We start from the raw sequence: 55,372 nt of genomic DNA, 5'->3' as shown, positions 1-55,372 counted from the left end.
GGGGCGAAGAAACACTCCTGCAACACAGGTGACCTGGGTTTTTTGCATACCGACTCTTTACCCGTCTTGTTGGATTGAAGTATCGTTCAACAATCCAACGATGGCGCGGTCGGTTATCGCGTCACCGACCCACATCGGACCCCTTGGAGTGACCCATGGGCGACACACCCCCCGCACCCCCGAAGGTGCGCCCCCGTGTCGGGCGGATCGCGATCAGCAGCAGCCTGCTCGGTGCGATGTTCCTCATGGCCACCAGCGCCATCGGCCCCGGCTTCATCACCCAGACCACCACGTTCACCGCCGAGCTGGGCGCGACCTTCGCGGTCGCGATCCTCATCTCGATCCTGGTCGACATCGCGGTCCAGCTGAACATCTGGCGGGTCATCGGCGTCGCCAACACGCGTGCCCAGGACCTGGCCAACAAGGTCCTCCCCGGCGCGGGCTACCTGCTGGCCGCGCTCATCGTCTTCGGCGGCCTGATCTTCAACGTCGGCAACCTCGCGGGCACCGGCCTGGGCCTGAACGCCATGATCGGGTTCGACACCCAGCTCGGCGCCGTCCTGTCCGCGGTACTGGCCGTGGTCATCCTGGGCGTCAAGAAGCTGGGCATGGCCCTGGACCGCATCCTGGTCGTGCTGGGTCTGGCCATGATCGTGCTGACCGTCTACGTGGCCTTCGTGTCCCAGCCCCCGGTCGGCGAGGCCCTGCGCCAGGCCGTCCTGCCCGAGCGGTTCGGCGCGGACGTCTTCCTGGCCACCGTCACCATCATCGGCGGCACCGTCGGCGGCTACATCACCTACGCGGGCGTGCACCGCCTCGTCGAGGCGGGCCAGGGCGGACGCGAGAACGTCCGCGCCATCACGCAGACCTCCGTGACCGGCATCATCGTCACCGGCGTCATGCGCGTGGTCCTGTTCCTGGCCATCCTCGGCGTCGTCGCGGGCGGCGCCGACATCATGGCGTCCGCCAACCCCTCCGCCGAAGCCTTCCGCCAGGCCGCGGGCGAGGTCGGCGTGCGCCTGTTCGGCGTGATCCTGTGGGCCGCGGCGGTCAGCTCCGTCATCGGTGCCTCCTACACCTCGATCTCCTTCGTCACGACCTTCCACCCGTGGCTGGAGAAGCGCCGGGGCCTCCTGGTCACCGTCTTCATCGGCGTCTCGCTGGCGATCCTGCTGCTGTCCGGGCAGGCCCCGAACACGCTGCTGATCCTGGCCGGAGCCCTCAACGGCGTGATCCTGCCGGTCGGCCTCGGCATCATGCTGTGGGTCGCGGCCCGCCGCTCCGGCGACCTCCTGGGCGGGTACCGCTACCCGCGCTGGCTGATCGTCATCGGCGTCGCCGCCTGGGCGCTCACCGCGTACATGGCCATCGGCTCCCTGGGCGGCATCGCCGACCTCTGGCAGTAGCCCGCCGGGCGCACGCCCTTCCACCGTCCCCCACCCCCGCCCCGCCCGTAGCGCCACCCGGGCGGGGTAGGTAACCCCGCAAGGGGCAACACGAAAGAACGAGGAGCACCGACGTTGCGCATCGACCTCAACTCCGACCTCGGCGAGAGCTTCGGCCGCTGGGAGCTCGGCGACGACAAGGCCCTGCTGTCCATCGTCACCAGCGCCAACGTCGCCTGCGGTTTCCACGCCGGTGACCCGTCCGTGCTGCGGCGCACCACGCTCGACGCCGCGGCCGGGGGAGTGGCCGTCGGCGCGCACGTGGGCTACCGCGACCTGGCCGGGTTCGGCCGCCGCTTCCTCGACGTGCCGCCCGCCGAGCTGACCGACGAGGTGGTCTACCAGATGGGCGCGCTGTCGGCGTTCACCCGCCTGGCCGGGGACCGCGTCCGCTACGTCAAGCCGCACGGAGCCCTCTACAACACGATCGTGCACCACGAGAAGCAGGCCGCCGCGGTCGTCGCCGCGGTGCGCGAGTTCGACCCCGCCATGCCCGTGCTGGGCCTGCCCGGATCGCGGTTCCTGCGCCTGGCCGAGGAGGCCGGGCTGCCCACCCACCGCGAGGCCTTCGCCGACCGCGCCTACACCCCGGAGGGCACGCTGGTCTCGCGCCGCGAGCCCGGCGCCGTCCTGCACGACCCGGCCGCCATCGCCGAGCGCTGCCTGCGCATCGCCCACGGCGAGCCGGTCGAGGCCGTCGACGGCACCCCGATCGTCATCGAGGCCGACTCCCTGTGCGTGCACGGCGACAGCCCCGGCGCGGTGGACATCGCCCGGGCCGTGGCCGACCGGCTGCGCGCCGAGGGCGTCGCCCTCGCGCCGTTCACCGGGGAGACCGCGTGATCCCTGCCGGGAGGAAGGGGCTCCCTGTCCCCGCCGAGGAGGCGCCGTGCGTGTCCTGACGTGCGCGGACACCGGTGTTCTCGTGGAGGTCGCCGACCTCGCCGAGGTGATCGCGCTGCGCGCCGCGCTCCGGGTGCGGCCGGTCCCCGGGGTCACCGACGTCGTCCCGGCCGCCCGCACGCTGCTGCTGCGGATCGAACCCGGAACCGACCCCGACGGGGTCGCCGCCGCGGTCACCGGGCTGCCGCTGGCCCCCGGGACCGGGCCGGACTCCGGAGACACCGTCACCATCCCGGTGTTCTACGACGGCGAGGACCTCGACGACGTCGCCGAGCTGACCGGCCTGACCCGGCGCGGGGTGGTCGAGGCGCACACCAACGCCACCTGGACGGTCGCGTTCTGCGGCTTCGCGCCCGGGTTCGGCTACATGGTCGGCGACGACCCGCGCCTGCACGTGCCCCGGCGCGGTGAGGCGCGCACCCGCGTGCCCGCCGGTTCGGTGGCCCTGGCGGGGGAGTTCGCGGGGGTGTACCCGCGCAGTTCTCCCGGGGGGTGGCAGCTGCTGGGCCGCACCGAGGCCCCGATCTGGGACCTGGACCGCGAACCGCCCGGCCTGCTCCGGCCGGGTGTGCGCGTGCGCTTCACCGACGCGGAGGCCTCATGAGTACGCGTGTCGGACGGGCCCGGACGGGATCGGCCCGGGAACAGGTGCAGGAACGGGAGCCGGAACAGGGACGGAAACGGGCTCAGGGACGGGAACGGGGAAGGAACGCGGTGGCGGGTCGGGGAACGGAGTCGGAACCGCGCGAGGGGAACGCGGCGCACGCTCCGGTCTCCGGGAAGGGGCGTTCGGCCCTGGAGGTCGTGGCCGCCGGACCCATGACCACGGTCCAGGACACGGGCCGCTTCGGCCACGCCGACCTGGGCGTGGGCCGCTCCGGCGCAGCCGACGCCGACTCCTACGCCCTGGCCAACCGCCTGCTCGCCAACCCCCCGGGATCCGCCGTCCTGGAGGTCACCCTGGGCGGGCTGCGCGTGCGGGCCCGCGGGCCGGTGACCGTCGCCGTCACCGGGGCCGAGGCCCCGCTGCGGGTGGACGGACGGGGCGCCGCCGTCAACACGGTGCTGCACCTGCCCGACGGGGCGGAGCTGGCCATGGGCGTGCCCGACCGCGGACTCCGCTCCTACCTGGGCGTACGCGGAGGGGTGGACGTCCCGCCGGTCCTGGGCTCGCGCAGCACCGACGTCCTGGCCGGACTGGGACCCGACCTGCCCGTGCCCGGGACGCTGCTCCCGGTCGGTCCCGCGCCCGAGGACCTCCCGAACGTGGACCACGCCCCCGCTCCGCCCGTCGGCGGACCCGAGGAGGTCCTGCGGGTGGTCCTCGGTCCGCGCGAGGACTGGTTCACCGACGAGGCCGTCCGGACACTGCTGTCGTCCGCGTACGAGGTCACCCCGCGCAGCGACAGGGTCGGCGCCCGCCTGTCCGGTCCCGTCCTGGAACGCGCCCGCTCCGGCGAACTGCCCAGCGAGGGCATGGTCGCGGGGTCGCTCCAGGTGCCGCCGGGCGGAGAGCCCGTGCTGTTCCTGGCCGACCACCCCGTGACCGGCGGTTACCCGGTGGTGGCCGTCGTGTGTTCGGCGGACCTGCCCAGGGCCGCCCAGGCGCGCCCCGGAACCCGCCTGCGCTTCACCCTCTGACCGGCCGGGCCCCGCCGGAACGGCGGGCCCCCGACACGACCGCGGACCCGGTTCCGTACCGGGAAACGGGCCGCGGCGCCGCGTGGCGACCCCGCCCGCCGCACCCGGAACGAAAGGCAGAACCGTTGACTTCTCCGGCCGACCTCTCCCCGTCCCAGGCCCGCGCGCTGTTCCGCGACGGCCTGCGCGTTCCCACCTCCGGCTACAGCGCGGGCTACGCGCAGGCCAACCTCATCGCGCTGCCCCGCGAGGCGGCCTTCGACTTCCTGCTGTTCGCCCAGCGCAACCCCAAGTCCTGCCCGGTCCTGGACGTCACCGAGCCGGGCCAGGTGGGCGCCTCCGTCTTCGACGGCGACCTGCGCACGGACCTGCCCGCCTACCGGGTCTACCGCGACGGGAGGATGGTCGAGGAGCGCACCGACGTCACCGACCTGTGGCGCGACGACCTGGTGGCCTTCCTCATCGGGTGCAGCTTCACCTTCGAGACGCCCCTGCTGGAGGCCGGTGTGCCGGTCCGCCACATCGAGGCGGGCAGCAACGTGGCCATGTACGCCACCAACCGGCCGTGTCGCCCCGCGGGCCGGTTCAGCGGTCCGCTGGTGGTGTCCATGCGGCCCATCCCCGCCGACCGGGTGGCCGACGCGGTGCGCGTCACCTCGCGCTACCCGGCGGTCCACGGAGCCCCGGTGCACGTGGGCGACCCCGCCGCGCTGGGCATCGAGGACCTGGACCGGCCCGACTACGGCGACGCGGTGGAGGTGCGCCCCGGCGAGGTCCCGGTCTTCTGGGCGTGCGGGGTCACCCCGCAGGCGGCCGTGACGGCCTCCGCCCCGGAGTTCGCCATCGGGCACGCCCCCGGACACATGGCCATCACCGACGCGCGCGACTCCTCATACCAGGTGCCCTGACGTTTGTCGCCGAATCCCCGGGGGTAGTCGCGGGCCCAGGGCCGAGTGACACGACGAACGAAGGGAAACGGTGTGAACAGCCGCGAGCAGCTGATCGACTGGCTCAACGACGCCTACTCGATGGAGAAGTCCCTCGAGGAGACTCTGGAGAGCCACGCCAAGGACGCGGAGAAGGACCCCGAGGTCCACGCCCGCATCACGCGGCACATCGAGGAGACGCGCGAGCAGGCCGAGACGGTGAAGGGATGTATCGAGTCCCTGGGCGGCAGCGTGTCCAAGGTCAAGAGCGCTCTGGCCGGGATGATGGGTTCGGTGCAGGGCATCGCGAACAGGCCCGCGGGCGACACCATGGTCAAGAACGCCCTCTCCGACTACGCCGCCGAGCACTTCGAGATCGCCTCCTACCGCGCGCTGATCGAGGGCGCCCGCGCGCTCGGCGAGGAGCAGATCGCGCTCAAGCTGACCGCCATCCTCCACCAGGAGGAGGACATGGCCCGCTTCCTGGAGCAGAAGCTCCCGGGCGCGGTGCGCACCGCGCTGGCCGACGCCGAGCGCTAGTCGTGTCGCGGGAGACGCCCCGCGCGACGGCACCCGGACGCCCCGGAGAGGCAGCGCCTCCCCGGGGCGTCCGCCTGTCGGGCGCCGCCCTGGTCGCGGCCCCCGGCTGGCTTCCCCGGCCGGAACCGGGATCCGCACGGGGCCGCCTCAGGAATCCTGCGGGGGCGCGTCCCGGTCGGGGGTGGGGCGTCCGCCGTCGGCCTGCTGACCCCGGATGAGGCGCCTGCGGCCACCGCGACCGGAGCCCTGACCGGGATCGCGGTCGTCGCCCCGGGCACCTCGACCGGAGCCGCGGGAACCCCGGTCGGAACCGGGTTCGCCGTCCCGGGCCCCGCGTCCACCGTCCCCGGACCGGTTCCCGCCCTCCCCGACCTGGTTTCCGCCCTCCCCGGCCCGGTGTCCACCGTCCTGCGCGGTCCCCGGACGCTGACGGCCGCTCTTGCGCGAGTAACCCGACTGGCTCGCGTACAGCGACTTGGAGACCCGGGAGGCGTCGCCGGTCCGGGTCATCCCCGCCATCCACCGCAGTTCCTCCATCTGCGCGAGCACCTCCGGGGGCGGAGCCGCCGCCCGCGCCCCGTACCCGGCGGCACCGGCGGGCGCCACCGGCGGCATGTGGTCGGCCAGGCCCGCCCGCGCGTCCTCCAGCAGGCCCGCGGCGCCGAAGCGGTCGCCCCGACGCATGGCCTCGCTGGCCTTCCTCTTGGCGGTCTGCGCCCGCTGTAGGACCTCCTCGGCGCGCACCTCCGGCCGGGGCGCCCGCTCGTCGGCCGCGCCCTCCGCGACCACGCCGAGTTCGACGGGCAGGGACACGGTGCGGCTGGCCAGCGTGACCGGGTCGGCGTAGGTGACCTCCAGCGTGGCGACGGTGCCCGGCGCGGACAACCCGAAGACCTCCAGGCGCAGCAGCAGGCGGCGCCGCTCCCCGGAGTGGAAGTCGCCCAGTTCGACCACCACCGACCCGTCCGCGAGCTGGTGGGAGGGCATCTCGCCCACCACGGAGACGGCGCGCAGGAGCGGACCGGACGGAACCCGCAGCGACACGGCCTGCGCGGTCTTGGCCAGCAGGTACTCGGCCTCTTGGGCGATGAGGCCGCCCGCGGTGTCGGGGTCCTCGGCGAACAGGGCGCTGCCCGCGCCGCCGTCGGCCACCGCGCCGAGCAGTTCCTCGTCGTAGCCCAGACCGTATCCCAGGGTCGTGGTGGTGACCCCGTGGGAGTAGGCGTCGGCCGCCACCTGTCGGAGCAGGTCGTGGTCGGTGACGCCCTGGTTGGCGTGCCCGTCGGAGATCAGCAGCAGGGTGGCGCCCCGGTCGGCTCCGGCGCGGCGGGCCTCCTGCACGCCGCGCATCAGCCCGCTGGACAGGTCGGTGCCACCCGACGCGTGCAGTCCGGAGATCAGGCGGCGCACCCGCGCCTTGTCCTCCAGCGGTCCGCAGGGCACCTCGACGCGGGCCTGTCTGTTGAAGGACACGAGCCCGAAGTTGTCGGAGGGCGCGAGCCGCTCCACCAGCGAGAGCAGGGCGCGCACCGCGCCGTCCAGGCGTCCTCCGCCCATGGACCCGCTGCGGTCCAGCACGACCTGGAGGGTCGCGGGCGGGCGTTCGGTGTCCTCCTCGCGTTCGGGGGCGGTGATGTCGACCAGGGCGGACACGGCGTCGTCGGTGTCCCGGGGGACGGCGTCGAAGTCCAACAGCGCTGACAGGTGCATGCGGTCTCCGGGGGGTCGGGGGCGTGGCCCTCCAGCCTAGGAAGCGGAGACGACGTTCGCGCGGTCCGGAGTGGCCGGATGGGGCCATCTCCGGGCCGCGCACCCGGGGCCGCTACCCGGCCGGGCTCGGCGTGGCCAGCCTCCCGTCGCGCATCTCCAGCACACGGTCAGCCGACCCCAGGTACTCGGTGTCATGCGTGACCAGCAGCGTCGCCACACGGAACGCCCGGGTGGCCTCACCGAGCAGGTCCATGATCCGGGCGCCGCGTTCGTGGTCCAGGGCGGCCGTCGGCTCGTCCACCAGCAGGGCGCTCGGCCGTCCCACCAGGGCGCGGGCGATGTTCACCCGCTGGCGTTCGCCGCCCGACAGCTGGTGCGGGCGCCGGTGCTCCTTCCCGGACAGGCCCACGGCGGCCAGCGTCTCCAGCGCCGCGGCCCGCGCCCGTCGCAGCGGGCGGGAGCGCATGTGCTCGGTGACCACCAGCTGTTCCACCGCCGTGAGCGAGCCGATCAGGTTCGGCTGCTGGAAGACGATGCCCACCTCGCGCAGGCGCAGTTCGGCCCTCTCCCTCGGCCGCAGTCCCAGGGTGTCGGTGCCGCCCACCATCACCGTGCCCGAGTCCGGCCGGACCAGGGTGGCGGCCACCGCCAGCAGGCTCGACTTGCCCGAACCGGAGGGGCCGACCACGGCGGCGGTCTCCCCGGGCCCGACCCGGACCGACACCCGGTCCAGGGCGGTCACCGATCCGTCGCCGTCGGGGTAGGTCAGGGTCACGTTCCGCAGTTCCAGGCTCATCGGACTCCTCCCAGTGCCGTCAGCGGATCGACGGCGGTGACGCGGTGCACGGCCAGGACCGCGCCGAGCATGCCCAGTACGACCAGCGCGGCCACCGGACCGAGCGTGGTGGCCGGTACCAGGCTGAAGGGCAGGGAACCGGCGGCCACCGCGCCCAGCGCCACCCCGGCCGCGCCGCCGACGGCGGCGCCCGCGGCCAGCACCACGAGCGCCTGGGCGAGCGCGTCGCGCAGCAGGTAGCGGGTGGAGCCGCCGAGCGCCTTGAGGATGGCCACGTCACCCGAGCGCTGGATGGTCCACACGGTCAGGAACGCGCCGATGACCAGCGCGGAGATCGCGTACAGGAACCCCTGCATGGCGACCAGCGAACCGTTCTCCGAGGAGAACGAGCCGATGGCGGAACGGCTGTCGGCGAGGGTTGCCGAGACGGTGCCCGCCGCGTCGTCGGCGTTGTCGGCGGCCTCGTCCGACACCGCTTCGGCGGCGACCACGTTCGCGACCGGCGCGTCGTCGCCCCCGGCGTGCCGCACGCGCGGGTCCAGTTCCCGCCAGGTGTCGATCCCGATCCACACGGCCGGGGTGTGGCTGTGGTGGCGGGTGCCGGTGACGGCGTCCACGACCAGCTCGGACCCCGCCACGGTGACGGTGTCGCCGGTGCTGACCCCGAACTCCTCGGCGACCTCCTCGCTCACCACCAGCCCGCCTTCCCCTTCGAGTCCCTCCGGTGCCAGTCGGCCGTCCGGTACGACGCCGAACAGTGCCGTGGCGGCGGACTCCCCGTCCCCGAACCCGAGGCGGCTCTGGGTGAGGCCGAGCGGCTCGGCCCACCGCACGCCCTCGGCGGCGGTCCAGGCGTCGAGCTGCCCACCGGTGACGGTGCTGTCCGCGTAGGACTCCTCGGGATCGCCGTCCCCGGACGTGCCGAAGGCGACGTGACTGGCGGGCAGGCTCGTGACCGCTGAGGTGGACTGGTCGGCCAGCCCGGCCGTCAGCCCCGACAGCAGGACGACCAGCAGGGTGATGAGGGCGACCACGGAGCCCATCAGCGCGAACCGCCCCTTGGCGAAGCGGATGTCGCGAAGGGCGACGAACACGGCGGTCCTCCTTTCCGGAGGTACTCGGTTGTTGACGTGTTCCAGGCTCACGCGCACCACCCCTCACGCGCATCGGGGAAAAGGTGCGTCCGCGCGGGCCCGGGAGGTGGAGGGCGAACTCCATCGAACGGTTGACGCGCCGGAACCCGGACCCGTCGTACGCTGCCGGAATGGGGCACGGCAGGGGACGGGCGCCCGAACCGCCCGGGGCGGCGCAGGTGCTGCGGGCACTGCGCCTGCTGTTGCACGCCTGCTTCCTGTTCCTGCTGGCGGTCGCCGCCGTCCGGTACGGGCTCTCCGCCGCCGCCCCCGCCCCCGCCCCTCCCACGTGGGTCCGGTGGACCGTCCCGTGCGGCGCGGTGCTGCTCGGCGCCGTCTACTGCGCGGGAATCCCGGCCGCGGGGCTGCGCCCCGACTCCGGCTTCCGCCCGGGCGCGCGCCGCGCGCGGGCCCTGGTGTGGCTGGCCTCGGTCACCGCGCTGTGGGCGCTGCTGGCGTGGGCCGCCCCCGACTTCGTGTGGCTGGCCTTCCCCCTGTACTTCCTGCACCTGCACCTGCTGCGCGGGGCACACGCGGTGGCGGCGGTCGTGGTGATCACCGCGGCCGCGGTCGCGGGCCAGGTCCTGCACAGCGGGGACCTCACCCCCGGCAGCGTCCTCGGGCCGATCCTCGGGGCGGCGTTCGCGGTGGCCATCGGCGCCGGGTACACGGCCCTGTCCCGCGAGAGCGAACGACGGCGCGAACTCATCGACACCCTCACCCGCACCCGCGACGAGCTCGCCGCCTCCCAGCGCCGTACCGGCGTCCTGGACGAGCGTGAACGCCTGTCCCGCGAGATCCACGACACCCTCGCCCAGGGCCTGTCCAGCATCGTGTTGCTGCTGCGCTCCGCCGAGAACGCCCTGCCCGGAGACCCGGAGCTGGCCGCCACCCGGATCGCGGAGGCGCGCGGAAGCGCATCGGACAACCTCGCCGAGGCCCGCCGCTTCGTCCGCGACCTCGCGCCGCCCTCACTGGCCGGGGGCGACCTGCCCGGGGCGCTGGAGCGGCTGTGCGCCCGGACCGGGTCCGGTTCGGGGACGGACTGCCGGTTCCGCCTGGACGGGGAGCCCGTGGTGCTGCCTCCGGGGTACGGGGTCGCCCTGTTGCGCGCCGCGCAGGCCAGTCTGGCCAACGTGGCCGCGCACGCCCGGGCGGCCAACGCCGTGGTCACGCTCGGCTACCTGGACGGCGAGGTCACCCTGGACGTGTACGACGACGGAGTCGGGTTCGCTCCGGAGGAGACCGGGCCGCGGCGCGACGGCACCGGTTACGGGCTGGCGGCCCTGCGCGACCGGGTGGCCGCCCTCGGCGGACGGCTCGACGTGGAGTCGGCGCCGGGCGAGGGCACCGCGGTCGCCGTCCGCCTGCCCCTGACCAGGAAGGAGAGCCCGTGACCGACGTCCCCGAGGGATCCGGGAGCCCAGGCGGCCCCGACCGTCCCGGCGGAGCCCCGCCACCGAAGGCCCGGGGCACTGGAGGGTTCCCGCTGCGCATCCTGCTCGTGGACGACCACCCGGTCGTGCGCCACGGACTCAAGGCGATGTTCTCCGAGCGCCCCGACATGCTCGTGGTCGCCGAGGCCGACGACGGCCGGGCCGCCCTGGACGCGCTCGCCTCCGCCGCCACCGGAGGCACCTCCGGCGTGGACGTGGTCCTCATGGACCTGCGGATGGGCGCGGGCATGGACGGCGTGACCGCCATCCGGCGGATCACCGCGCTCGACTCCCCTCCGCCCGTGCTGGTGCTGACCACCTACGACACCGACGCCGACATCCTCGCGGCCGTGGAGGCCGGGGCCACCGGCTACATGCTCAAGGACGCCCCGCCCGACCAGTTGTGCGCGGCCGTGCACGCCGCGGCCCGGGGGCAGACGGCACTGGCCCCCGACGTGGCCAACCGCCTGATGGACCGGCTGCGCTCACCCCGTCCCGTGCTCAGCGGCCGGGAACTGGAGATCCTCGGACTGTTGGCGCGCGGTCTGTCCAACAGGGCGATCTCGCGGGAGCTGTTCATCAGCGAGGCCACCGTCAAGACCCACCTCGTGCACGTCTTCGACAAGCTCGGGGTGGACAACCGGACGGCGGCGATCACCACCGCGCTCCAGCGCGGCATCATCCGCGTGGAATGAGGGGCGGCCCGCCGTCGGAGGGGAACGGCCCCGCCACGACGCGACGGGACGACCGTCGTCGGCACGGGTCCGGGGCGGGGCCTCAGACCCGGCGCAGACCCAGGCGGTGCAGCTCCAGCGCGGCCAGCGCCTCCACGGTTCTCCGGTCGCCGGAGTGCCAGGCGCCCGCCGGGTCCTCGTGCGTACCGGCCAGCCGGGACGGGGACGCCGAGGTCAGGGCGCGCAGGGCCAGCAGCCGGGACCGCGCCTCGGGCGCGAGCCCGCGCAGCCGCTTGGCGGCGCTGGCGCGGCGCACCCACCGGGCGCGCATGGGCAGCCAGGTGGAGGCGAGCAGCAGCAGCGGGAGCACGGCGGTCAGCAGCGGCAGGGCCAGCGCGAGCGAGGCCACCGTCTCCTGGAAGGAGACCCCGGCGGCGGTGAGGGACCCACCGGTCTCGCTCATGTTGGTGAACGGTGCGGCCAGGGCCTCCCCGGCCAGGGGCACCTGCCGGGCCTGCTCGGCCGCGGCGTCCATGTGCTCACTGAAGCCCTCGCCCGTGCTCACCATGAGTTCGCCGGGGCGGTCGAGGGCCATGAGGGTCTCGCGCAGCGACAGCGCCGCGCTGACCCACGCGTACACCCAGGCGGCGGCGAGCAGGTCGGAGGCGAACTGGAGGAACGCGCGCACGGGGTACTCGGCGTAGAGCTTCACGGGGCCTCCCGGGGGTGGGGGTGGGCGTGGGCGGAGACCCACGGTTCCCCGTTACCCGTTCCGGGACCCCTCACGCCGCGAACCGCGCCGCCACGGGCGGTCCCGCACCCGTGGCCCGCTCTCCCGCGCCCCGCCCCGCGCCCCGGTACCGTCCGGAACCACTCCGGACCGTACGCCGTACCGAACGCTCTGCCGGGGACGTCCCCGCTGGGGAGCCCGCCGCCCGCGGCACCGGCCAGGGACCCCGAATCCCGGACAGGTTCAGGACGCGTCCGGTGCGCCCCGGAAGGTACGCCGGTAGGCGCTGGGGGACACCCCCAGTTCGGCGTGCATGTGCTGGCGCAGTGACGCCGCCGTGCCGAAACCCGCCTCGTGCGCGATCCTGTCCACCGGCAGGTCCGACTCCTCCAGCAGCTGCCGGGCCCGGTCCAGGCGCTGTTGGGCTACCCACTGGCCGGGCGAGAGCCCCACCTCGTCGCGGAACCGCCGGGTGAAGGTACGCACGCTCATGGCCTCCTGGAGGGCCATCTCCCGCAGGCCCGGCTGGAGGTGGAGGTGTTCCAGGGCCCAGGCGCGCGCCCGCCCCGTCGCGGCCCGCCCCGTCGCGGCCCGCCCCGTCGCGGCCCGCCCCGTCGCGGCCCGCTCCGGCGCGGGCACGGGACGGCGGATGTACTGGGCCTGGCCGCCGTCGCGGTGGGGCGGGACGACGGTGCTGCGCGCCACCTCGTTGGCCACGGCGGCGCCGTGGTCGACGCGGATCATGTGCAGGCTCAGGTCGATGCCCGAGGCGACCCCGGCGGCGGTCAGCACACGCCCGTTGTCGGTGTACAGCACGTCCGGATCCAGGTCGATGCCGGGGTACATGGCGCGGAAGTAGCCCGCGGACTTCCAGTGGGTGGTCACGTGGCACCCGTCCAGGAGCCCGGCCGCGGCGAGCACGAACGCACCGGTGCAGATCGAGGCCACGCGCGCGGTCGGCGGGATGCGCGCGACGGCCGCGGCCAGAGCCGGTGCGAGGGGGGCGTGCGGGCGTTCGCCGTAGTCCTCGTCGGCGGCGGGCAGGATCACCGTGTCGGCCTCGTCGAAGGCCTCCGGCCCGTGGGCCACGTTGATCGTGAAGTCGGTGTCGGTGCTGACCTCCCCCGGTTCCAGTGCGCAGGTGACGACCTCGTAGAGCAGCTCCCCGTTGGCGCCCTGGGCCTGGCCGAACAGGCGGTGGACGATGCCCGACTCGATGGGCAGCAGACCGTGCCGGACGAGGACGGCCACGCGGTGGCGGCCGGACCGCGAAAAAATCCTCATGGCCTGATTCTTGCGCATGTTGGCTTTCAGGACACTGTCGGGGGAGGGGTCCCGCGAAGGAAGCTGAGACCATGGTTGAGAACACCGCTTCCGCACGGAAGCCCGCACGCACCCCGTTCCACCGCGCGTGGCTGATCGCCCTCGTCGCGTGCCTGACCATCGTGGCCGCGGCGGCCTTCGCCGCGATGCCCGGAATCCTGACCGACCCCCTGCACACCGAGTACGGGTGGTCCCGCGGGGCGATCGGTATGGCGGCCTCGGTCAACATGCTCGTCTACGGCCTGATCGCCCCCTTCGCCGCGGCGCTGATGGACCGGTTCGGTATCCGCCGCATCGCCCTGGTGGCCCTGGGTGCCGTCGTGGTGGGGGCTGGACTGACCCTTGTCATGACCACCGCCTGGCAGCTGACCCTCTACTGGGGGCTGCTCATCGGCGCGGGCACCGGGTCACTGGCGATGACGTTCGCCGCCACCGTGGCCAACAACTGGTTCGTCGAACGCCGTGGGCTGGTCATCGGCGCCCTGACCGGAGCCAGCGCCTTCGGCCAGCTGGTGTTCCTGCCCGCGCTGGCCTGGATCGTCGACAACCAGGGATGGCGTCCGGCCATCGTGACCCTGGCGCTGACGGCGGGCGCGATGATCGTCCTCATCGCCCTGGTGCTCCGAGACCACCCTGCCGACCTGGGACAGCGCCCCTACGGTTCCCCGGTCTTCGTGGAACGGCCCCGGGCGGACCGGGGCGCGGCGCGCCGGACCGTGGAGGTCCTGTTCTCCTCGGTGCGCAGCCGCCGGTTCTGGCTCCTGGGCGGAACGTTCGCGGTGTGCGGCGCGACCACCAACGGCATCATGTGGACCCATTTCGTGCCCGCCGCCCAGGACCACGGGATGGCCGTCACGGCCGCCGCGGCGCTGGTGTCGACGATCGGCGTCTTCTCCCTGGTGGGGACGATCCTGTCCGGATGGCTCACCGACCGGGTGGACCCGCGCCTGCTCCTGGTCGTCTACTACGTGGGGCGGGGCGTGCTCCTGGCCGCGCTGCCCGCGTTGTTCGGTCCCAGCGCCGGAGCGGCGATGGTGGCCTTCGTCGTGGTGTTCGGCCTGCTCGACGTCGCGACGGTACCTCCGACCATCCTGCTGTGCCGTCGGCTCTTCGGCGTCGACGGAGCCATCGTCTTCGGGTGGGTCAACGCCGTCCACCAGGTCGGGGCGGGGGCCATGGCGGTCTTCGGCGGCTTCACCCGTGACGTGGGCGGAAGCTACGGGCCGGTGTGGCTGATGGCCGCCGCCCTGTGCGGTGTCGCCGCGATGCTGGCCTTCAGGGTTCCGCGCGGCACGGATGTGTCCGACCTCGCGGACGAGGGGTCCGGAGAGGCCCGTGACGACGAGCGGGAGAGGGTGTGAGCGAGATGAGGGACAGTGACATCCAGGATGGGGCCGAGGTCCCCACGGACGCCCGTGCGGGAGTCGGCTCCGGCGCGGCACGCGGGGCCGGGCGCCCGTCACCGCAGTTCTCCGTCGTGCTGGTGGTCCTCGCCGCCCTGGTGGCCTACGTGGGGTTCGCCGGGCTGGAGCAGGGACTGCGCGCGGCGCGCGGTGAGGGCGCACCGGGCGTGTTCACTGTGACGAGTATCACCTGCGTCCAGCACCCCGGGCACGAGTCGTGCACCTGCAACGGCACCTTCACCGGTGTCGGGGGAGGGGAGCCGCGCGGGGTCTACCTGCACGCGGCCGGGCGCGACACCTGCGAGGAAGGCGCACGGATTTCAGCTGTGGACGCCGGGGCCTCCAACCGCGTCTACGGCCCCGACGGCTCTCGGGAGTGGATCCTGTCCTCGCTCATCCTCGCGGCGTGCCTGGGCCTGGTCGGCGGCGTCGCGGCGAACTGGGTGCGCTACCTGCGGCGGGCGGTCCGGACGGGGTGATCCGGACCGCGCCTGCCTTCGCTGACCCGCCTCCGCGCTGACCCGCGTCCGCGGCGAGGCGGACGAGCCGATCGGCATGGACCTGTGCCCGGACCTGGTCACCACCATCCGCGCGGAGCCCGCCGCGCTCGACTCCCGTACCGACGAACTCCAGCGCCACCGCGGAGCCCTCTCCCGGCAGCTCGCGGACTGCTGACCCGGACGCGGGCCGCCCCGGGCGGACCTGGCGGCCCGCCCGGGGCGGTGGGAACCGGTGCCCGTACGAGGGACGGGAGGCGTACGGACACCGGGCGCGGGCCGGGGGACGGGCTGGGAGTGTCCGGCCCGCGGTCTGGAGCCGCGGTCGACCCGGGGGCTCGTGCCGCGGTCGACGGAGTGGACCGTCCGCCGACCGCGGCGAGCCGCTGACCGCGGTCTGGCGCCGCGGCGTGGGGTCAGCCGCGCGGTGCGCCCACGGGGGTGCGCCGGTCCTCGCCCTCGTCACCGGAGGCGTCGGCGGTCCGCGCGTCCTCGGAGGCCGTGTCGGTGCCGGCCGTCTTGACCGCCTCGGCGTCCGCGTCGGCGTCCCCGGCCGTGCCGGAGGCGTCCGAGGCCCCGCCCCCGACGGAACCCTCGGCGGGCTTGTCGTAGCTCATGAGGGCGTCCATGTCGATGCTGTTCGGGTTCCTCAGCGTGTGGGCGAGGCGCTCGCGGTCCAGGCCGCCGGTCCAGCGGGCGATGACCAGGGTGCCCACCGCGTTGCCGATGAGGTTGGTCAGGGCACGGCCCTCGGACATGAAGCGGTCGATGCCGACGATGAGCGCGATGCCCGCCAGCGGGATCACGTCGCCGAACGCGGCCAGCGAGGCGGCCAGGGTCACCAGACCGGCGCCGCTGACGCCCGCCGCGCCCTTGCTGGAGAGCAGCATGAACAGCAGGAGTCCGACCTGGGTCCAGACGGAGATGTCCGAGCCGGTGGCCTGGGCGATGAAGATGGCGCCCATGGTCATGTAGATCGCGGTGCCGTCCAGGTTGAAGGAGTACCCGGTCGGGATGGTCAGGCCCACCACGGACTTCTTGGCGCCCGCGGCCTCCAGCTTGGTCATCATGCGCGGCAGCACCGACTCGCTGGAGGAGGTGCCCAGCACGATGAGGAGCTCGTCGCGGATCAGGCGCACCATGCGGAACAGGCTGAACCCGGCCAGGCGGCTGACGATGCCCAGGACGACGACGATGAACAGGACACAGGTGACGTAGAAGCTGAGCATGAAGTAGGCGAGGCTGCTCAGCACCTGGCCGCCGTACTCGCCGATGGTGAAGGCCATGCCGCCGAAGGCGCCGATGGGCGCCGCGTACATGACGATCCTGATGACGCCGAACATGATGTGCGACATCGTGTCCAGGGCGCGGACCGCGGGCTCGCCGCGCCTGCCGAGCATGGTCAGGGCGCAGGCGACCAGGATGGCCAGGACCAGGACCTGGATCAGCTCGCCGTCCACGAAGGCGGAGAAGAACGAGTCGGGGATCATGTGGAGGACGAAGCCCGAGAAACCGGTTCCGCCCGCCTCGGCCTCGGCGATGGTGTCCGCGGCGTCGGCCTCGTCGAAGGACACGTTCAGGCCCACACCCGGACGCATGATGTTGACGGTGACCAGGCCGATGGCCAGGGCGACCACGGTCAGCGCGGTGAAGTACACCAGGGTGCGCAGAGCCAACCCGCCGGCCTTGGCCAGGTTGCCCAGACCGGCGATGCCCACGACGACGGTGCAGAAGATGGTCGGGGCGATGACCACCTTGACGAGCTTGATGAACAGGTCGGCCAGCCAGCGCATGTCCGCGGCCCAGGCCGGGAGGAGCAGACCGACGGCGATGCCGAGCGCGATACCGACGAGCACCCAGAAGTACAGGTGACGGTAGATGGGCTTCTTGCGTCGGGGCGGTGCCTTGTCGGCACTCTGCCCGGGGGCGGCGGTGCGTCCGGGACTCGGCATGGCCTTCTCCTCCAGGTCCTGTGCGGCGGGTCACAGGAACCTTCACGCCAGAGGCGCGTAACGGCCAACCCACGAGGGGGAAACTTAAGGTTTACCTGACATTTGATCACTTTCGGTGGTGGAGTTCCGGATTCCTGTCCACTGAGGGTGTTTGTCTGTGCGGGTGTTCGCGCGCGTCGGTAGCTCCCTGTGAGGGGTGTGGTGGAAGTGGCTGGACTGCCTGCCAATGCGGAGCGCTCTGACCTGCGTTGACTCTGGTTCGCAGTTCGGTTGGTGGTAACAGAGGGCAACCGTTCCGGTGGCGGGCTCACAACGGGAGCGAGCCTCGGAGGGGCGGGGAGGGGACCCCGTTTTCCCGTCAACCGCGTCGCGCACGGGAGGCGCCAGACCGGGTTCGCCCCTGTGGACAACCCCTGCCCGGTGCCTCCTGTGGACCAGTCCTGCCGGACAGCCCTTGTGGACGACCCCGGCGGACACTCCCTGTGGACGGCCCCGGGCCGACACCCCGCTCGCTCGGCGACCCCGTCGTCGCGCGGGCGCTGGAGCTGGTCCACGAGCGCGTCGCCGAGCCCTGGACCCTGGGAGGCTCTGGCGGTGGAGTGCGCGGTCTCCCGCGCCACTCTGGCCGCGCGCTTCCGGCGGGCCGTGGGCACCCCGCCGATGACCTACCTGCGCACCTGGCGGCTGACGGTGGCCTGCGACCTGCTCACCGCCCGCCCGGGGCTGGGCCTGGAGGCCGTGGCCGCCCGGGTGGGCTACGGGAGCGCGTTCGCGTTCAGCTCCGCGTTCAAGAACCACACGGGCGCGAGCCCGTCCGCGTACCGGGCCGCGCGTGCCGAACGCGTGCCGCACGAGGCCTGACGCCGCCCCCGGGCCCCTTCGGTTAGGTTCGTGTGTCCAGGGCCCGGAGACCGGGACCAGGACCCGGAGACCAGGGCACGGGAGAAGGGAACGCGATGAACGACAGGACCCAGGCGTTCGACCAGCTCAGCGAGGGCTACCGCCGTTTCCGGCCGGGGTACCCCCGGCCCCTGCTCGACCGGCTGCGCGTCCACGTCCTCGCCGGTGCGCGGAGTTCCTGGCCCGAACCCTGGCTCCTGCTCGACGTCGGCGCGGGAACGGGCATCTCCACCCGCGCCCTGCGCCACGTCTTCGGTCCGGGCCCCCGTGTGGTCGGCGTCGAGCCGGGGCACTCCATGCGCGCCACCGCCGCCGAGGAGCCCGACGGGGTCGAGTACGTGGACGGCCGCGCCGAGAAAGTTCCCTTCCCCGACGCGTCGTCCTCCCTGGTGCTGGCCGCGCAGGCCGTCCACTGGTTCGACCGGCCCGCCTTCTACGCCGAGGCCGCGCGCCTGCTCCTGCCCGGCGGCACCGTCGCCGTCCTCAACAACGACCGCGACTGGACCGCCAGCGCGTTCGTCGACGCCCACGAGAGCCTGATGGAGGAGTACGGCGACGACTACCGGCGCGACTACCGCGCCTACGACACCGCCGCCGAGACGGAGGCCCAGGACGGCCTCGTTGACGCCATCGAGTCCACCGCCGTCTGGACGCGCGAACTCGACACAGCGGACTTCGTCGGAAGCGCGCTGTCCTCCAGCAGGATGGCAGCCGTGGTCCGCAACATCGGCGAGGAGCGCACCCGGGAGGCCCTCACCGCGCTCGTCGCCGCGCACTTCCCCGACGGGAACGTGCGCGTCCCCTACGTCACACGACTCCACCTGGCCCGCCGGGCGTCGTAGCCGCGCGCTGTCGTCCGACCGGCCGCGGGGCCCGGCGCGCGGCCGCTCCGGTCCGCGCCCGCTCCGGTCCGCGCCCGCTCCGGTCCGCGCCCGCTGATTCCGCGTTCCTCGGTTCCGCCTTCCCCGGTGCCGCGTCCGGTCAGTCGAGCCGCTTCTTGAAACCGACGCGGGAGGCGGTGTACCCCAGCCGCTCGTGGAAGCGGTGCGCGTCCCCGCGCGAGACGTCCGAGGTCAGCTGGAGGGTTCCCACCACCCGGCCGTCGCGGCGGGCCACCGCCAGGAACTGGTGCGGGTCGGCGTCGATCACCCGGAAGGCCGTCAGGTAGAGGGCAGGGTCCCCGGGAGCAGCAGCGCGGCCACGGCTTCGAGGTTCGCCACCACGGTGGTCGCGTGGTCGAGGTCGTCGGGGCCGGTCGTGGAGGCCACGGCCACTACGGGCATGCCCGCGTCCAGCCCGGAGCGGACGCCGCTCACGGAGTCCTCCACCACCACGCACCGCCCGGGGGCGACCCCCATGCGCTCGGCGCCCAGCAGGTACGGTGCCGGGTGGGGCTTGCCCTCGACCACCTGGTCGGCGGTCACCAGTACGCGGGGGAGGGGCAGCCCGGCCGTCGCGATCCGCGAACGCGCGATCCGGTCGCTCCCGGACGTGACGATCGCCCAGGGGCGCCCGCGCTCGTCGAGTCCGGCCAGGAGTTCGCGCGCGCCGGGCACGACCCGGACGCCGTCCCCGGCGGCGGCCTCGTGGGCCTCGATCCGGGACGCCTCGGTCAGCGGGTCCAGGTGCGGGGCGAAGAGGCGGACCAGGTCCACGTCGGTCCGCCCGTGGTGGTCTTCGAGCACCGCGCCGACGTCCAGGCCGCGTTCCACGGCCCACGCGGTCAGTCCCGCGCGGATGCTCGCGGTGGAGTCCACCAGCACGCCGTCCAGGTCGAACAGCACGGTCGTCTCGTCGTAGCCGCCCACGTCACTCCCTCGTCCGGTCCTCGTTCGGCACTCCAGAGTGCCATCCGCGACCGCGGGGTCGTCGGTGGCGGTACCCCTGTCGGACCGTCGGGAGCGGAGTCCGAGGAGTCCGGAACGGTATCCGGCGGCCTTGCGCCTCTCCGGCGGGGACGTGTCCGGCGGCAGGTGTGTCACCACAGGCATGTCAATTACAGTTGACCCATGGACGCCGAACAGCTGACCGCCCTCGCCCGCACCACCGGAGCCGACGACCCGCTGGTGGGTCTGGACGCCACCGTCCGGCTGCGCAGGGAGATGGAGCGGGTCGAGGCCGTCCTCGTCCGCCGCGCCCGCAACCGGGGCTCCACCTGGGCCGAGATCGCCGAGGTGCTCGGCGTGTCCAAACAGGCCATCCACAAGAAGTACGGCGGCCGGGGGCTCTTCGGCGCGCAGAAGTAGGAGCGCGTCACCGGCCCGGAACCGGACCGGTGCCAACGGTCAGCGCAGCGCCGCCGCGAACCGCTCCCTCCGGTCGCCGAAGCCCTCCGCGCCGCCGAACCACACCGCCGCCGCGTCCGCCCCGGCGACGGTCAGCTCCCGGAACAGCCCGACGGCGCGTTCGAACTTCTCCCCGCCCCCGGACCAGGCGTTCCGCGTTCCCGCGCGCACCGGCCGCGAGGTCAGTTCCCGCAGCCGGTCCCGGGCCTCCACGAACCCCGTCGTGTCCAGGCCCACGCCCTGCCACGCGTCGGCCCACTCGGCGGCCCGTCGCAGCGCCCGGTCGGACGTGCCGCCCACCATCACGGGCACGCGGCGCGTCGGACGGGGCGCGAACACCCCGCGTTCGTAGGAGTGGAAACGCCCCTCGAACGGCCCCTCGCCCTCGAACAGGTGCCGCAGCAGCCGCAGCGTCTCGTCCGTCCGGGCGCCCCGCGTGGCGAAGTCCGACCCCACGGCCTCGAACTCCTCGCGCGACCAGCCGGTCCCCACACCCAGGACGAAGCGCCCCTCGGACAGGGCGTCCAGGGTCGCCACCTGCTTCGCCAGGACGAACGGGTCGCGCATCGGCGCCACCACCTCCGCCACGTCGGCGCCGCCGAGCATGTTTAGCTTTGCTTTGGCGAGGAACCTCGGGGCTTTCAGCTTCGGCAGGAATCACCGCGCAGTCCCCACCGACCCGCCAGTGATGGGGGTCACAACGGACTGTTTTGGCTGCGTTCTGTCACTGAACGGGTGCACGATGGTGGGCGTGTCGAAGATCGTCGCGTGGGTCAAGCTCACGCCGTCGCCCGAGCAGGCGGCGGTGCTGGAATCAACCCTGCGCGCGCTCAACACCCACGCCACCTGGGTGGCGAAGGTGGCCCACGAGCAGGGTGTGATGCGCAAATACGGGCTGCGCAAACACACCTACCAGCAGTTGCGTGAGGCCGGGGTGGGCTCGCAAGCGGCCCAACACGTGATCAAGAGGGTGTGCGACGCCTACCACGCCCGCCGCTCCAATTTGAACAACGGCAACTACGGACCCCAAGGGTCGGCCCGCCGGGAGCGGATCGAGTCCACACCGATCGCCTTCCGCCCGGAGTCGGCGCATCCCTACGACGCGCGCAACCTGTCCTTCGCCATGGACGCGCGCACGATCTCGCTGTGGACCTTCCAGGGCCGGTTGAAGGACATACCGTTCACCGGCTCCCCCGACCAGATCAAGACGCTGGCCGAACACAAACGCGGTGAGGCCGACCTGCTCTGCCGCGACGGTGCCTGGTTCCTGGCGGTGACCGTCGAGGTGCCCGACGCTCCCGAGACCGAACCCGACTCCTTTCTCGGGGTCGACCTTGGTATCGCCAACATCGCCACCACCAGCGACGGCCAAGTCATGGCTGGGCGCCAGATCAACCGGTACCGCCGTCGCCAGCAGCGGTTGCGGGCCAAACTCCAGGCTAAGGGCACTCGGTCCGCTAAGCGCCTGCTCAAGAAGCGGCGCCGCCGTGAGACCGGGCACGCCAGGGATGTCAACCACCGGATTTCGAAACGCATCGTGGCCGAGGCCGAACGCACCGGGCGCGGTATCTCCCTTGAGGACTTGACGGGGATACGCATCCGGGTACGGCAACGCAGGTCCCAACGGGTCACGCTGCACTCCTGGTCCTTCCATCAACTGGGTCAGTTCATCGCCTACAAGGCGCGCCGTGCGGGCGTGCCGGTGGTCTTCGTCGACCCGGCCCACACCTCACAGACGTGCGCTGAGTGTGGCCACGTGGACCGGAGGAACCGGGTCGATCAGGCCGTCTTCATCTGCCGGGGCTGCGGTGTCGTTGCGCACGCGGACCGGAATGCTTCCGCCAACATCGCCGCTCGCGGTCGTGTGGTGTGGAACGCGGGGCGGAAGTCACACGTCCCACCCGACCACCCCTAGGTTGTTGGGTCAGACGCGGTGGGCTCCCTCACACCCAGCGGGGTGGTTCAACTGCACGCTCGGTCCTTGGGCCGAGAAGCTGACGGTCATGACCCGCACGACCGGACCGCCCGCCGAGGTCACGCCGAACGGCACCGCGCGGGGCACGACCACGGCGGCCAGCGCCAGCGTCACCGCGGTCAGGACCGCCATGGACCTCCAGCGCCGCAGCAGTCCGGCCACCGCCGCCGCCAGCGGTGCGGCGGCCAGCATGTAGGGGGTGAAGGCCAGGGCGGGCACCAGGGGCCACCCCCGTTCCAGGCCGAGGACCCGCAGCAGGGTGAACACCGCGAGCCCCGCGGCGGCCAGCGCGACCACGACGGTGACCGCGGGGGAGCGGCGCCGGGCCATGGAGGCCCCGCCGTCCGCCTGTTCCGTGCCGCTTCCCGGTGCCCGCACCCGTTCCATCGCCGTCCTCCCGCCCGGAGCGGACGCCGCCGCCCGCCGTTCAGGGGTAGGACTGCACCACCGCGACGGAGGTTCGGGGCAACGGCGCCGCCGCTCCCCGACGGACCCCCTTCAGCAGGCGCGGGCGGCCGACACCAGGTGCCGGTACACCTCCTCCAGGCGCGGGTTGTCCGCCACCCCCGGGCGCCGCACCAGGTACAGCGTGGTGACCGGCGGCTCCTCCGGGTCCAGCAGCGCCACCAGGCGCCCCTCGGCCAGCGCCTCCCGGCACAGGTGGCGGGGCAGCACCGTCACCCCCGCCCCCGCCGTGACGGCCGACATCACCCCGCGCAGGTCGGGCACGGTGACCGCGGGGGCACATGTCAGCCGCACCCCGAACACGTGCCGCCAGTAGCGGCGCAGGCCCGGCAGTTCGTCGTCGTAGGCCACCAGCGGGACCGCGCACAGCGCGGAGGCGCCCTGGCGGCGAAGCCGGTCGCGGCCGATCCGGTCCGCCCACGACGGCGACGCCACCAGCACGAACTCCTCGTCCACGAGGGGTTCGGCGACCAGGGTCCGCCCGCGCGGGCGCACCGCGGACACCACCAGGTCGTGCCTGTCCCGGCGCAGCTCCTCCAGCAGTTCCTCGGCCGGACCGGTGCGCACGCGCAGCCGTACGCCGCCCTCCACCAGGGGCGCGAGCGCGGGCAGGACCAGCGCGTGCAGCGCCTCGGCGGGGCCCGCCACGCGCAGCGGCGCGGGCGACGCGGACGCGCCGCCCCCGTCGCGCCCGGCCACCACCTCCAGCGCGTCCAGGGGCTCGGCCACGCGCGCGGCCAGGTCGTTGGCCTCGGCGGTCGGGGCCACCCCGCGGGGCAGACGCTCGAAGAGGGGGTGTCCGAGCCGCCGCTCCAGGGAACGGATCTGGGTGGTGACCGTGGGCTGCGACAGCCGCAGCAGCTGCGCGGCGGCGGTGAAGGACCCCGACCGGTGCACCGCCAGGAAGGTCCTCAACTGCTGTAGGTCGAGCGGTCCGCCGGACCGCGGGTCGGCCGCCGTGCCCGAACCATTGACATTCCTATAGCTCACTTCGCCGATTTTATTGGTGAGTGAATGGATGTTCGGACTAGTGTCTGTCCGGTCCGCGGGTCACCGCGCCAACACCCAGCGAAGTCACGGAGGTCGCGTCATGTCCGTCACCAGCAGGGAGGTCCACTTGGTGGCCCGTCCCGTCGGCGAGCCCGAGCCCACCGACTTCTCCCTCGTGGAGACCACCGTCGCCGACCCCGGACCCGGACAGGTCCTGGTACGCAACGACTGGATGTCCGTGGACCCGTACATGCGGGGCCGCATGAACGACGTCAAGTCCTACGTCCCCCCGTTCCGGCTCGGTGAGCCGATGGACGGCGGCGCGGTGGGCGTGGTCACCGCCTCGGGCAGCGACGACGTCCCCGTGGGCACCACCGTCCTGCACGCGGCCGGATGGCGCGAGTACGCGCTGCTGCCCGCGGAGTCCGTGCGCGCGGTGGACGCCTCGCTGGCGCCCGTCGAGGCCTACCTCGGCGTACTGGGCATGATCGGCCTCACCGCCTACGCGGGCCTGACCGAGATCGCCCCGGTGCGCGAGGGCGACGTGGTGTTCGTCTCCGGCGCCGCGGGCGCGGTCGGCTCCGCCGCCGGCCAGATCGCCCGCCAGCTGGGCGCGTCCCGGGTGGTCGGGTCCGCGGGCGGCCCGGAGAAGAAGCGCCGCCTCCTGGAGGACTTCGGCTTCGACGCCGCCATCGACTACCGCGAGGGCCGCCTGGAGGAGCAGCTCGCCGAGGCCGCGCCCGAGGGGATCGACGTCTACTTCGACAACGTCGGCGGCGACCACCTGAGGGCCGCCATCGCCGCGATGCGCAACCACGGCCGGATCGCCCTGTGCGGCGCGATCTCCCAGTACAACGCCACCGAGCCCGCGCCCGGTCCCGACAACCTCTTCCTGGCCGTCGGCAAGCGCCTCACCCTGCGCGGGTTCATCGCCGGAGACCACGGCCACCTGATGAAGGAGTACGCCGAGCGCGCCTCCGAGTGGATCGTCGACGGCAGGCTGCGCAGCGAGCAGACCGTCGTCGACGGCATCGACAACGCCGTGCGGGCCTTCCTCGGCATGATGCAGGGCGCCAACACCGGCAAGATGCTGGTCCACCTCACACCCTGAACCGCTTGCCTGGAGTGCACTCCAGGTCGCCACCATGGGGGAGCACCCCACGAAGACCAACGAGTCCGCCACGAAGGAAGGGCGCTCATGCAGCACGTCACGCTGAACAACGGCCTCACCATGCCCCAACTCGGGTTCGGCGTCTGGCAGGTTCCCGACGACGAGGCCCAGACCGCCGTCGCGACCGCCCTGGAGACCGGGTACCGCAGCATCGACACGGCCAGGATCTACGACAACGAGCGGGGTACGGGCCGGGCCCTGGCCGAGTCGGGCGTCGCCCGCGAGGAACTGTTCGTCACCACCAAGCTGTGGAACGACGAGCAGGGCTACGACAGCGCGCTCAAGGCCTTCGACGCCAGCCTGGACCGCCTCGGTCTGGACTACGTCGACCTGTACCTGATCCACTGGCCCTGCCCCAGGCAAGACGCCTACGTCGAGACCTGGAAGGCGCTGGAGCGCATCCACTCCGAGGGCCGCGCCAGGTCCATCGGTGTGTCCAACTTCACCGAGCAGACCCTGGACCGCCTGGTCGCGGAGACCGAGGTCGTCCCGGTCCTCAACCAGATCGAGCTGCACCCCCACTTCTCGCAGGAGGCCATGCGGGCCGTCAACGCCCGCCACGGCCTCCTCACCGAGGCCTGGAGCCCGCTGGGCCAGGGCAAGGGGCTGCTGGAGGACCCGGAGCTGACCGCCCTCGGCGAGAAGCACGGCAGGTCCGCGGCGCAGATCGTGCTGCGCTGGCACCTCCAGCTCGGCAACGTCGTGATCCCCAAGTCCGTGACCCCGTCCCGGATCCGGGAGAACTTCGACGTGTTCGGCTTCGAGCTGTCCGCCGAGGACATGGACCGGGTCTCGGCGCTCGACCGGGGCGGACGGATCGGCTCGGACCCCGCCACGGTCGGCTGACCGCCGTGTTCCCGGACCGGTGTCCGGTCCGGGAACACCCCGCGGGGGCGTGTGACCGGTGCCTGGCGGTGCCGAGAACGGGCGGACGAACGACCTCACACCAGGGCGAAGAACTCAACAGAGGACACCCCTTGCCGGGTGCGGACCTCTTTCGCGTGTCTGTTCGGACACTCCCGGCGTCCCCGAGTGGCGTGGTGCCGAACGGAGGCGTACAGTCCTCTCTTGGCGCGCCGACAAGCAAGGACGGCGTCCAGTCTCCTCTTAGGCGAAGCAGATCATGACCGTCGTCCCGCACCGCACCGCACGCGTCTACCGCTCCGACAACGCCGAGCGCTCCGTGCACGCGTGGTGCCACAAAGCCCTGAGCCAGTGGCCCGAACTCGGACCCCTCCCGCCCGTGGAGACCAGTCTGGGCAGCACACAGGCCTTCCGCTCCGCGGGCGGCTCCGGAACCCCGGTGCTGGTGCTCTCGGGCACCAACTTCAACGCGGCCGCCACGGTGCCCGCGGCCCGAGCGCTGTCCGCGGACCGGCCGGTGCTGCTGGTCGACCTGCCCGGACAGCCGGGTCTGAGCTGTAGCCAGAGGGTCGGCGGCGCCAGGATCGAGACCTACGGCGCGTGGCTCGACGAGCTCCTGCCCCAGATCACCGACCGGCCCGTCCTCGTGCTGGGACACTCGCGTGGCGCCGCCATCGCGCTCGCCTCCACGCCCTCCCCGCTGGTCGCCGGGATCCTGCTGCTCAACCCGGCCGGACTGACCGCGGCCGGGGTCAGCTCCGAGTCGATGCGCGCCACCCTGCCGTGGATGATCCACCCCAACGAGCAGACCAGCGGACGCCTGGTGGAGTTCCTCAGCGGCCCCTCCACCGAGTGCGAGAAGCACCGGGCCGAGGCCGAGTGGCTGACCCTGGTGGCCCGGTACTGCCGTGCGGGGTCCACCCCCAACCCGTTGCAGGCGGAGCGCTTCCGCGCCTGGGCCGACACCCCGGTCGCCGTCGCGACCGGATCGCACGACCCCTTCTTCTCGCCCGCGCGCCTGCACGGACCGGCCCGCCGTTTCCTGGACACCGACGTCCACACCATCGAGGGCGCGGGGCACCTGTCGCTGTACGAGCAGCCGGAGCGGGTGCGCGAGCTGCTGGGCGAACTCGACGCCTGACACCCATAGGAACTTCCCCCGCCGCGCGGGGACGGAGCCCATCGGAGAGCCCGCCCTCCTCGCCTCAGCGCCCTGACCCCTCCGCGCGGGGACCGGCGGAGCGCGGTGCGACGCGTGGTCGCGTGCGTCGTCCGTCCTTTCCGGGCGGATTCCCGGCCTCCTGCCCCGCGGTTCCGGGGAACGGTGACGAGGTGGGACGTACCCGCGCGAAAGGGCGCGTAGTGTGCACAACCCTGCGGGAACATGCCCTATGTGGCTTTTGGCATATTTAAACAGCGAGTTTTCGGTGTGCTGCTAATGGTGGCGGGTAAGGACGTTCCCGACTCTCCCCAAAAGGAAGGATAAACAGGGAACCCCGCCCCCAAGGACGTATCCTTGCCCGAGGTCGGTGCGGGCTGACGGGCCCTTGTCCCTCGACGAACGTCCCCGAAACACCAGAAAGCAATCGGCATGTTCGAAAAGCTGGCGCAAAAGCTGGGGCTCGAGACGAACCCGGCGATCTTCTTCGTGTCCGCCGCGTTGACCATCGTTTTCGTGGTGTCCGCGATCTTCTTCACCGACACGGTGGACGCCGTCTTCGGAGCCACCTCCGGCTGGATACTCACCAACCTCGGATGGCTCTACATCCTCGGTGTGACCACCTTCCTCATCTTCCTGATCTGGATCGCGTTCAGCAGGTTCGGGCGTGTGCGCCTCGGGCCGCCGGAGAGCACGCCCGACTACAGGAACTCCGTCTGGTTCGCCATGCTGTTCGCCGCCGGTATCGGCAGCATCCTGATGTTCTGGGGCGTGGCCGAACCCATCAGCCACTACGCCGAGCCGCCGCGTTCGGGCGTCGATCCGCAGACCATCGAGGCGGCCGAGGAGGCGATGGGCTTCACGCTCTACCACTTCGGCCTGCATACCTGGACGATCTTCTGCCTGCCCGGGCTCGCCTTCGCCTACTTCGTGTACCGCAAGGGCCTGCCCTTCCGGGTCAGTTCGATCTTCCATCCCTTCCTCGGGGACCGGATCAGCGGCACCATCGGGCGGACCATCGACATCATCGCGGTCCTGGGCACGCTGTTCGGCGTCGCCGTCACCATCGGCCTGGGCACGCTCCAGATCAACAGCGGCCTCAACACCCTGTTCGGCCTGGAGGAGAGCCGCGTCAGCCAGCTGATCCTCATCGCGATCGTCACGACCATCGCCGTGATCTCCGTGGCCACCGGTCTCGACGTCGGCATCAAGTGGCTGTCCACGATCAACATCTACATGGCCGTGGCGCTGCTGGTCTTCGTCTTCCTGATGGGGTCGACGCTGTTCCTGGCCAAGGGGATCATCGAGACCACGGGCGTCTACCTGGAGATGCTGGTCCCGCTGTCGTTCTGGAACGACACCTTCGCCAACACCGGGTGGCAGGGCTCCTGGACCGTCTTCTACTGGGCGTGGACCATCACCTGGTCGCCCTTCGTCGGCATCTTCATCGCCCGTATCTCCAGGGGCCGCACCATCCGGGAGTTCATCCTCGGCGTGCTGGCCGCGCCCACCGCGTTCAGCGTCGTGTGGTTCAGCGTGTTCGGGCTGTCGTCCTTCAACATCGAGCGCGACCAGGGCGGCGGACTGGTGGACGAGGTGGTCACGCAGGAGGACATCCCGGGCTCCCTCTTCGCCTTCCTGGAGCACTTCCCGCTGACCACGTTCGTGTCGGTGGTGGCCATCCTCATCGTCATCATCTTCTTCACCACCTCCTCGGACTCGGCCTCCCTCGTGGTGGACATGCTCTGCTCCGGCAAGAGCGGCAACCCCACCCGGCAGCGGGTGTTCTGGGGGATCACCGAGGGGGTGGTCGCCGCGACCGTGCTCACCGCCTCCGGTGTGGGCGGCCTGGACGCCCTGCAACAGACGATCATCGTGTTCGGGCTGCCCTTCTTCGTGATCGGCTTCTTCATGATGGTGGGGCTCGTGCGCTCGCTGCACGCCGAGTTCGCGGAGGGGTCGGGCCTGCAACGCGAACGCAAGGCGCCCCTCGCCACCAGGGCGCGCAGGATCCAGCGGCGGCACCGGCGGCTGGGCGAGGCCGGGGCCCGAGCCGGGGAGCGCAACGGTGACCACGGGAACGGGAACGGGAGCGGTGACGGCGTTCCCCGGTAGTGGGAGGGCACAGTGCCGTCATGGGCCCGGGCCGCTTCGTGAACTGGTCCCCGGTAGTTGGACTGGCTAACTGAAAGGTTAGGCCGCCAGGGCCTGGGCCCGGTACTGCACCGGGCTCAGGCCCTCACACCGGCCAGAAGAAGGAGTTGACCCCGGCGCACAGCCGCAGCCGCTCGGGGTCGACGTCCTCCCGCCCGTAGGCGTCCAGGAACCGTTCGACGTCCCGCGGCCCGAACTGCGGGTTCATCGGACTGAGCAGGCTGCCCACCATGTCGGCCAGGTCCGCGTGCGGGTCCCCCAGCCCGGCCCGGCCCAGGTCCACCAGGGCCCAGCCGTCCCCGGCGGGCGGGGAGGTGTCCGGGCGAGCGGGGCTCCGGTCCCCGCGTGCGGACCGGCGTGCGCGCTCCGCCCCGCCGCGCACGGAGCCGGTGTCGAGCAGCACGTTGGGCAGGCAGTAGTCGCCGTGGACCAGCGCGGTCCGGCCGGGGCCCAGGGCGCGCGCCAGCCCGGTCAGTTCGGAGAGCACCTCGGCGGCGGGCGGCCCCTCCTTGCCCGCGGCGGCCCAGGAGCGTTCCACCAGCCCGGAGGCGACCCGCTCCCGCGCCCGTTCGAGCTGGGCGGGCAGCGTCATGTCGAAGGGGCACCCCGCGGCCGGAGCGGTGTGCAGCGCCCGGGCGGCCCGGGCGAGCAGGTCGAGCACCCGTGGCCGGTCCCCGGCGGGCCAGGGCTCGTGGGCGGCGCGCCCGTCCAGGTGGCTCATGGTCAGCCAGCGCAGGCCCGCCCAGGAGCCCGAGCCCAGTACGCGCGGTACCGGCAGCCCCCGCTCGGCCAGCCAGCGCAGGCGCCGTTCCTGGCCCAGGAGTTCGTCCACCAGGTCGGCGCGGTCGGCGTCCGCCGACTTGAGCACCGCGAAGGGCCGGTCCCGGGCGTCGAACAGTCGGGCCACACGGGCCCCGGACAGCCCCACGTCGAGTTCCTCGACGCGGGCGGCGTCCACGGACGGAGGGATGCGCATGCCCCGCACCCTAGCCTTGACGCCCGCCGGATTCCCAGCGGTTTACGGCGCGGGCGGCGTCCACCGGACACGTCCCGGTCCTGCCACCCGCCCGGTTCCCACCGGGCCACGGGACGGGCGGCAACCGCCGAGCACGCCCTGACCCCGCCGCCCGCCCGGGTGCCAGTGGTCCGCGGCGCCGCGTGCCGGTCGGTCCGGCCCGAACCCGCCGACGGCGGCGCGCTCCGCCGCGTGCGCTAACCGCCGGAGGAAGCGGGAGTACCCGCCTCCTCCGGAACGGCGGGGGAGGGATCGCGCGGGTCCAGGCCGAGGGCGGGCAGGATCACCTCGTCCACGATCCGCTCCACGTACTCCTCGCCGGGCGGCCCCTGGTGGTCCATGGCGTACTTGTTGACTCCTCTCCTGTCTGAAGGCAGGAGATCGCGGAACCACCTACCGGTGGTTCGAGGCCAGGGCCTCGTCACGGGTCGCCCCGTGGCCTTCCTGCTTCGTCGCCGGTCGCCCCGTCCGGGAGGACTCCCGTTGAGGTCTCACACCAGCTCCGCAGGCCAACACCGCCAGCCCGGCGGCTTCGAGGTTGAGCGCCGCGTTCACATCACGGTCATGGGTCGCCCCGCAACTGGGGCACGTCCAGGTGCGTACGTGCAGCGGCAGCGGCGCGTGCACGTATCCGGGTGCCGAGCACGCCTTGGAGGAGGGGAGGAACCGGTCCACCACGACCAGATCGCGTCCGTACCAGGCGCACTTGTACTCCAGCATGGTGCGCAGCTCACGCCAGGCCACGTCCGAGATCGCCCGGGACAACCGACGGTTCCTGACCAGGTTGCGCACCGCCACATCCTCGATCACGACCACTTGGTTCTCGCGGACGAGTCGAGTAGTGAGTTTGTGCAAAAAGTCCTTACGCCGGTCGGTGATGCGGGCCAGCGCCCGCTGCGCCCGAGCCAACTTCGCCCGGTCGCGGTGCTCGTGGCGGGGATTGTCCACCTTCTCCCCCGTCGACAACGCCACCAACGACGTCACACCCAGGTCCACACCGACCGCGTCGTGGGCGGTCGGGGCCGACTCGACGGTGTCCTCACACAGGAGTGAGACGAACCAGCGCCCGGCCGCGTCACGCGAGACCGTCACCGTCGAAGGACGGGCGCCTTCGGGCAAGGGGCGCGACCACACGATGTCCAGGGGTTCGGCCATCTTGGCCAAGGTCAGATGCCCGTCGCGGTAGCGGAACCCGGACCGGGTGTACTCCGCGCTGGACCGGGACTTTTTGCGCGACTTGAACCGCGGGTAGTTCGCACGACGGTCGAAGAAGCGGCCGAACGCGGTGTGCGGATGGCGCAGCGCCTGCTGGAGCGGGACACAGGAGACCTCGGCGAGGAAGGCCAAATCCTCGGTCCTCTTCCACGCGGTCAGCGCCGCGGAGGAGTCGGCGTAGGAGAGCCGCCGCTGTTCGGTGTTCCAGGCGGCGGTACGCCCGGCCAAGGCGCGGTTGTAGACCAGGCGCACGCACCCGAACGTGCGCGACAGCTCAGCCGCCTGCGCATCGGTCGGATAGAAGCGGTACTTGAACGCCCGCTTCACGCTCGTGCTGATCATGGCACACACCGTAGCGACCGCTCCGCGATCGCGTGAGGAAAATCCAACAGAAAGTCACGAGAAGGGAAAGGGCGTGTCCTCCCCGCCCTGAAGGACGGGGTGTCCACGCCCAACAAACAAATGACCGGGCGGTCGGGAACGGTCGGCGGGGCCGCTGACTCCGGTGGTCACCGGTGCGGCGCGAACCTCATCGCGGGCGGGACACGCCGTCCGCGATGATGGTCACCATGTCCACCTCCGCACATGACGACGCGACCTTCCTGTCCGCCACCGCCGACCGGCTCGTCGCCCTTCCGGCCGTCGAGGCGGTCACCCTCGGCGGCTCCCGGGCCCAGGGCACCCACCGCCCCGACAGCGACTGGGACCTGGCGGTCTACTACCGGGGTGACTTCGACCCGCAGACGCTGCGGGACCTCGGCTGGGAGGGGGAGGTGTCGGAGGTCGGCGGCTGGGGAGGCGGTGTCTTCAACGGCGGTGCCTGGCTGCGCGTCGACGGCAGGGCGGTGGACGTGCACTACCGAGACCTGGACGTGGTCGAGCACCAGCTCGCCGAGGCGCGGCAGGGGCGCTTCCAGGTGGAACCGCTCATGTTCCACCTGGCCGGTATCCCCACCTACCTGGTCGTCGCCGAACTCGCCATCGGCCGGGTCCTCGTCGGGGACCTGCCCCGGCCCGACTACCCCGAGGCGCTGCGCAGGAGCGCACCGCCCGTCTGGCGGGGCACGGCCGCGGCCACCCTGTCCTACGCCCAGCACAACCACGCCCCCCACGGCCGGGTCGCCCAGACCGCGGGTCTCCTGGCCCAGGCCGCCTCGCAGGCCGCGCACGCGGTCCTGGCCGAGCGCGGGGTCTGGGTCACCAACGACAAGGCGCTGTTGTCCATGGCGGGTTTGGAGGAGATCGACTTCGTGGTCGCCGGAATGACCGCCGACCCCCAGGACCTGAGCACGGCGGTCGCCGAGGCCGGACGGATCCTCGCCACGGTCTGAGCCCCGGTGCCGCGGTCCGGGCCCGGACCAACTGCGGGTTCCGGGACCCGGACCGGGCTCGCACACCGCTGCGCTGTGGTCCGGCCCCGGACCAGAGCCACGACGCGGACGGTGTCGACAGCGGCCAGCCGGTTCTGTTCCTACCAGGTCATGTTGACGATCCCGCTGAGCGTGGGGTACCCCGCCCGTTGGAAGGCCCGTGCCATCGGGACGTTGCCCAGGTCGGTGGCGGCGCGGATGCGGTCCACACCCTCCTGAGCCAGGACGCGGGTGCCCTCGGCGAGGATGTCGTCGATGTACCCGTTACCGCGATGCTCGGGCAGCACCGCGATGTAGCCGATGATCGGGTGGTAGTCGTTGCGCGCGGGCAGGACGAAGCCGACCGGCTCGCCGTCCGGCAGCGTCGCGATCCGCCACCAGGAGCGCGGCGTCGTGTACCGGGCGAACTCCTCGTTCCAGCTGTCGGCGGCCACCTGCTCCGCCGTGGTGTGTGCGAGGTCGGCGCGGTCGTGGGCGTCCAGGGTTCCCTCCAGGGCCCGGACCATCAGACCGAGGATCTCCTCCTCGTCCCGGACCGGCCGGAACCGGAGGCGGTCGCCCGGCCCCGGCGCCGGGACGTCGGGCGTCCACTCGAAGCGCAGCCGCTCCACCAGGAGCGATCCGCCGGTGCGTTCGACGGCGGCCACGCGTTCCCGCACGGCACGGCGCTTGTCGGCGTCCTCGCGCCAGTCGGCGGGGACGATGCGCAGGTACTCGGGCGGGGTCCCGCCTTCGGGCAGGGTCGCCGCCGAGGCGGTGCGCAGCAGGTGTTCGAGGATCCCCGTGCGGTCGACGTCCCCGGCCGTGTCGTCCACGTCCAGGACGTCCAGCAGCAGGGGAGAGGTGTCACTGCTCCGGCACCACCAGGAAAGGCGGGCCAGGAGGCGGTCGCCGTCCAGGGCGACCCACATCCACGAGGGGCGTCGGCGTCCCTGGGCGAGGTCGTCGGCGAACTCGAAGTTCTGGGGGTAGGGGATCCGGTTGAAGAGGTCGAGTTCCCCGGGTCCGGTGATCGTACGGATGGTCAGGTCATGCACGGTCAAGGCGACACCTTCGGTGCGTGCGCCCGGCCGCTCCGGGGACTCAACCGTCGAGGCTGCCCCGGGAGGGCGCGAGCGCGGTGGTTGCGGTGAACACGGCTCCGCCTCCTCTCGTCGTCGAGGCCCCGGTTCCGCTGTGGTCGGGGCCGCGACTGTTATAGCCGTGTCCCGGTCGACGGGACAACCCCTTTTAACCGCGAGTCGCCCGGCTTTCCGTGCCGGGATCACCGGGCCCCCGCGTCTCGGTGGTCCTTCCGTGTTCCCCGGTCCCCGCGGCCTCCACGGCCTCCACGGCCTCGTCGGTCTTCCGCGCGTCTTCGGCGTCCTGCTCGGCGCCGCCGCCCGAACCCGCGCGCCGGGACCGGCGCCAGGAACGGGTCACCGCCAGCGTCAGCGCTCCCGCCAGCAGACCCCAGAAGGCCGAGCCCACACCGAACAGGGTGAATCCCGACGCCGTCGCCAGGAAGGTCACCACCGCGGCCTCCCGGGAGTGCTCGTCCCCCAGAGCGGACGCCAGCGAGCCCCCGATCGTTCCGAGCAGGCCCAGCCCGGCGATCCCCAGGATCAGCGGCGGCGGCAGCGCGGCCAGCAGCGAGGCCACCGTCGCCCCGAAGACCCCCACGCACAGGTAGAAGATCCCCGCCCACACCCCGGCCAGGTAGCGGCGCTCGCGGTCGGGGTGCGCCTGCGGTCCCGTGCAGATGGCCGCGGTGATCGCGGCCAGGTTCATCCCGAAGCACCCGAACGGCGCCAGCACCAGGTTGGTCGCCCCGGTCCACCCGATCACCGGCGAGATCGGCACCCGGTAGCCGTCGCCCCGCAGCACCGCCACCCCCGGCAGGTTCTGTGAGGCCATGGTCACCACGAACAGCGGCAGCCCCACGCTCACCAGCACCTGCCAGGAGAACTCGGGCGCCACGAACACCGGCCGGGCCAACGACGGGGACACCCCGCCCAGGTCCAGGGTCCCGCGCAGCGCCGCGGCGACCCCGCCCGCGACCAGGGACAGGATGACCGCGTAGCGCGGCAGCCACCGGCGGCACAGCAGGTACGCCGCGAACATAGCGAACACGACCGCGAAGTCGTCCTCCATGCTCGTGAACAGCCCCATGCCGAACTGGAGCAGCACCCCGGCCAGCAGTCCCGCCGCGAGCGGCACCGGCACGCGGTCCATGACCCTCTCGAACCACCCGGTGACGCCGCTCAGGGTGATCAGCGCGGCCGAGAACAGGAACGCCCCCACCGCCTGCGCCATCGTCACCCCGTCCAGCCCCACCGCCAGCAGCGCGGCGCCGGGCGTGGACCAGGCGGTCACCACCGGGGCCCGGTGGCGCAGGGACAGCCCCACACAGGTCACGGCCATGCCCACACCCAGGGCCAGCATCCACGAGGCGATCTGCCCGGAGGAGGCACCGGCGGCCTCGGCGGCGGTGAACACGATCGCCGCCGAACTGGTCACCCCGACCAGCACGGCGACCAGACCGGCCGCGACGGCGGGCGCGGGGGCCACGAGGCCGACACGACGGACAAGGGTTCTCATGGTCCACCATCCTCGCGCGCCGCCGGATCCGCGCCGTCGCCCGGGGGAGGGAAAACCGCTGGACCGGGCCGCGGAGCCCGGGGGAGGATGCCGCCATGGGACGCGATTTCGACGAACTCGTCGCCGAGGCCGACGCGGAGCCGACGCAGGGCTGGGACTTCTCCTGGCTGGAGGGCCGGGCCACGGAACAGCGCCCCTCCTGGGGCTACCAGCGCACCATGGCCGGGCACATGGCCCGCGCGAGCGCCGCGCTCGACATCCAGACCGGCGGCGGCGAGGTGCTGGCGGGGATCCCCGAACGCCCGCGCCTGACCGTGGCGACGGAGTCCTGGCCGCCCAACATCGCCAAGGCCGCCCGGCTGCTCCACCCCTTGGGGACGGCGGTGGTCGCCGACGAGGACGAGCCGCCGCTGCCCTTCGCGGACGGGGCCTTCGACCTGGTGGTCTCCCGCCATCCGGTGACCGTGTGGTGGGAGGAGATCGCCCGGGTCCTGGCGCCGGGCGGAACCTACCTGTCACAGCAGGTGGGTCCGGAGAGCGTCTTCGAGGTGGTGGAGTTCTTCCTGGGACCGCAGCCCGAGGAGGCGCGCGCCTCCCGCCACCCGGACCGGGCGCGCGAGGGGGCGAGGGCGGCCGGGCTGGAGGTGGTGGACCTGCGCATGGAGCGGCTGCGCACGGAGTTCTTCGACGTCGGCGCGGTCGTGTACTTCCTGCGCAAGGTGATCTGGATGGTGCCCGGGTTCACCGTGGAGGCCTACCGGGAGCGGCTCCGGGACATGCACGAGCACATCGAGCGCGAGGGGTCGTTCACGGCCACCACGACCCGCTTCCTCATCGAGGCCCGCAAACCCCGCTGACCCGTCCGGGCCGCGGGGCGCGGGCACCCGCCCCGGCGGTCAGGACTGGGCCGAGACCCGCTGGACGACCTCGAAGCCCCAGATCTCGCTGTTGGTCGCGGCCGGGCCGCCGTGCCCGTGGCCGTGCCCGGCCGGTGCGCCCTTCTTCTGGGCGTCCGCGGCGGCCTGGGCGTGCCCCTGGCGGAAGGCCTGGCCGCTCACCCAGTTCTGGAAGTCCTCCTCGGACCGCCACCGGGTGTACACCAGGTACTTGTCGGTGCCCTCGACCGGGCGCAGCAGCTGGAACTCCTCGAACCCGGGCTGGTCCTCCACGAGTCCGGCGCGCTTGGCGAAACGCTCCTCCAGGGTCGCCCCGGCGCCCTCGGGGACGGTCAGGACGTTGAACTTGACGACGCTGCTCACACGGCACCTCTCTCGGTTGTCTGCGGTCCTTCCGCCCAACCTAGGACAGCCTCCACCGACGCCCGCGCCGCCCCGCCCCTTGCGGTGCACGCGCCCCTCTCCCCGGCGACCCGCGCGCCCGCGCCCCGACCGCTCGCAGGACCGTGGGAAGCGGCCGACCCCGGCGGACGAGTGGAGGACAGCGGATGACCTCCACTCCTCCTAGGGTCGCGTCCATGACCGCGCTCGACCGCCGCGCCCTCAACCGGGCGACCCTGTCCCGCCAACTGCTCCTCGGCCGGACCACCGACCACACCGCCGCCGAGGTCGTCCACCGCCTCGTCGGGCTCCAGGCGCAGGACCCCGAACCGCCCTACGTGGGCCTGTGGTCCCGTGTCCGGGACTTTCGGATCGACGACCTGACCGGGCTCCTGCACAGCCGCGACGTCGTGCGCGCCACCCTCCTCCGCGGCACCCAGCACCTGGTCACCGCCGACGACTACCTGTGGCTGCGCCCGGTCCTGCACCCCATGCTGACCCGCTGGCAGAAGGGCGCCTTCGGCCGGGACCTGCCCGGTGTCGACCCCGCCGCGCTGGCCGCCGCCGCACGCGCGCTCCTCGCCGACGGCGGACTCGCCCGCCCCGACCTGGGCCGGGCCCTGGCCGAGCGCTGGCCCGGACGCGCCCCCGTCGCCCTGGCCCGTTCCGTCCAGGGACTCCTGCCCGTGTTGCACCCGCCGCCCGACGGCACGTGGGGGCGGCGCGGCGCCACACCCTTCACCCTCGCCGAGGAGTGGCTGGGCGCGCCGCTGGCCGCCGAGCCCTCCCCGGACACCCTCGTGCTGCGCTATCTCGCCGCGTTCGGCCCGGCCACCGCCAAGGACGTCCAGGCCTGGAGCGGGTTGACCCGCATGCGCGCGGTCGTGGAGGGCCTGCGGCCGCGGCTGCGGGTCCTGCGCGACCGGGACGGCCGCGAGCTGTTCGACCTGCCCGACGCGCCCCGCCCCGACCCCGAAACGCCCGCGCCGGTCCGTTTCCTGGCGCTGCTCGACAACGTGCTCGTGTCCTACGACGACCGCTCCCGCGTCGTCGCCGACCACCGGCGACCCCACCTCGTGGTCGAGCCGCCGCTGACCGTGGACGGTTTCGTGCACGGACTGTGGCGGATCGAGCGGTCCCGGCGCGGTGGCCCCGCCGTACTGGACGTGCGGCTGTTCGCACCGCTCACCCCGGCCCAGGAGGAGGCGGTCACCGAGGAGGGCGCACGGCTGCTGCGCTTCGCGGCGGCCGACGCCGAGGGCCACGACATCCGCCTGCGTCCCCTGGAACCGTGACCCGGCCGGAACTCCGGGCCTCAGCCGTCCGAGGTCGCTGAGAAACCCGTCGACCTTTCGGTGGGCGCGGCGGTCCCCGACGGCCCTTCGGGCCTCAGCCGAACACGGCCCGGCCGTTCTCGTCCACGCGCCAGCCCGGGTTGTGCGCGATCTCCCGCACCACGCCGTTGGGGTCCTCCACGTGGGCGTGGAAGACCCCGCCGAACTCACCCCGCTGCGGGGCCTTGAGCACCCTCGCGCCCGCCCGTGCCATGGCCTCCACGGTCCACTCGACCTCCCCGGGGACGTCCGCGAGCGGCTCCCAGCTGGGCCCGTCCCGGTAGCGCGCCCGCGACTACAGCCCGTGCCTGCGGGCGACCATGCGCAGGATGACCGAGCGCGGGAACAGCCGCCGCAGCGCGAAGACCACCGGCGCGTTGCTGCCCACCGCGTAGAACGGCCGGGGCGGGTCCGCCTCGACGGCGCGCACGACCGTCCGGGCCACCGCCCCCGCCGTGATCCCCGACGCCTCGTTGGCGTTGAGCGCCCTGAGCATGGTGCGGTACTCGGCCGCGAACGGCGACCCCTCCCGCAGGTACTGGGTTCGCCGCTCGCTGATGCCGGTGTTGATCGACCCCGGCTCGACCGTGGCCACCCCCACACCGTACGGGGACACCTCGCGGCGCAGCGCGTTCGCGAACCCCTTGAGCGCCGCCTTGGACGCCACGTAGGAGGACCGGTAGGCCAGCGGGAAGCTCGCCAGCATCGAGCCCACCATCACCACGCGCCCGTACCCGCGGGCGCGCATCCCCGGCAGCAGCAGCTGGGTGAGCCGCACCGCGCCGAACACGTTGATCCGGAACAGCCGCTCCACCGCCTCCGGCGGCAGCTCCTCGAAGGGCCCGCTCTGGCTCTCCCCGGCGTTGTTGACCAGTACGTCCACAGCACCCGCCGCGGCCGCGCACGCCTCGACCGACGCCCCGTCGGCCAGGTCCAGGGCCAGGTACTCCACGCCCGGCACCGGCGCGGCCACCGCACCGGGGTCGCGGCTGGTCCCGTACACGCGGTAGCCGCGGCGGACGAACTCGGCGGCCACGGCGGCGCCGATCCCCGACGACGCGCCCGTGACGAGCGCGGTCCGCGGGACGGTGGGACTGTTCATGGCGGTCCTTCCGGAGGGAGGCTGAGGGGGTGGGGAGGACGCGCTCGCGCCGCGCGTGGAAGCGATGATCGCACGCCTCCGCACGCCGGGCGCACCCCGTCCCGGAGACCCCGGCCGCCAGCGAACCGCTCCGTTCAGTCCCAGCGGTGCGGGTCGAACAGGTCCACGGCCAGATCCGTGCGCCCGTGCTGGGCGAGGTCGGCCAGGGCCTCCCCGACCGCGGAGGCGAACTTGTAGCCGTGTCCCGAGAATCCCCCCGCCAGCACCAGACCGGGCAGCTCGCGGCGCTGCCCGATGACGAAGTGCTCGTCCCCGGTCATCGTGTACATGCACGACGCCATGCGCTCGGGGAGCGGGGCCACACCGCGCAGCCCGGCGGCCAGCCGTCCGAGCCGCCGCGCGTCGGCGGCGTCGGGCTCCCGCGGTCCGGCGTCGGGGTCGACCGGCTCGCCCCACTGGGCGCCCTCTCCCCTGTTCCCCGGGGCTTCGGCGTGCACGCCGATCTTGACGGTCCGGCCGCCGTCCATGCTGGGGAACCCGTACCACGTGCAGTCGTCCCCGTCCCGGGCGAACACCGGCCCGTGCGCGTGCGGGGACGGGTCCCGCGTGGTGCGGAACCAGCCCAGCACCCGCCGCTCGACCCGCAGGCCGCCGCCCAGCTCCGCCACCTCGGGAACCAGCCGCGGCAGCCAGGACCCGGCGGTGACGACCACCCGGCGGGCCCGGACCACGGTGTCCCCGATCACCACGCCGGGGCGGTCCGGGTCGGGGACGACGCGGGTCGCCCGTGCGCCGGTGAGCACCCGCGCGCCCGCCTCCCGCGCGAGCCGCACGGCCGCCGTGATCGCGGCCTCGGGCAGGACCACCCCGGCATCCTCCTCGAAGACGCCCACCTCGCCCGGGCGCAGCACGTGCTGGGGGAAGCGCTCGGCGACCTGGTCGCGGGAGAGCACCCGGTGGGGGAGGCCGTGGTGTTCGGCGGCGGCGATCGACCCGGTCACGGCGGGACTGTCCGGCGCGCCGAGCATCAGGGCGCCGGTGCGCACCACGAGCCGGGTCCCGGAGGCCTCCTCCAGTTCCGACCACGCGCGCCAGGCCGACCGCACGAACGGCACGTAGGCGGCGCCCTCCATGTAGGCGGTGCGGATGATGCGGGACTCGCCGTGGCTGGAGCCCCGGTCGTGTCCGGGTGTGAACTGCTCGACCCCGATCGCGTCCACACCGCGCCGGGCCAGGCGCCACAGGGCCTGCGCCCCCATGGCTCCCAGCCCGACCACGACGGTGTCGGTCTCCAGCGGTGCCGCCACGTGTTTCCCCCATGGTCGTGTCCGGGGCCCCTGCTCTCCGGAGCCCCAGGCCATGATCCCAGGGCCCGCACATGGCGGGCGCCCGCCCACCCTCAGGGGTGGACGGGCGCCCCGTCTCGGAAGGGAGCCGAGATCTGGGAGGTGTGGTTGTTACTGGACGGGCGGGTAGGCGTTGGCCAGCAGCTCCTGGAACTGCGCGGAGAACCAGTGCCCCGAGATCGGCGCGTTGGGCAGCGCGCCACTCATGTTGTAGTTGTTGCGCGGGTTGCCCTCATAGGTCGGGTCGCACATCCGGTCGAAGCCCTTGCCCTCGGGGTTGTCGATGAACTCACTGGACCCGTCGGACTCACCCGGCGGCTTCATCCACACATAGGCGTCGATACCCGGCTCCGGCTCGGTCTGGGGGCGCTCACCCAGCCCGGCACCGGACTGGTTGCACCAGTTCCCGGCCTGGAGGCGGCGGTCGTAGCGGCCCCCGTCCACGTAGGCGTTCACGTCCGTGGTCGGCCCCGGCCCGTCCGGGCGGTCGGGTCCGCCCCACCCGTTACGGGAGGTGTCGATGAGCATGCCGAGCCCGGAGTCGAAGCCCTGACCCACCAGCTCCTCGCGCAGCGCCTGGGCGTAGGACAGCTCGTCGGTGAACTGGTTCCAGTCCACCCAGTCCGACTGGCGCACCGGCGTGCCCGCGATGGTCTCACCGATGGCGAAGTTGTCCTCCACCAGCGCCGAGTAGTTCGCGGTGTTGGCGATGAACCCGTGCACGTCGGCCGGGGTGGCGCCGGCGGCGTTGGCCGCCTCGTAGAACAGCGCCGCCGAGGCGGTGAAGTTGTCCTCCCAGCCGATCCACCCGTGGTGGCCGGCGTCCACGTAGTTGTAGACGTTGCCGATGTCTCCCAGGGTGGCCAGGGCGTAGCCCACACCCTCGACGTAGTTGCCGTTGGCCAGCATCTCGTCGCACTCGGGGGTGGCGGTGTCGCGGGGGGAGACGTTGGTGACCAGGTTGGGCAGCGAGTCGATCTCGACCGTGGTCACGATCCGCAGCTCGGTGTCCTCGTAGTCGGCGAGGATGTCGGCGATCGGGTCGATGTAGTCGTTCTTGTACCGGTCGATCTCGTCGGGGCCGAGTTCGCCGTTGGAGGCCAGCGCGGCGCAGTCGCGGCCGGGCAGGTTGTAGATGACCACCTGGAACACCAGCGGCTCACCCGCGGCCTGCTCCAGGGCCTCGTCGAGGTGGTCGCGCAGGCCCATGCTGCCGGTGGTGGGGCTGTCGTTGCCCTCGATGGCGCTGATGCGGTCCAGCCACACCCCGGTGGGCTCGTCGGCGACCGCGTCCCCGCCGGGCTCGGCGGCGGCGTTGGCCGACCAGATCGGGTTGACGTAGACGTCGGCGCCCACGTAGGGGTTGTCCACCCGCTCGCCCGTGCCGGGGTCCGGGTCGGGATCCGGGTCGGGATCCGGGTCGGGGTCGGGGTCGGGTCCGGGGTCGACCAGGCCCTCACAGGCCACACCGTTGAGTTCGAAGGCCGTGGGTGCCGCGTTGCTTCCGGTGTAGCTTCCCTGGAAGCCGAAGGTGGCGGTGCCGTCGGTGGAGAGTGAGGCGTTGTGCCCGGCGTTGGTGACCGAGACGCTCTGTCCGCTCTGGGAGACGGTGCCGTTCCAGGAGTTGGTGATCTGCTGGTTTCCGGTGAAGTCCCATTCCAGGGTCCAGCCGTTGACCGCGTCGCCGAGGTTGGTGATCTCCACGCTCGCGGTGAAGCCGGAGCCCCAGTCGTTGAGTTGGTAGTCGACCTCGCAACCGGCCGCGGCGCTGGCGGGTACGGAGGAGGCGACCGCCAGGGTGCTGCCGAGCACCAGGGCGGAGGTCGCGGCCAGGCCGCGTCGTGTCCACGAACGTAGGTTCATGGCACGGGGGGGTGTGCTCATCTCTTCTTTCCTTATGGAAGCGAGTTGCCAGAAGGAGCCTTCGGGGGTGCCGGGCCGAGGCGTTCGGGCCCGGCAGACGGGGGATGCGGGAATTCCCTGCGTTTATGGAGGTGAGCGTGGCATTCGCGTGCCTTAGATCCGGGGTAAAGCTGAGCGAAAAAGGACCGGAAGGTTGGGAGCGCTCCCAGTCGGGGTGAGCGGGGGTGTAGGGGGATGGATGTGAACAGTGTGTGCGAAGGCGTCGCCGGTTTCCGTGGCTGAGTGTTACGGCTCCGGAACGCTTTCCTGAACGGTAGCCCGACAATGGTGATATGTAAACACCATATGACCGGAGTATTTCTGGTACGCGGTTCACAGAAGGGAAATGCGCAGGTGGTGACCTGCTTCACAACCGGTCAGTAATAACCAGCGGTCGCCAGGTGGTCACGGCGAGCAGACCCACCGCGGCGGCCGCGACCCAGAACGGGACCAGCAGCCCCGCGTACTCGGCGAGGAGGCCGCCCGCCACCGCGCCGAGGGCGGCTCCGCCCAGGTCGGCCAGCCGGTACACGCCCCCCACCCGGCCCAGCAGCCGGTCGGGGGTGAGCCGCTGGCGCACCGTCGTGGCGGCCGTGCCCCACACCACCGTGTGCACCCCGAACAGCACCATGACCGCACCCGCCACCAGGCCGTTCGAGGTCAGTGTCAGGGCCAGGTAGGTCGCCGCCTCCACCACCAGGCCCCACCGCAGCAGGAACGCCCGCCCCAGGCGGGCCTCCAGCCACCCGTACGCCTGCGACCCCAGGACGCCGCCCACCGCGCCCGCGGCGACGAACAGCCCGAACCCGGTCTCGGACAGCCCCAGGTGCTCGCGGGCGTAGAGCACCCAGACCGCGAACGCGCCCACCCCGGCCAGGTTCATCACCAGGATGCAACCGCACAGCGTGCGCAGGCCCGGCGCGCCCCACACGAAGGCCAGCCCCCGGGCGACATCGGCGCGCAGCGTCGTCGGCGGCCCCGCCGGTCCGGGCCGCGCGGGCAGGTCCGGCCGCACCGGACGGATCCGCAGCACGAGCAGCACCGACACCAGGTAGGCCAGCGCGTCGAACCCGAACGGCAGCGCGGCCAGCGCCGCGAACATCAGCGCGCCCAAAGGCGGGCCCGCCAGCTGGTTGTTGAGCGAGAAGGTCAGCGCCAACCGGGCGTTGGCCCGGCCCAGCGCGTCGCGGTGGACCACCGACGGCAGCAGTGAGCCGTACGCGGTGTCGGCCAGCGTCTCGCCGACGCCCAGCACGAACACCGACGTGTAGACCGGCCACAGGGCGGTGCCGCCGGACAGGACCACGGCAGTGAGCAGCGCCAGGACCGTGCCGCGGGCCAGGTTGGCCGCGGCGAGCACGGCGCGCCGCGGCAGGCGGTCGACGAGCGCGCCCGAGGTCAGGGAGAACAGCAGGTGGGGCAGCATCTGGAGCGCCGCCGCGGTGGAGACCGCCAGCGGGGAGGGGGAGAGGGAGGCGACGAGGAGCGGGCCCGCGGAGACCAGGGCCCCGTCACCGAGGTTGGTCAGGGCCGAGGCGCCCCACAGACGGGCGAAGTCGGGACCGAGGGGCGCGCGGGAAGGACGTGCGCCACGGGCGCGACGGAACAGGGACACGGTGGGACTCCCGGGAGGGCATGACGAAAGCGCCGTTCGGCGCGGGGACGAGAGGGCCGGAAGCCGTCCGTCCCGCCTCGACGGGAGTGAGCCGTGAACCCGCTGGTGCCGGGGAGGCGGCCTCCGGCGCCCGGTGTCGTCACCGCTGTCGGCGCTGTCCGCGGTCTCCCCGGAACCGCGTCACCTGGGGTGCGGTTCCCGTGCCGGAGCGGGGCGGGCGGTCGGGTGGGCGGCGGTGGCGCGCATCGGTGTCCTTCCTGGAGGGCGGTCGGGGACACCGGGGACGGTAGCCGCCCGCCCCGGAGGCGCGCCAGGGATTTTTCCCGCGCTCTGTTTCGACTCGGCTCCGAGGGGTAACATGCGGTGTGGGAGCGCTCCCGTCGATCGGCTGACCAAGCCGAGAACGATGGAGAACGCAATGGAAAGCACGACCCCCCAAGCCACCGAGACCACCGGGAGCACCGGGACCACCCCCCGGACCTGGGCCGCACGCGCACTCGTCCTGGCCTCCGCGCCCCTGGTCGCGCTGACCACGATGGCCGCCCCCGCCTCCGCGCACGGCTCGATCGTGGACCCCGCCAGCCGCAACTACGGTTGCTGGGAGCGCTGGGGCAGCGACCACCTCAACCCGGACATGGCGCAGGAAGACCCCATGTGCTGGCAGGCGTGGCAGGACAACCCCAACGCCATGTGGAACTGGAACGGCCTGTACCGCGACAACGTGGGCGGCGACCACCAGGGCCAGATCCCCGACGGGACCCTGTGCAGCGGTGGCAACACCGAGGGCGGCCGCTACGACTCGATGGACGCGGTCGGCCCGTGGCAGACGACCAACGTCGGCGACGACTTCACCCTCCACCTGTACGACCAGGCCCAGCACGGCGCGGACTACTTCCGCGTCTACGTCACCGAGCAGGGGTTCGACCCGGCCACCCAGGCCCTGGGCTGGGACGACCTCGAACTGGTCGAGGAGACCGGTCCCTACGCGCCCGCGCTGGACAGCTACATCGACGTCAGCACCTCGGGCAGGTCCGGCCACCACATCGTGTTCACGATCTGGCAGGCCTCCCACATGGACCAGGTCTACTACCTGTGCAGTGACGTGAACTTCACCTGATCCCCACGACCAACCGACCGGCCGTCCGGAACCCCTCCTCCGGACCGGGTCCGCCGGGACCTCCACCCCCGGCGGACCCGCGGCCGACGGCCGCGCGGCGGACACCGCTCACCGCCGCGCGGCGCCCCCGCGCCCGGCCCCGTACGGCGCTCAGGCCTCCATGTAGCGCAGCACCGCCAGCACGCGTCGGCTGTACCCCTTGGTCTCACCCAGCTCCAGCTTGTCGAAGATGGCGTTGGCGTGCTTCTCCACCGCGCTCTGCGACACGAACAGCCGCGCCGCGATCGCCGAGTTGATGTGCCCCTGCGCCATCAGGGCCATGACGTCGCGCTCGCGTTCGGTCAGGCGCCCCAGCGGGTCCCTGCGGCTGCTGCCCGCGAGCAGCTGGCGCACCACCTCCGGGTCGAAGGCCGCGCCTCCCGACCCCACCCTGACCAGGGCTTCGAGGAACTCGTCGACCTCCACCACCCGGTCCTTGAGCAGGTAGCCCACACCGGTGGTGTTCTCGCCGAACAGCCGGGTGGCGTACCGCTTCTCCACGTACTGGGACAGCACCAGCACACCCACTCCGGGCTGTTCCCGGCGGATCCGCAGCGCGGCGCGCAACCCCTCGTCGGTGTGCGTGGGCGGCATGCGCACGTCCACCACGGCCACGTCGGGCGCCTCCTCGCGGACGGCCGCCAACAGGGCGTCGGCGTCCCCGACCGAGGCGAGCACCTGGTGTCCCTCGTCCTCCAGGAGCCGCACCAGCCCCTCGCGCAGCAGCGCCGAATCCTCGGCCAGCATCACCCGCACGGCAGCTCCGCCCTGACCGTCGTCGGCCCGCCCGTCGGGCTGTCCACCGACAGCCGACCGTCGAGCGCCTCGACCCGGCTGGCCAGGCCGGCCAGCCCCGTTCCCGCGGGGTCGGCCCCGCCCACCCCGTCGTCGCGTACCCGTACCACCACGGACCTCGTCCCCTCCCCGTCCTCCGCGCCGACGAGCACGCTGATCCGCCCCGCGCGCGCGTGTTTGACCGCGTTGGTCACCGACTCGGCGACCACGAAGTAGACCGCCGTCTCCACGGTCGGCGGGCACGCGCCGTCCAGGCCGTACTCCAGGTCGATCGGCAGGCTCGACCGGCCGACCAGGTCGTGCAGCGCGGCCCGCAGCCCCGACCCGGCGAGCGCCGCCGGGTAGACCCGCCAGGCGACCTCCTTCAGGTCCCGCAGGGCGTTGCGGGACTCCTCGTAGGCCTGCTCGACCAGCGCGCGCCCCCGCTGCGAGCCCGGGTCGCGGCGGGCCCGGCCCAGCGCCATCCCCAGCAGCACCAGACGCTGCTGGACGCCGTCGTGCAGGTCGCGCTCGATGCGTCGGCGTTCCTCGTCGACGGCGGCGACCACTCCCGCGCGAGTCGCGACCAGGACCCCGATCCGCTCCTCCATGAGGTCCTGGCGGCTGGGGCCGAGGAACCGCCGGGCCAGCCAGCGTTCCGTTCCCACCAGCCCCACGGTCCCCTGTGCGCTCAGGTACATCAGGGCCAGGCCGATCGGCACGATCGCGGGGTCGTTGCCGTCGAGCGCCTCCAGCGGTGACAGCGCCAGGTAGAGCCCGGCGGCGAAGAAGGCCAGCACCAGCCCGCCGAAGAGCCCGACGGGGCAGCGCACCGCGAGGTAGGCGAGCGGTCGGGCCGTCCCCGGGCGCACGGTGATGTCGACGCCGAACAGGGCGGACAGGCGGCCGCGCTCCAGGGAGACCAGCGGCAGGGCGGCACCCTCCAGCGCCCGGCGCAGGGGTACGCGTGAGGCGGGGCGGAGCAGGAGCGGCAGTGCGGGAACGGCGGCCACGAGGACCGCCGCGAGGAAGAGGGTCTCGGCCAGCGCGGTCACCGCTCCGACGGCGGCGCCCGTCACGGCCCGCCCCCATGCGCGCGCCACCGCGGCCGCCGGATGCGCGTCCCCGTGCGTCGTCACGCCCGTCCTCTCTTCCACTCCGATCACCGCCGCCTCCTGCACCCGGGTTCGGCTGTCCGTGCCCGGTGCCCGCCCCCGGCTGTGCGTGCTCGGCCGTTCACGCGCGGACCCGTGCCCTCGGAGCCCGTGCTTTCGGAAAACTCCGTGCTTTCGGAAAACGGGGGGAGGCCGTCGCGGTCGGCGTCAGCGTCGACACTAGCCACCCGCCAGGCGCGCGGGTACTGCGGAACACCGCATTCCGGGGTGGGGAGCCGCCTTCCGAACCGGGCGGGATCCCCCATGGGAGTCGGAGCCGCCGCTCCCTGGCGCTGTGGTCGTGCGGACCGGCCGCTCCCCGTGTTCCGGGCGCCACCCTCGCCGCGCCTGAGCGCGGCCCCGGAACTACTCGTGCGCGATGGAGAAGCAGGTCGCGAGCACGAGGACGCAGCCCAGCGCCCCGAGTAGGAAGGGTGACCCGTCCGGCAGCGCGACACGCTCCCCGGCCCAGGCCAGCGGCCCCCAGGACACGCCCCAGAAGATCTCGGTCAGTCCCGTCCCGTAGCCCTGCACGACCATCAGGACGCCGAGTGTCAGGACGAGCCCGTAGATCCATCCCTCGCCGAACAGAAACCTCAGGTGCCGCACCGCGCTGTCTCCCTTCCTTTGCCATGCATCCGCATTGCAATGCAAATGCATTGTAACTGGATCGCAGAGAGGTGTGGTGCAATGCGATGCGTCGGATCCGGTGGTCACAGGAGGCGGGGGAGAGCGATGCCCAGGCAGGTCGACCACGGGCAGCGGCGCAGGGAGATCGCCGAGGCCGTGTGCTCACTCGTCTCCGCGCGCGGGCTGGAGGCGGTCAGCCTGCGGGACGTCGCCGCCGAGGCCGGGATCTCGATGGGCCGCGTGCAGCACTACTTCCGGACCAAGGACGAGATGCTGCTGTTCGCGCTGGAGTACGTGGGAGGGCGTGACGTGGCCGGGGTGCGGGAGGCCCTCGCCGGACTGCCCGACCACCCGGAGCCCCGCGCCGTCGTCCGCACGGTCCTGGCCGGGCTGCTCGGCGGTGCTCCGGAGCAACTGGAGGCGCAGCGGGTGAGTGCCGCCTTCCAGGCGCGGGCTCTGGTCGAGCCGCGGTTGGCCGAGTCCCTGCTGCGGGGTTACACGGGCATCCAGGCGCTCCTGGAGGACGTCGTCCGCCGGGGAGTCGCCAGCGGCGCGGCGGTGGAGGGCACCGACCCCGAGACGGCGGCGACCGCGGTCCTCGCACTCGTGGACGGGCTCAGGGCGCAGACCCTGCTCGGACACGGGACGCGGGAACGGGCCCTGGCCGTCCTGGACGACCACCTGGACCGGCTGTTCCCTGGCTCACGGGGCGCGGGCGACGTCGTGGCGCACGAATGACCCGCCCGGGGCACGGGTGCTCCGGGCGGGCCGCGCCGTCCCGGCCGGGGGTCGGGACGGCGGTAGGTCAGTTGTTGCCGAAGAAGTGGTCGGCGGCTGCGCCGCCCGGGTCCTCCGCGATACCGCTCACGGTGTCGGCCTGCTCCTGGAAGCCGCCGACCGCCTCGGTGGCGCTGTCCTGGAAACCGCCCACGGCCTCCTCGCCGTAGGCCTGGGCACCTTCGGCGAAACCGCCGACGGCCTCCTCGCCGTAGGACTGCGCGGCCTCGCCGGCGCCGCCCAGGGTCTCACCGACCCCGCCCACGGCCTCGCCGACTCCGCCCACGGCGTCGGATACTCCCTGGGCTGCTTCCTCGGCTGCTCCGCCGAAGAGGTTGCTCAACCAGTCCATCACGTCGCGCACATCCTTATCTCAGGTCCGTGGGGGCCCATTCCGTCTATGTCTACCCGGTCCGGGTAAACTCTCAGTAAGGGGTGGGCGCGCAGAGTGATCTTGGAGAGTCGCAACGCGACTCCTGTGCCGTCCCTTGTCCCGGGAACCGCTGGTCAGTGGACGGGGTCTCCGCCCGAGGCCTCGGGGAACGACTCCACAAGAACGCCGGTGGTGTGCACGATCACACCACCAGTGCTCCTCTGTCACCTCGGTGGCCGTGCGCAAAGCCGTTTTCCGGGCCGCCGGAACACCCGACCAGCTCAGGAACCGCGCCGCCCGGGGACCGCCGACAGCAGGTCCACCGTGTGGGAGTGCAGCCGGTCGGCCGCCCCCGGATCGAAGTTCGCTCCGGTCAGCCCCAACTCCGTGCCGCGCCGGAAGGCGGTGACGGCGGCCTCCGGGGGCGCGTCCAGGAACCGGGCGAGCGGCACGGCGGCCCTGCCCGCCGGGGTCGCGAACACCCGTGCCAGCGCCCTGGTCAGGACGCGCTGCGGCAGCGGCAGGGGATCGGCCATCCCCGTGCGCACGAAGCCCGGGTTGTACAGCACGTACCGGACGCGCGCCCCGGGGTGGCGGACCGGGAAGTCCACACCGAGCAGGTCGTTGCAGCGCGAGGACTGCATGGCGGCGTGCATGCCCGTGTAACCCTCACGCAACGGGACGTCCTCCCAGTGGATCCGTCCGGGGAGCCCGCCGGGACCGGCGATGTTGACGATGGCGGGGAGCCGCCGCGCTCCAGGAGGTCCGCCAGTCCGTGCCCGAGCACGAAGCGGCTCAGGTAGGCCAGGGCGAAGGTGGCCTCCAGCCCGTCCGCGGTCTCCTCCCTCCGGGGACGGAACCGCTGGGTGCCCAGGACCAGGCCGTCCAGACCGTCCGTCCTGGCGAGAACCTCCTCGACCACGCGGTCCGTGCCCGAGACGGTGCTCAGGTCCGCGCGCAGGAACTCGGCGCGCTTCCCCGCCCCGGCCGCCCGCGCCTCGGCCAGGAAGTCCTCCCCCTTGGCCCGTCCGGCTGTACGCGCAGGCGGTGCGGCCGGAGGTCCCGCAGGGGGCGGACGACCGCACCGACGGCTACCTGAACCGGTTCGCCGAGCGCCTCCCGGACGACTCCCCCGAACTGCGGGCCGAGATGCTCGGCGCGCTCCTGCTCGGCCTGGGCGTCATGCGCTCCGTCGTGGCCTCAGCTCCGTTCCGCGCCGAGGGATTGCGGTCGGAATCCGGCCACAACCCCGACGAGAATGGGGCGTATGGCCGACACGAGTGCGCGAACGCTGCGCCTGCTCTCCCTGCTCCAGACCGGCAGGGCCTGGCCCGGCGCGGACCTGGCCGAGGCCTTGGAGGTCAGCCCGCGGTCGCTGCGCCGCGACATCGACCGGCTGCGCGCACTGGGCTACGCGGTGGAGAGCCTCCGCGGTCCCGGAGGCCACTACCGGCTGGTCGCGGGCCGCGCGGTGCCGCCCCTGCTGCTGGAGGACGACGAGGTCGTGGCCGCCGCCCTGGGCCTGCGGATCGTCGCCGCCGGGCTCGGCGGGGTGGAGGGCGTGGAGGAGAGCGCGGAGCGCGCCCTGGCCCGGCTCGGCCAGGTGCTGCCCTCGCGTCTGGCGCGCAGGGCGGGCGCCCTGTCCGCGGCGGTCGAACCGGAGCGGCAGGTGTGGCCGGGCGTGCGGACACGGGTCCTCACCGACCTGGGCGAGGCCGTCGCGGACGGGCACTGGGTCCGGATGCTCCACCGCGGCGGCGACGGCCGCGAGCTGCGCCGCAAGGTGGACCCGTACCGGCTGGTCCTGTCCGGGCGGCGCTGGTACCTGTTCGCCTGGGACCGCGAGCGCGACGACTGGCGGACCTTCCGGCTCGACCGGATCGCCGGGGTCACCCACACGAGGGCGCGCTTCCCCCGCAGGGAACTGCCCGGGGAACCGCTGGCCGACCACCTGGAGCGGGGCTTCGGGCCAGGGGAGGCCCGGCAGACGGTGTCGGTCCTGTTCGACGCGTCGGCCGGGGAGGTGGCGGCGCGGATCTCCCGGATCGACGGTGACCTGGAGGCGGTCGGCCCCGACCGGGCGCGCTACACCGCCCGGGTGGACTCCCACGAGTGGCTCGCGGTCGTCCTCGCGCTCACCGGCCTGCCCTTCACGGTCGAGGGCCCGCCGGAGTTCGCGCGCCACACCGCGGCGCTCGCCGACCGACTCCGCCGGTCCGTGGACGGGTCCGGCTGAGAGCGGCGCCGCGCCCGGACACCGGATACGGGCGCCCGGCGTCCGGCCGCGTTCGTCAGGGGAGGATGGAGTCGACGTACCCGCCGTCCACGCGCACGGCGGCCCCCGTGGTGGCCGAGGCCAGCGGCGAACTCAGGTAGGCGACCATGTTGGCGATCTCCTCGGGTTCGATCAGCCGTCGCAGGAGCGACTGCGGCCGGTGCAGGCGCATGAACTCCCGCTGCGCCTCTTCCCAGGGCAGGTCCCGGTCGACGAGCTGGTAGACGAAGTCCTCCACACCGCCGGTGTGGGTGGGCCCGGCGATCACCGAGTTGACGGTCACCCCCGTGCCCGCGGCCTCCTTGGCGAACCCCCGCGAGACCGCCAGCAGCGCCGTCTTGGACACGCCGTAGTGGATCATCTCGGCCGGGATCACCACCGCCGAGTCGCTGGCGATGTTGAGCACCCGGCCCCACCCGCGCTCCGTCATCCCGGGCAGGAACTCCCTGGTCAGGCGCACGGCGGAGAGCACGTTGACCTCGAAGTAGCGCCGCCACTCCTCGTCGGGGATGTCGAGCGCGTCCTGCGCGCCGAAGACCCCGAGGTTGTTGACGAGCACGTCGAGCCGGGGGAGCAGGTCCCGGAGCCGCCCGACGCCCTCCTCGGTGGTCACGTCGGCGACCGCGGCCACCGGTTCGGCCCCGGGCACCCGCTCCGTGATCGCCTCCACCGCGCGGGCGACCTTCTCCTCGCCGCGCCCGTTGACCGCCACCGTCGCCCCGGCGCGCGCCAGCGCCGTGGCGATCGCCAGGCCGATGCCCTGGGTCGAGCCGGTCACCAGGGCCGTGCGTGTACGCAGATCGATGTCCATGACGTCACGCTACGTCGCGCCGCGCCCGCCGCCCAACGCGACCCGGTGCCCGATGCCGTGTGGGAAGACCCGGGGTGGGGGCAGCCCCACCCCCGTTCCTCCGTCCAGGCCCCGTGACGCGGACCGGCCCCCGTGTTTGGCTCTTGCACGGGGGCGGGACACCGTGCCGACACCCCTCCACAGGACGAGACGAGCGGAGTTCGCCATGGGCGGGTACGTCCGGGACCGGCCCGGAGCCGACAGCGCACCCCACGCGCTGCGGGCGTTCGGGCTGACCAGGGTCCACAGACGGGGAGGCGTTCCCGTCCACGCGCTGGCAGGGGTGGACGCGGCCTTCCCCAGGGGAGGCTTCACCGCGGTCATGGGCCCCTCCGGCTCGGGCAAGAGCACCCTCCTGCACTGCCTGGCGGGGCTGGAGCGCCCCGACGCGGGCACGGTGACGGTGGAGGGCCAGCCGATCACCGGACTCGCCGAACCGGCCCTGACCCGGCTGCGCGCGCGGGCGTTCGGATTCGTCTTCCAGTCGTTCAACCTCCTCCCGTCGCTGACCGCGGGGGAGAACATCACCATCGGCCAGCGCCTGTCCGGCCTGCCCCGGGACGAGGCGTGGCACGACCGCCTCGTGGACTCGCTCGACCTGGCGGACCGCCTCGACCACCGCCCCTCCGAACTCTCCGGGGGACAGCAGCAGCGTGTCGCCGTCGCCCGCGCCCTGGTGCACCGGCCGAGCGTGCTCCTGGCCGACGAACCCACCGGCAACCTCGACTCCCGTTCCGGGGCCGGTGTCCTGGACGCGCTGCGCCGGGCCGCCTCCGACCACGGGCAGACCGTCGTCATGGTCACCCACGACCCGGTCGCCGCGGCCCGCGCCGACCGCGTGCTCCTCCTGCGCGACGGCCTCGTCCAGGGGGAGCTGGCCGACCCCACCGCGGACTCCGTCCTGACCTGGATCCGGCGTCTGGAGGAGCGGTGACGTATCCGGACCACTCCGGCAGGGCCCCGGCCCACCCTCGGCGAGGACTCGCGCGACGGGGAAGGCGGAACCCCGTGATGCGGATGGTTCTGCGCGGCGTCGCCGACCGGGCGCGCCAGCTGGCCCTGTCGGTCCTGACCGTGGCCCTGGGCGCCGGACTGGCCACGGCCGTCCTCGCCCTCCAGGACTCGGCCGAGCGGGTGGCCGCCGGGGGAGCCGGGACCTCCTGGACGCTGTCGCGGGCGCCGGTCGTGGTGGCGGCGGCCCCTGAGGAGGCCGCGGCGGGGATCACCGCCTCCCCGCTGGGGGAGCCGCCCCGGCTGGACCCGGAGACCGTGGCGGAACTGGAACGCCTCCCCGGCGTGCGCCGGACGGCGGTCGAGGCGCCCTTCTCCGCCTACGTGGTCACCGCCGACCGCACGCTCGGCGGCCACTCCGACCGCTCCTTCGGCCACTCCTGGGCGCTCGCCGAGGCCGAGGGGCTCACACCCGCGACCGGGCGGGCCCCCGAAAGCGAGGGGGAGGCGGTCCTCGACGCCCGCACCGCCGCCGACGCCGGGCTCACCTCTGGTGACCGCGCGCGGGTGCTGACCTCCGACGGGCTCGCCGACGTGCTGGTCACCGGGACCGTCGAGCGCGGCGGCGCCCCGGACCGGGCCCTGTTCTTCTCGCCCGCCGAGGCCGCGCGGCGGGGCGGCGACCCGCTCCTGGCCGCGCTCTGGCCGCGGGAGGGCACCGACCCCGGCCGTCTGGCCGGGGCGGTCGAGGAGGCCGCGCCCGGGGCCCGGGTGCTCACCGGGGACGCGCGCTCCGCCGCGCTCGCGCTGGACGGGGAGAACCGGGACCTGGCCTCGGGCATGGGTCGGTTCCTGGGCACCATGGCCGCACTGGCGCTGGCGGTGGCCGCCGTCACGGTCGCCAGCCTGCTCTCCCTGACCGTGCGCGACCGCGCCCGGGAGTTCGCCCTCCTGCGGCTGGCCGGGGCCCGGCCGGGGCTGGTGCGCCGACTCGTCGTCGGGGAGGCCCTGGTCCTGGGGTGCGTGGCCGCCGTGCTCTCCTGCGTCGTGGGTACGGCGCTGGCACTGCTCCTGACCAGGCTCTTCGCGTCGCTGGGGGCGCTGCCGGACGGGTTCGAGCTGGTCCTGGGCTGGCCCGCGCTCGCGGCGGGCGCGGCGCTGGCCCTGGCCGTGCCGCTGGCGGCCTCCTGGCGCCCCGCCCTCACCGCGGGCCGGATCGCGCCCGTGGAGGCGATGCGCGCGGCGCAGGTCGAACCCGTTCCCTTCTCCCGTGCCCGACTGGTGCTCGGCGCCGTGGTCCTGTGCGGTGCCGCGGCCCTGTTCGCGACGGCCTGGGGCCTGGCCGGAACCGTGGTGGCGATGACCGCCGCGGCCTCGGCCGCGCTGGTCCTCGTCGCCGCCGCGGTCCTGCTCTCTCCGGTGCTGGTCCACGCGGTGCTGCTCCTGCTGCGCCCGCTCACCCGCAGGAGGGCCGCGTCCCTGGTCGCCGACCGGGAGGCGCGCGCCGACGTCCGCCGGGTGGCGGGCGTCATGACGCCCCTGCTGGTGACGACGGCGGTCGCGTGCCTGCTGCTCTTCCAGGAGACGACCACCACCGAGGCCCGTCTGCGCGCCTACGGGGAGCGTTTGGCCGCCGACCTGGTGGTGTCCGGGGCCCTGGGCGTGGGCCTGCCCGCGTCCGCGGCGGAGGCCGCCGAGGACGTTCCCGGGGTCGCCGCCGCCGGAGGTTACCGGCAGACGGTCACCTCGGCGGGCGGGCCCTACCTGTCCACCCACCTGGTCGAACCCGAGGCGGTGCCGCGGGTCTACGACCTGGCGGTGGAGGGCGGCGCGTGGGAGGACTTCGGCCCCGGCGGCGTCGCCGTGCGCGCCGACACCGCCCGGAGCCAGGGGTGGCGCGCGGGCCAGACCGTGGAACTGCTCGGCCCCGACGGCACCGGGTTCGCGGCCCGGGTGTCGGTCCTGTACCGGGCGGGGCTCGACTTCCCCGACGTCCTGCTGCCCGAGGAGACCGTCGCGCCCCGCATGCTCGACACCCTGCACAACGGCCTGTACGTGACGCTCGACCCCTCGGCCCACGCCCGGGAGACGGCCTCCCTGCTGGAGGAGGCGATCGACGCCGGGCCCGAACTCCGGGTCGCCGACCACGCCGAACACATCGCGACGCAGGCCCGGATCGGCCAGGAGGACGCCTGGATCACCCACCTCATGGTGGTCCTGGTGGCGGGCTTCGCCGGAGTGAGCGCGGTCAACGCCCTCGTCGTCTCCGTCTCGGCCCGCGCGCGGAGCTTCGCCCTGCTGCGCCTGGTGGGGGCCTCGCGGGCCCAGGTCGCGGGCATGGTCGCGGGGGAGGCCCTGGCGGTGTCGCTGGCGGGGGTGGCGCTGGGCACCGCCACGGCGCTGGCCGGACTGGCCGCCGTGGGACCCGCCCTCACCGGCGGCGGGGTGGTGCTCGCCGTCCCCCTGGACCAGTACCTGCCGGTGGCCGGTGCCGTCGTGGCCGTCGGGCTGCTCGCGAGCCTGGTCCCGGCCGTCGCGGCGCTGCGCGCCCGCCCGCTGCACGCCGCCGGGTGAGCGGCCGCGGGGGGGGGGGGGGGGTGGGGA

General features: G+C 73.2%; 50 protein-coding genes and 5 pseudogenes. 27 read left to right on the top strand and 28 right to left on the bottom strand.

The features are described from left to right. The first annotated feature begins 155 nt into the window (after positions 1 to 155). The 6 genes from ACSIH6_RS25870 to ACSIH6_RS25845 all read left to right on the top strand — a co-directional run bounded on the left by ACSIH6_RS25870 (position 156) and on the right by ACSIH6_RS25845 (position 5,455). Entirely contained in the window at positions 156 to 1,406 is a 1,251-nt protein-coding gene (locus tag ACSIH6_RS25870) for an NRAMP family divalent metal transporter (RefSeq protein ID WP_435110911.1), read from the top strand. A 114-nt stretch (positions 1,407 to 1,520) separates the two neighbouring features. Further along, a complete protein-coding gene (locus ACSIH6_RS25865; protein WP_435110910.1) occupies positions 1,521 to 2,288 on the top strand; it encodes a LamB/YcsF family protein in 768 nt (255 codons plus the stop codon). Between the two features lie 46 nt (positions 2,289 to 2,334). After that, positions 2,335 to 2,952, top strand: coding sequence for a 5-oxoprolinase subunit B family protein (locus ACSIH6_RS25860; RefSeq protein ID WP_435110909.1), 618 nt, complete (start codon positions 2,335 to 2,337; stop codon positions 2,950 to 2,952). Between the two features lie 110 nt (positions 2,953 to 3,062). Continuing rightward, positions 3,063 to 3,989, top strand: coding sequence for a 5-oxoprolinase subunit C family protein (locus tag ACSIH6_RS25855; protein ID WP_435110908.1), 927 nt, complete (start codon positions 3,063 to 3,065; stop codon positions 3,987 to 3,989). Positions 3,990 to 4,114: 125 nt separating this feature from the next. After that, complete coding sequence (locus ACSIH6_RS25850) at positions 4,115 to 4,897, top strand: putative hydro-lyase (protein ID WP_435110907.1); 783 nt, start codon at positions 4,115 to 4,117, stop codon at positions 4,895 to 4,897. A gap of 72 nt (positions 4,898 to 4,969) precedes the next feature. Further along, positions 4,970 to 5,455 (top strand): ferritin-like domain-containing protein, encoded by a 486-nt coding sequence (locus ACSIH6_RS25845; protein ID WP_435110906.1) that lies wholly within the window; start codon positions 4,970 to 4,972, stop codon positions 5,453 to 5,455. Between the two features lie 147 nt (positions 5,456 to 5,602). On the opposite strand, the gene ACSIH6_RS25840 is transcribed toward ACSIH6_RS25845, so the two are convergent. From ACSIH6_RS25840 to ACSIH6_RS25830, 3 genes are all read right to left on the bottom strand, one after another. Next, positions 5,603 to 7,165 (bottom strand): vWA domain-containing protein, encoded by a 1,563-nt coding sequence (locus tag ACSIH6_RS25840; protein WP_435110905.1) that lies wholly within the window; start codon positions 7,163 to 7,165, stop codon positions 5,603 to 5,605. Between the two features lie 112 nt (positions 7,166 to 7,277). Next, a complete protein-coding gene (locus ACSIH6_RS25835) occupies positions 7,278 to 7,961 on the bottom strand; it encodes an ABC transporter ATP-binding protein (protein ID WP_435110904.1) in 684 nt (227 codons plus the stop codon). Further along, positions 7,958 to 9,055 carry an FtsX-like permease family protein gene (locus ACSIH6_RS25830; protein ID WP_435110903.1) on the bottom strand — a complete coding sequence of 366 codons (1,098 nt, stop codon included), beginning with the start codon at positions 9,053 to 9,055 and terminating at the stop codon, positions 7,958 to 7,960. Before ACSIH6_RS25830 ends, ACSIH6_RS25835 begins: the two co-directional genes overlap by 4 nt. A gap of 170 nt (positions 9,056 to 9,225) precedes the next feature. Here ACSIH6_RS25830 and ACSIH6_RS25825 point away from each other — a divergent pair, with 170 nt between their 5' ends. After that, positions 9,226 to 10,491: a sensor histidine kinase gene (locus ACSIH6_RS25825; RefSeq protein WP_435110902.1), complete on the top strand. Its 1,266-nt coding sequence runs from the start codon at positions 9,226 to 9,228 to the stop codon at positions 10,489 to 10,491. A gap of 107 nt (positions 10,492 to 10,598) precedes the next feature. After that, positions 10,599 to 11,225, top strand: coding sequence for a response regulator (locus ACSIH6_RS25820; protein ID WP_435110922.1), 627 nt, complete (start codon positions 10,599 to 10,601; stop codon positions 11,223 to 11,225). An 82-nt stretch (positions 11,226 to 11,307) separates the two neighbouring features. Here the strand turns inward: ACSIH6_RS25820 and ACSIH6_RS25815 are convergent, their stop codons facing one another. Together ACSIH6_RS25815 and ACSIH6_RS25810 are read right to left on the bottom strand one after the other, a co-directional pair. Next, entirely contained in the window at positions 11,308 to 11,916 is a 609-nt protein-coding gene (locus ACSIH6_RS25815) for a hypothetical protein (protein ID WP_435110901.1), read from the bottom strand. A 261-nt stretch (positions 11,917 to 12,177) separates the two neighbouring features. Then, positions 12,178 to 13,218 carry a GlxA family transcriptional regulator gene (locus tag ACSIH6_RS25810; RefSeq protein ID WP_435110900.1) on the bottom strand — a complete coding sequence of 347 codons (1,041 nt, stop codon included), beginning with the start codon at positions 13,216 to 13,218 and terminating at the stop codon, positions 12,178 to 12,180. Between the two features lie 71 nt (positions 13,219 to 13,289). Between ACSIH6_RS25810 and ACSIH6_RS25805 the strand changes: the two genes are divergently transcribed. Both ACSIH6_RS25805 and ACSIH6_RS25800 read left to right on the top strand, forming a co-directional pair. After that, positions 13,290 to 14,618 carry an MFS transporter gene (locus ACSIH6_RS25805; RefSeq protein WP_435110899.1) on the top strand — a complete coding sequence of 443 codons (1,329 nt, stop codon included), beginning with the start codon at positions 13,290 to 13,292 and terminating at the stop codon, positions 14,616 to 14,618. Between the two features lie 5 nt (positions 14,619 to 14,623). Then, positions 14,624 to 15,139 (top strand): hypothetical protein, encoded by a 516-nt coding sequence (locus ACSIH6_RS25800; RefSeq protein WP_435110921.1) that lies wholly within the window; start codon positions 14,624 to 14,626, stop codon positions 15,137 to 15,139. A 434-nt stretch (positions 15,140 to 15,573) separates the two neighbouring features. On the opposite strand, the gene dctA is transcribed toward ACSIH6_RS25800, so the two are convergent. Next, on the bottom strand, positions 15,574 to 17,109 hold the full coding sequence (gene dctA / locus ACSIH6_RS25795) for a C4-dicarboxylate transporter DctA (protein WP_435110898.1): 1,536 nt from the start codon (positions 17,107 to 17,109) through the stop codon (positions 15,574 to 15,576). 515 nt (positions 17,110 to 17,624) lie between these two features. On the opposite strand from dctA, the pseudogene ACSIH6_RS25790 reads away from it, so the two are divergent. Together ACSIH6_RS25790 and ACSIH6_RS25785 are read left to right on the top strand one after the other, a co-directional pair. Then, positions 17,625 to 17,970, top strand: a pseudogene (locus ACSIH6_RS25790) (helix-turn-helix domain-containing protein); the annotation flags it as partial. Positions 17,971 to 18,065: 95 nt separating this feature from the next. Next, positions 18,066 to 18,851 (top strand): class I SAM-dependent methyltransferase, encoded by a 786-nt coding sequence (locus tag ACSIH6_RS25785; protein WP_435110897.1) that lies wholly within the window; start codon positions 18,066 to 18,068, stop codon positions 18,849 to 18,851. Between the two features lie 139 nt (positions 18,852 to 18,990). On the opposite strand, the pseudogene ACSIH6_RS25780 reads toward ACSIH6_RS25785, so the two are convergent. Together ACSIH6_RS25780 and ACSIH6_RS25775 are read right to left on the bottom strand one after the other, a co-directional pair. Beyond that, positions 18,991 to 19,206: pseudogene (locus ACSIH6_RS25780) on the bottom strand (GNAT family N-acetyltransferase); the annotation flags it as partial. Next, positions 19,170 to 19,817, bottom strand: a complete 648-nt coding sequence (locus ACSIH6_RS25775; protein ID WP_435110896.1) for an HAD-IA family hydrolase — start codon at positions 19,815 to 19,817, stop codon at positions 19,170 to 19,172. The pseudogene ACSIH6_RS25780 and the gene ACSIH6_RS25775, both read right to left, overlap by 37 nt. 201 nt (positions 19,818 to 20,018) lie before the next feature. Here ACSIH6_RS25775 and ACSIH6_RS25770 point away from each other — a divergent pair, with 201 nt between their 5' ends. Beyond that, positions 20,019 to 20,255 carry a hypothetical protein gene (locus tag ACSIH6_RS25770; RefSeq protein WP_061082061.1) on the top strand — a complete coding sequence of 79 codons (237 nt, stop codon included), beginning with the start codon at positions 20,019 to 20,021 and terminating at the stop codon, positions 20,253 to 20,255. Between the two features lie 39 nt (positions 20,256 to 20,294). Here the strand turns inward: ACSIH6_RS25770 and ACSIH6_RS25765 are convergent. Further along, positions 20,295 to 20,873 (bottom strand): annotated as a pseudogene (locus ACSIH6_RS25765) (LLM class flavin-dependent oxidoreductase); the annotation flags it as partial. Between the two features lie 163 nt (positions 20,874 to 21,036). Between ACSIH6_RS25765 and ACSIH6_RS25760 the strand changes: the two are divergent. Continuing rightward, positions 21,037 to 22,209 carry an RNA-guided endonuclease InsQ/TnpB family protein gene (locus ACSIH6_RS25760; protein ID WP_435110894.1) on the top strand — a complete coding sequence of 391 codons (1,173 nt, stop codon included), beginning with the start codon at positions 21,037 to 21,039 and terminating at the stop codon, positions 22,207 to 22,209. Between the two features lie 9 nt (positions 22,210 to 22,218). Here the strand turns inward: ACSIH6_RS25760 and ACSIH6_RS25755 are convergent, their stop codons facing one another. Continuing rightward, entirely contained in the window at positions 22,219 to 22,656 is a 438-nt protein-coding gene (locus tag ACSIH6_RS25755; protein WP_435110893.1) for a hypothetical protein, read from the bottom strand. Positions 22,657 to 22,767: 111 nt separating this feature from the next. Then, positions 22,768 to 23,724 (bottom strand): LysR family transcriptional regulator, encoded by a 957-nt coding sequence (locus ACSIH6_RS25750; RefSeq protein ID WP_435110892.1) that lies wholly within the window; start codon positions 23,722 to 23,724, stop codon positions 22,768 to 22,770. A gap of 100 nt (positions 23,725 to 23,824) precedes the next feature. Here ACSIH6_RS25750 and ACSIH6_RS25745 point away from each other — a divergent pair, with 100 nt between their 5' ends. The 4 genes from ACSIH6_RS25745 (at position 23,825) to ACSIH6_RS25730 (ending at position 29,033) form a co-directional block, all read left to right on the top strand. Beyond that, positions 23,825 to 24,835 (top strand): NADP-dependent oxidoreductase, encoded by a 1,011-nt coding sequence (locus ACSIH6_RS25745; RefSeq protein WP_150252209.1) that lies wholly within the window; start codon positions 23,825 to 23,827, stop codon positions 24,833 to 24,835. An 87-nt stretch (positions 24,836 to 24,922) separates the two neighbouring features. After that, positions 24,923 to 25,741: an aldo/keto reductase gene (locus ACSIH6_RS25740; protein WP_435110891.1), complete on the top strand. Its 819-nt coding sequence runs from the start codon at positions 24,923 to 24,925 to the stop codon at positions 25,739 to 25,741. A gap of 277 nt (positions 25,742 to 26,018) precedes the next feature. Continuing rightward, positions 26,019 to 26,900, top strand: coding sequence for an alpha/beta fold hydrolase (locus ACSIH6_RS25735; protein ID WP_435110890.1), 882 nt, complete (start codon positions 26,019 to 26,021; stop codon positions 26,898 to 26,900). Between the two features lie 450 nt (positions 26,901 to 27,350). Beyond that, on the top strand, positions 27,351 to 29,033 hold the full coding sequence (locus ACSIH6_RS25730) for a BCCT family transporter (RefSeq protein ID WP_435110889.1): 1,683 nt from the start codon (positions 27,351 to 27,353) through the stop codon (positions 29,031 to 29,033). Between the two features lie 124 nt (positions 29,034 to 29,157). Here the strand turns inward: ACSIH6_RS25730 and ACSIH6_RS25725 are convergent, their stop codons facing one another. The 3 genes from ACSIH6_RS25725 to ACSIH6_RS25715 all read right to left on the bottom strand — a co-directional run bounded on the left by ACSIH6_RS25725 (position 29,158) and on the right by ACSIH6_RS25715 (position 31,644). After that, on the bottom strand, positions 29,158 to 30,048 hold the full coding sequence (locus ACSIH6_RS25725; protein ID WP_435110888.1) for an aminoglycoside 3'-phosphotransferase: 891 nt from the start codon (positions 30,046 to 30,048) through the stop codon (positions 29,158 to 29,160). A gap of 236 nt (positions 30,049 to 30,284) precedes the next feature. Continuing rightward, the gene (locus ACSIH6_RS25720) at positions 30,285 to 30,428 is read right to left on the bottom strand and encodes a hypothetical protein (RefSeq protein WP_435110887.1); all 144 of its coding nucleotides are present in this window, start codon (positions 30,426 to 30,428) and stop codon (positions 30,285 to 30,287) included. Between the two features lie 52 nt (positions 30,429 to 30,480). Continuing rightward, the gene (locus tag ACSIH6_RS25715; protein ID WP_435110886.1) at positions 30,481 to 31,644 is read right to left on the bottom strand and encodes an RNA-guided endonuclease InsQ/TnpB family protein; all 1,164 of its coding nucleotides are present in this window, start codon (positions 31,642 to 31,644) and stop codon (positions 30,481 to 30,483) included. Between the two features lie 215 nt (positions 31,645 to 31,859). On the opposite strand from ACSIH6_RS25715, the gene ACSIH6_RS25710 reads away from it, so the two are divergent. After that, on the top strand, positions 31,860 to 32,633 hold the full coding sequence (locus tag ACSIH6_RS25710) for a nucleotidyltransferase domain-containing protein (RefSeq protein ID WP_435110885.1): 774 nt from the start codon (positions 31,860 to 31,862) through the stop codon (positions 32,631 to 32,633). 140 nt (positions 32,634 to 32,773) lie between these two features. Here ACSIH6_RS25710 and ACSIH6_RS25705 read toward each other — a convergent pair whose 3' ends face one another. Then, positions 32,774 to 33,715 (bottom strand): GNAT family N-acetyltransferase, encoded by a 942-nt coding sequence (locus ACSIH6_RS25705; RefSeq protein WP_435110884.1) that lies wholly within the window; start codon positions 33,713 to 33,715, stop codon positions 32,774 to 32,776. 187 nt (positions 33,716 to 33,902) lie between these two features. After that, on the bottom strand, positions 33,903 to 35,252 hold the full coding sequence (locus ACSIH6_RS25700; RefSeq protein ID WP_435110883.1) for a benzoate/H(+) symporter BenE family transporter: 1,350 nt from the start codon (positions 35,250 to 35,252) through the stop codon (positions 33,903 to 33,905). Between the two features lie 95 nt (positions 35,253 to 35,347). On the opposite strand from ACSIH6_RS25700, the gene ACSIH6_RS25695 reads away from it, so the two are divergent. Further along, positions 35,348 to 36,109 carry a class I SAM-dependent methyltransferase gene (locus ACSIH6_RS25695; protein WP_435110882.1) on the top strand — a complete coding sequence of 254 codons (762 nt, stop codon included), beginning with the start codon at positions 35,348 to 35,350 and terminating at the stop codon, positions 36,107 to 36,109. Positions 36,110 to 36,148: 39 nt separating this feature from the next. Here the strand turns inward: ACSIH6_RS25695 and ACSIH6_RS25690 are convergent, their stop codons facing one another. Next, complete coding sequence (locus ACSIH6_RS25690) at positions 36,149 to 36,511, bottom strand: antibiotic biosynthesis monooxygenase family protein (protein WP_435110881.1); 363 nt, start codon at positions 36,509 to 36,511, stop codon at positions 36,149 to 36,151. Between the two features lie 215 nt (positions 36,512 to 36,726). On the opposite strand from ACSIH6_RS25690, the gene ACSIH6_RS25685 reads away from it, so the two are divergent. Further along, complete coding sequence (locus tag ACSIH6_RS25685) at positions 36,727 to 37,824, top strand: winged helix DNA-binding domain-containing protein (RefSeq protein ID WP_435110880.1); 1,098 nt, start codon at positions 36,727 to 36,729, stop codon at positions 37,822 to 37,824. Between the two features lie 94 nt (positions 37,825 to 37,918). On the opposite strand, the pseudogene ACSIH6_RS25680 reads toward ACSIH6_RS25685, so the two are convergent. From ACSIH6_RS25680 to ACSIH6_RS25660, 5 genes and pseudogenes are all read right to left on the bottom strand, one after another. Next, positions 37,919 to 38,158 (bottom strand): annotated as a pseudogene (locus tag ACSIH6_RS25680) (VOC family protein); the annotation flags it as partial. Continuing rightward, positions 38,159 to 38,965 carry an SDR family oxidoreductase gene (locus ACSIH6_RS25675; protein WP_435110879.1) on the bottom strand — a complete coding sequence of 269 codons (807 nt, stop codon included), beginning with the start codon at positions 38,963 to 38,965 and terminating at the stop codon, positions 38,159 to 38,161. Between the two features lie 134 nt (positions 38,966 to 39,099). Continuing rightward, positions 39,100 to 40,272 (bottom strand): N-methyl-L-tryptophan oxidase, encoded by a 1,173-nt coding sequence (gene solA, locus ACSIH6_RS25670; RefSeq protein WP_435110878.1) that lies wholly within the window; start codon positions 40,270 to 40,272, stop codon positions 39,100 to 39,102. A 150-nt stretch (positions 40,273 to 40,422) separates the two neighbouring features. Continuing rightward, positions 40,423 to 42,195, bottom strand: coding sequence for a glycoside hydrolase family 6 protein (locus ACSIH6_RS25665; RefSeq protein WP_435110877.1), 1,773 nt, complete (start codon positions 42,193 to 42,195; stop codon positions 40,423 to 40,425). 385 nt (positions 42,196 to 42,580) lie between these two features. After that, positions 42,581 to 43,828, bottom strand: coding sequence for an MFS transporter (locus ACSIH6_RS25660; RefSeq protein WP_435110876.1), 1,248 nt, complete (start codon positions 43,826 to 43,828; stop codon positions 42,581 to 42,583). Positions 43,829 to 44,246: 418 nt separating this feature from the next. On the opposite strand from ACSIH6_RS25660, the gene ACSIH6_RS25655 reads away from it, so the two are divergent. Beyond that, entirely contained in the window at positions 44,247 to 44,945 is a 699-nt protein-coding gene (locus ACSIH6_RS25655) for a lytic polysaccharide monooxygenase auxiliary activity family 9 protein (protein ID WP_435110875.1), read from the top strand. A 150-nt stretch (positions 44,946 to 45,095) separates the two neighbouring features. On the opposite strand, the gene ACSIH6_RS25650 is transcribed toward ACSIH6_RS25655, so the two are convergent. The 3 genes from ACSIH6_RS25650 to ACSIH6_RS25640 all read right to left on the bottom strand — a co-directional run bounded on the left by ACSIH6_RS25650 (position 45,096) and on the right by ACSIH6_RS25640 (position 47,521). Then, positions 45,096 to 45,740 carry a response regulator gene (locus ACSIH6_RS25650; protein WP_435110874.1) on the bottom strand — a complete coding sequence of 215 codons (645 nt, stop codon included), beginning with the start codon at positions 45,738 to 45,740 and terminating at the stop codon, positions 45,096 to 45,098. Then, positions 45,731 to 46,861: a sensor histidine kinase gene (locus tag ACSIH6_RS25645; RefSeq protein WP_435110920.1), complete on the bottom strand. Its 1,131-nt coding sequence runs from the start codon at positions 46,859 to 46,861 to the stop codon at positions 45,731 to 45,733. Before ACSIH6_RS25645 ends, ACSIH6_RS25650 begins: the two co-directional genes overlap by 10 nt. Before the next feature lie 417 nt (positions 46,862 to 47,278). Then, on the bottom strand, positions 47,279 to 47,521 hold the full coding sequence (locus ACSIH6_RS25640) for a hypothetical protein (RefSeq protein WP_435110873.1): 243 nt from the start codon (positions 47,519 to 47,521) through the stop codon (positions 47,279 to 47,281). A 126-nt stretch (positions 47,522 to 47,647) separates the two neighbouring features. Here ACSIH6_RS25640 and ACSIH6_RS25635 point away from each other — a divergent pair, with 126 nt between their 5' ends. Further along, positions 47,648 to 48,280: a TetR/AcrR family transcriptional regulator gene (locus ACSIH6_RS25635; protein ID WP_435110872.1), complete on the top strand. Its 633-nt coding sequence runs from the start codon at positions 47,648 to 47,650 to the stop codon at positions 48,278 to 48,280. Positions 48,281 to 48,347: 67 nt separating this feature from the next. On the opposite strand, the gene ACSIH6_RS25630 is transcribed toward ACSIH6_RS25635, so the two are convergent. Next, on the bottom strand, positions 48,348 to 48,671 hold the full coding sequence (locus ACSIH6_RS25630; RefSeq protein WP_435110919.1) for a hypothetical protein: 324 nt from the start codon (positions 48,669 to 48,671) through the stop codon (positions 48,348 to 48,350). Positions 48,672 to 48,973: 302 nt separating this feature from the next. Continuing rightward, on the bottom strand, positions 48,974 to 49,369 hold the full coding sequence (locus ACSIH6_RS25625) for a hypothetical protein (RefSeq protein WP_435110871.1): 396 nt from the start codon (positions 49,367 to 49,369) through the stop codon (positions 48,974 to 48,976). A 49-nt stretch (positions 49,370 to 49,418) separates the two neighbouring features. Between ACSIH6_RS25625 and ACSIH6_RS25620 the strand changes: the two are divergent. Together ACSIH6_RS25620 and ACSIH6_RS25615 are read left to right on the top strand one after the other, a co-directional pair. Beyond that, positions 49,419 to 49,895, top strand: a pseudogene (locus ACSIH6_RS25620) (TetR/AcrR family transcriptional regulator); the annotation flags it as partial. A gap of 64 nt (positions 49,896 to 49,959) precedes the next feature. Continuing rightward, positions 49,960 to 50,928, top strand: a complete 969-nt coding sequence (locus ACSIH6_RS25615) for a helix-turn-helix transcriptional regulator (RefSeq protein ID WP_435110870.1) — start codon at positions 49,960 to 49,962, stop codon at positions 50,926 to 50,928. 55 nt (positions 50,929 to 50,983) lie between these two features. Here ACSIH6_RS25615 and ACSIH6_RS25610 read toward each other — a convergent pair whose 3' ends face one another. Continuing rightward, positions 50,984 to 51,778, bottom strand: coding sequence for an SDR family NAD(P)-dependent oxidoreductase (locus ACSIH6_RS25610; RefSeq protein ID WP_435110869.1), 795 nt, complete (start codon positions 51,776 to 51,778; stop codon positions 50,984 to 50,986). Between the two features lie 205 nt (positions 51,779 to 51,983). Between ACSIH6_RS25610 and ACSIH6_RS25605 the strand changes: the two genes are divergently transcribed. Together ACSIH6_RS25605 and ACSIH6_RS25600 are read left to right on the top strand one after the other, a co-directional pair. Then, the gene (locus ACSIH6_RS25605; protein WP_435110868.1) at positions 51,984 to 52,751 is read left to right on the top strand and encodes an ABC transporter ATP-binding protein; all 768 of its coding nucleotides are present in this window, start codon (positions 51,984 to 51,986) and stop codon (positions 52,749 to 52,751) included. A gap of 77 nt (positions 52,752 to 52,828) precedes the next feature. Continuing rightward, entirely contained in the window at positions 52,829 to 55,342 is a 2,514-nt protein-coding gene (locus ACSIH6_RS25600; protein WP_435110918.1) for an ABC transporter permease, read from the top strand. The last annotated feature ends 30 nt before the right edge of the window (positions 55,343 to 55,372 follow it).

It is taken from the genome of Nocardiopsis synnemataformans (assembly GCF_965343085.1).
GTDB classification, from domain to species: domain Bacteria; phylum Actinomycetota; class Actinomycetes; order Streptosporangiales; family Streptosporangiaceae; genus Nocardiopsis; species Nocardiopsis alborubida.
The sequence above is the reverse complement of the archived record's forward strand: the minus strand, read 5'-3'. Positions and strand labels throughout refer to the sequence as shown.

Coding starts and splice junctions, on each gene's coding strand:
- ACSIH6_RS25760 (WP_435110894.1), top strand. CDS start 21,037: ATGGTGGGCGTGTCGAAGATCGTCGCGTGGGTCAAGCTCACGCCGTCG.
- ACSIH6_RS25630 (WP_435110919.1), bottom strand. CDS start 48,671: ATGGACTGGTTGAGCAACCTCTTCGGCGGAGCAGCCGAGGAAGCAGCC.
- ACSIH6_RS25695 (WP_435110882.1), top strand. CDS start 35,348: ATGGGACGCGATTTCGACGAACTCGTCGCCGAGGCCGACGCGGAGCCG.
- ACSIH6_RS25770 (WP_061082061.1), top strand. CDS start 20,019: ATGGACGCCGAACAGCTGACCGCCCTCGCCCGCACCACCGGAGCCGAC.
- ACSIH6_RS25870 (WP_435110911.1), top strand. CDS start 156: ATGGGCGACACACCCCCCGCACCCCCGAAGGTGCGCCCCCGTGTCGGG.
- ACSIH6_RS25785 (WP_435110897.1), top strand. CDS start 18,066: ATGAACGACAGGACCCAGGCGTTCGACCAGCTCAGCGAGGGCTACCGC.
- ACSIH6_RS25710 (WP_435110885.1), top strand. CDS start 31,860: ATGATGGTCACCATGTCCACCTCCGCACATGACGACGCGACCTTCCTG.
- ACSIH6_RS25745 (WP_150252209.1), top strand. CDS start 23,825: ATGTCCGTCACCAGCAGGGAGGTCCACTTGGTGGCCCGTCCCGTCGGC.
- ACSIH6_RS25720 (WP_435110887.1), bottom strand. CDS start 30,428: ATGGACCACCAGGGGCCGCCCGGCGAGGAGTACGTGGAGCGGATCGTG.
- ACSIH6_RS25665 (WP_435110877.1), bottom strand. CDS start 42,195: ATGAGCACACCCCCCCGTGCCATGAACCTACGTTCGTGGACACGACGC.
- ACSIH6_RS25700 (WP_435110883.1), bottom strand. CDS start 35,252: ATGAGAACCCTTGTCCGTCGTGTCGGCCTCGTGGCCCCCGCGCCCGCC.
- ACSIH6_RS25655 (WP_435110875.1), top strand. CDS start 44,247: ATGGAAAGCACGACCCCCCAAGCCACCGAGACCACCGGGAGCACCGGG.
- ACSIH6_RS25840 (WP_435110905.1), bottom strand. CDS start 7,165: ATGCACCTGTCAGCGCTGTTGGACTTCGACGCCGTCCCCCGGGACACC.
- ACSIH6_RS25735 (WP_435110890.1), top strand. CDS start 26,019: ATGACCGTCGTCCCGCACCGCACCGCACGCGTCTACCGCTCCGACAAC.
- ACSIH6_RS25800 (WP_435110921.1), top strand. CDS start 14,624: ATGAGGGACAGTGACATCCAGGATGGGGCCGAGGTCCCCACGGACGCC.
- ACSIH6_RS25725 (WP_435110888.1), bottom strand. CDS start 30,048: ATGCGCATCCCTCCGTCCGTGGACGCCGCCCGCGTCGAGGAACTCGAC.
- ACSIH6_RS25740 (WP_435110891.1), top strand. CDS start 24,923: ATGCAGCACGTCACGCTGAACAACGGCCTCACCATGCCCCAACTCGGG.
- ACSIH6_RS25685 (WP_435110880.1), top strand. CDS start 36,727: ATGACCGCGCTCGACCGCCGCGCCCTCAACCGGGCGACCCTGTCCCGC.
- ACSIH6_RS25825 (WP_435110902.1), top strand. CDS start 9,226: ATGGGGCACGGCAGGGGACGGGCGCCCGAACCGCCCGGGGCGGCGCAG.
- ACSIH6_RS25805 (WP_435110899.1), top strand. CDS start 13,290: ATGGTTGAGAACACCGCTTCCGCACGGAAGCCCGCACGCACCCCGTTC.
- ACSIH6_RS25730 (WP_435110889.1), top strand. CDS start 27,351: ATGTTCGAAAAGCTGGCGCAAAAGCTGGGGCTCGAGACGAACCCGGCG.
- ACSIH6_RS25605 (WP_435110868.1), top strand. CDS start 51,984: ATGGGCGGGTACGTCCGGGACCGGCCCGGAGCCGACAGCGCACCCCAC.
- ACSIH6_RS25810 (WP_435110900.1), bottom strand. CDS start 13,218: ATGAGGATTTTTTCGCGGTCCGGCCGCCACCGCGTGGCCGTCCTCGTC.
- ACSIH6_RS25600 (WP_435110918.1), top strand. CDS start 52,829: ATGCGGATGGTTCTGCGCGGCGTCGCCGACCGGGCGCGCCAGCTGGCC.
- ACSIH6_RS25715 (WP_435110886.1), bottom strand. CDS start 31,644: ATGATCAGCACGAGCGTGAAGCGGGCGTTCAAGTACCGCTTCTATCCG.
- ACSIH6_RS25615 (WP_435110870.1), top strand. CDS start 49,960: ATGGCCGACACGAGTGCGCGAACGCTGCGCCTGCTCTCCCTGCTCCAG.
- dctA (WP_435110898.1), bottom strand. CDS start 17,109: ATGCCGAGTCCCGGACGCACCGCCGCCCCCGGGCAGAGTGCCGACAAG.
- ACSIH6_RS25755 (WP_435110893.1), bottom strand. CDS start 22,656: ATGGAACGGGTGCGGGCACCGGGAAGCGGCACGGAACAGGCGGACGGC.
- ACSIH6_RS25635 (WP_435110872.1), top strand. CDS start 47,648: ATGCCCAGGCAGGTCGACCACGGGCAGCGGCGCAGGGAGATCGCCGAG.
- ACSIH6_RS25835 (WP_435110904.1), bottom strand. CDS start 7,961: ATGAGCCTGGAACTGCGGAACGTGACCCTGACCTACCCCGACGGCGAC.
- ACSIH6_RS25675 (WP_435110879.1), bottom strand. CDS start 38,965: ATGAACAGTCCCACCGTCCCGCGGACCGCGCTCGTCACGGGCGCGTCG.
- ACSIH6_RS25610 (WP_435110869.1), bottom strand. CDS start 51,778: ATGGACATCGATCTGCGTACACGCACGGCCCTGGTGACCGGCTCGACC.